Annotated in this window: 40 protein-coding genes (1 of these 40 cut by a window edge); 21 read left to right on the top strand and 19 right to left on the bottom strand. The window is 33.7% G+C overall.

Annotation, left to right across the window (positions count from 1 at the left end; translation table 11 throughout):
- The 4 genes from EMN46_RS10325 to argS all read right to left on the bottom strand — a co-directional run.
- On the bottom strand, nucleotides 1-2,473 hold the 5' portion of the coding sequence (locus EMN46_RS10325; protein WP_154200726.1) for a SusC/RagA family TonB-linked outer membrane protein. The gene continues 725 nt to the left of window position 1, outside the view; 2,473 of the gene's 3,198 nt are visible here — the first part of the coding sequence; its start codon is at nucleotides 2,471-2,473; the stop codon falls past the left edge of the window.
- A 680-nt stretch (nucleotides 2,474-3,153) separates the two neighbouring features.
- Complete coding sequence (locus EMN46_RS10320; protein WP_154200725.1) at nucleotides 3,154-4,035, bottom strand: bifunctional 5,10-methylenetetrahydrofolate dehydrogenase/5,10-methenyltetrahydrofolate cyclohydrolase; 882 nt, start codon at nucleotides 4,033-4,035, stop codon at nucleotides 3,154-3,156.
- Nucleotides 4,036-4,148: 113 nt separating this feature from the next.
- Entirely contained in the window at nucleotides 4,149-5,483 is a 1,335-nt protein-coding gene (gene ffh, locus EMN46_RS10315; RefSeq protein WP_154200724.1) for a signal recognition particle protein, read from the bottom strand.
- 204 nt (nucleotides 5,484-5,687) lie between these two features.
- On the bottom strand, nucleotides 5,688-7,481 hold the full coding sequence (gene argS, locus EMN46_RS10310; protein ID WP_154200723.1) for an arginine--tRNA ligase: 1,794 nt from the start codon (nucleotides 7,479-7,481) through the stop codon (nucleotides 5,688-5,690).
- A gap of 297 nt (nucleotides 7,482-7,778) precedes the next feature.
- Here argS and EMN46_RS10305 point away from each other — a divergent pair, with 297 nt between their 5' ends.
- The 10 genes from EMN46_RS10305 to trpA all read left to right on the top strand — a co-directional run bounded on the left by EMN46_RS10305 (nucleotide 7,779) and on the right by trpA (nucleotide 18,216).
- A complete protein-coding gene (locus EMN46_RS10305; RefSeq protein WP_154200722.1) occupies nucleotides 7,779-8,120 on the top strand; it encodes an avidin/streptavidin family protein in 342 nt (113 codons plus the stop codon).
- A gap of 757 nt (nucleotides 8,121-8,877) precedes the next feature.
- On the top strand, nucleotides 8,878-10,188 hold the full coding sequence (locus EMN46_RS10300) for an aspartate kinase (RefSeq protein WP_154200721.1): 1,311 nt from the start codon (nucleotides 8,878-8,880) through the stop codon (nucleotides 10,186-10,188).
- Between the two features lie 47 nt (nucleotides 10,189-10,235).
- On the top strand, nucleotides 10,236-11,393 hold the full coding sequence (gene lysA, locus EMN46_RS10295) for a diaminopimelate decarboxylase (RefSeq protein ID WP_154200720.1): 1,158 nt from the start codon (nucleotides 10,236-10,238) through the stop codon (nucleotides 11,391-11,393).
- 304 nt (nucleotides 11,394-11,697) lie between these two features.
- Complete coding sequence (locus tag EMN46_RS10290) at nucleotides 11,698-13,104, top strand: anthranilate synthase component I family protein (protein ID WP_154200719.1); 1,407 nt, start codon at nucleotides 11,698-11,700, stop codon at nucleotides 13,102-13,104.
- Between the two features lie 11 nt (nucleotides 13,105-13,115).
- Nucleotides 13,116-13,688 (top strand): aminodeoxychorismate/anthranilate synthase component II, encoded by a 573-nt coding sequence (locus EMN46_RS10285; RefSeq protein WP_154200718.1) that lies wholly within the window; start codon nucleotides 13,116-13,118, stop codon nucleotides 13,686-13,688.
- A gap of 45 nt (nucleotides 13,689-13,733) precedes the next feature.
- Entirely contained in the window at nucleotides 13,734-14,729 is a 996-nt protein-coding gene (gene trpD / locus EMN46_RS10280) for an anthranilate phosphoribosyltransferase (RefSeq protein WP_154200717.1), read from the top strand.
- 4 nt (nucleotides 14,730-14,733) lie between these two features.
- Entirely contained in the window at nucleotides 14,734-15,522 is a 789-nt protein-coding gene (gene trpC, locus EMN46_RS10275) for an indole-3-glycerol phosphate synthase TrpC (protein WP_154200716.1), read from the top strand.
- A 10-nt stretch (nucleotides 15,523-15,532) separates the two neighbouring features.
- On the top strand, nucleotides 15,533-16,171 hold the full coding sequence (locus EMN46_RS10270) for a phosphoribosylanthranilate isomerase (protein WP_154200715.1): 639 nt from the start codon (nucleotides 15,533-15,535) through the stop codon (nucleotides 16,169-16,171).
- 36 nt (nucleotides 16,172-16,207) lie between these two features.
- On the top strand, nucleotides 16,208-17,386 hold the full coding sequence (gene trpB / locus EMN46_RS10265; protein ID WP_154200714.1) for a tryptophan synthase subunit beta: 1,179 nt from the start codon (nucleotides 16,208-16,210) through the stop codon (nucleotides 17,384-17,386).
- Nucleotides 17,387-17,466: 80 nt separating this feature from the next.
- Nucleotides 17,467-18,216 (top strand): tryptophan synthase subunit alpha, encoded by a 750-nt coding sequence (gene trpA, locus EMN46_RS10260; protein WP_154200713.1) that lies wholly within the window; start codon nucleotides 17,467-17,469, stop codon nucleotides 18,214-18,216.
- Between the two features lie 74 nt (nucleotides 18,217-18,290).
- Here the strand turns inward: trpA and EMN46_RS10255 are convergent, their stop codons facing one another.
- Nucleotides 18,291-21,353 carry an ATP-binding cassette domain-containing protein gene (locus tag EMN46_RS10255; RefSeq protein ID WP_154200712.1) on the bottom strand — a complete coding sequence of 1,021 codons (3,063 nt, stop codon included), beginning with the start codon at nucleotides 21,351-21,353 and terminating at the stop codon, nucleotides 18,291-18,293.
- A gap of 585 nt (nucleotides 21,354-21,938) precedes the next feature.
- Between EMN46_RS10255 and EMN46_RS10250 the strand changes: the two genes are divergently transcribed.
- From EMN46_RS10250 to EMN46_RS10235, 4 genes are all read left to right on the top strand, one after another.
- Nucleotides 21,939-22,787, top strand: a complete 849-nt coding sequence (locus tag EMN46_RS10250) for a prephenate dehydratase (RefSeq protein ID WP_154200711.1) — start codon at nucleotides 21,939-21,941, stop codon at nucleotides 22,785-22,787.
- On the top strand, nucleotides 22,777-23,949 hold the full coding sequence (locus tag EMN46_RS10245) for a pyridoxal phosphate-dependent aminotransferase (protein WP_154200710.1): 1,173 nt from the start codon (nucleotides 22,777-22,779) through the stop codon (nucleotides 23,947-23,949). Before EMN46_RS10250 ends, EMN46_RS10245 begins: the two co-directional genes overlap by 11 nt.
- Before the next feature lie 21 nt (nucleotides 23,950-23,970).
- Nucleotides 23,971-24,813 (top strand): prephenate dehydrogenase, encoded by an 843-nt coding sequence (locus EMN46_RS10240; protein ID WP_154200709.1) that lies wholly within the window; start codon nucleotides 23,971-23,973, stop codon nucleotides 24,811-24,813.
- A gap of 74 nt (nucleotides 24,814-24,887) precedes the next feature.
- Nucleotides 24,888-25,955 (top strand): bifunctional 3-deoxy-7-phosphoheptulonate synthase/chorismate mutase type II, encoded by a 1,068-nt coding sequence (locus EMN46_RS10235; RefSeq protein ID WP_154200708.1) that lies wholly within the window; start codon nucleotides 24,888-24,890, stop codon nucleotides 25,953-25,955.
- A 266-nt stretch (nucleotides 25,956-26,221) separates the two neighbouring features.
- Here the strand turns inward: EMN46_RS10235 and cysQ are convergent, their stop codons facing one another.
- The 3 genes from cysQ to EMN46_RS10220 all read right to left on the bottom strand — a co-directional run bounded on the left by cysQ (nucleotide 26,222) and on the right by EMN46_RS10220 (nucleotide 29,717).
- Complete coding sequence (gene cysQ, locus EMN46_RS10230; RefSeq protein WP_154200707.1) at nucleotides 26,222-27,028, bottom strand: 3'(2'),5'-bisphosphate nucleotidase CysQ; 807 nt, start codon at nucleotides 27,026-27,028, stop codon at nucleotides 26,222-26,224.
- Between the two features lie 3 nt (nucleotides 27,029-27,031).
- Nucleotides 27,032-27,850 carry an energy transducer TonB gene (locus tag EMN46_RS10225; RefSeq protein ID WP_154200706.1) on the bottom strand — a complete coding sequence of 273 codons (819 nt, stop codon included), beginning with the start codon at nucleotides 27,848-27,850 and terminating at the stop codon, nucleotides 27,032-27,034.
- 85 nt (nucleotides 27,851-27,935) lie between these two features.
- Nucleotides 27,936-29,717 carry an SLC13 family permease gene (locus EMN46_RS10220; RefSeq protein ID WP_154200705.1) on the bottom strand — a complete coding sequence of 594 codons (1,782 nt, stop codon included), beginning with the start codon at nucleotides 29,715-29,717 and terminating at the stop codon, nucleotides 27,936-27,938.
- 343 nt (nucleotides 29,718-30,060) lie between these two features.
- Here EMN46_RS10220 and EMN46_RS10215 point away from each other — a divergent pair, with 343 nt between their 5' ends.
- Nucleotides 30,061-30,945, top strand: coding sequence for a T9SS C-terminal target domain-containing protein (locus EMN46_RS10215; protein ID WP_154200704.1), 885 nt, complete (start codon nucleotides 30,061-30,063; stop codon nucleotides 30,943-30,945).
- 146 nt (nucleotides 30,946-31,091) lie between these two features.
- Here the strand turns inward: EMN46_RS10215 and EMN46_RS10210 are convergent, their stop codons facing one another.
- Together EMN46_RS10210 and EMN46_RS10205 are read right to left on the bottom strand one after the other, a co-directional pair.
- Complete coding sequence (locus tag EMN46_RS10210; RefSeq protein WP_154200703.1) at nucleotides 31,092-33,647, bottom strand: phosphoenolpyruvate carboxylase; 2,556 nt, start codon at nucleotides 33,645-33,647, stop codon at nucleotides 31,092-31,094.
- 259 nt (nucleotides 33,648-33,906) lie between these two features.
- Nucleotides 33,907-34,383: a hypothetical protein gene (locus EMN46_RS10205; RefSeq protein WP_154200702.1), complete on the bottom strand. Its 477-nt coding sequence runs from the start codon at nucleotides 34,381-34,383 to the stop codon at nucleotides 33,907-33,909.
- A 468-nt stretch (nucleotides 34,384-34,851) separates the two neighbouring features.
- On the opposite strand from EMN46_RS10205, the gene EMN46_RS10200 reads away from it, so the two are divergent.
- Complete coding sequence (locus EMN46_RS10200; RefSeq protein WP_154200701.1) at nucleotides 34,852-35,481, top strand: hypothetical protein; 630 nt, start codon at nucleotides 34,852-34,854, stop codon at nucleotides 35,479-35,481.
- A 69-nt stretch (nucleotides 35,482-35,550) separates the two neighbouring features.
- Here EMN46_RS10200 and EMN46_RS10195 read toward each other — a convergent pair whose 3' ends face one another.
- Together EMN46_RS10195 and EMN46_RS10190 are read right to left on the bottom strand one after the other, a co-directional pair.
- A complete protein-coding gene (locus EMN46_RS10195; protein ID WP_154200700.1) occupies nucleotides 35,551-36,627 on the bottom strand; it encodes an AbiH family protein in 1,077 nt (358 codons plus the stop codon).
- A gap of 72 nt (nucleotides 36,628-36,699) precedes the next feature.
- On the bottom strand, nucleotides 36,700-36,858 hold the full coding sequence (locus tag EMN46_RS10190) for a hypothetical protein (protein WP_154200699.1): 159 nt from the start codon (nucleotides 36,856-36,858) through the stop codon (nucleotides 36,700-36,702).
- A 541-nt stretch (nucleotides 36,859-37,399) separates the two neighbouring features.
- Here EMN46_RS10190 and EMN46_RS10185 point away from each other — a divergent pair.
- The gene (locus EMN46_RS10185) at nucleotides 37,400-38,356 is read left to right on the top strand and encodes an NAD(P)-dependent oxidoreductase (protein ID WP_368667520.1); all 957 of its coding nucleotides are present in this window, start codon (nucleotides 37,400-37,402) and stop codon (nucleotides 38,354-38,356) included.
- A 198-nt stretch (nucleotides 38,357-38,554) separates the two neighbouring features.
- Nucleotides 38,555-39,013 (top strand): CYTH domain-containing protein, encoded by a 459-nt coding sequence (locus tag EMN46_RS10180; RefSeq protein ID WP_154200697.1) that lies wholly within the window; start codon nucleotides 38,555-38,557, stop codon nucleotides 39,011-39,013.
- On the opposite strand, the gene EMN46_RS10175 is transcribed toward EMN46_RS10180, so the two are convergent.
- The 6 genes from EMN46_RS10175 to EMN46_RS10150 form a co-directional block, all read right to left on the bottom strand.
- A complete protein-coding gene (locus EMN46_RS10175; protein WP_154200696.1) occupies nucleotides 39,000-42,098 on the bottom strand; it encodes a glycoside hydrolase family 3 N-terminal domain-containing protein in 3,099 nt (1,032 codons plus the stop codon). The two genes, EMN46_RS10180 and EMN46_RS10175, sit on opposite strands and share 14 nt — an antisense overlap.
- Before the next feature lie 705 nt (nucleotides 42,099-42,803).
- Entirely contained in the window at nucleotides 42,804-43,424 is a 621-nt protein-coding gene (locus tag EMN46_RS10170; protein WP_154200695.1) for a bifunctional 2-polyprenyl-6-hydroxyphenol methylase/3-demethylubiquinol 3-O-methyltransferase UbiG, read from the bottom strand.
- Between the two features lies 1 nt (nucleotide 43,425).
- The gene (locus EMN46_RS10165; protein WP_154200694.1) at nucleotides 43,426-44,556 is read right to left on the bottom strand and encodes a cysteine desulfurase family protein; all 1,131 of its coding nucleotides are present in this window, start codon (nucleotides 44,554-44,556) and stop codon (nucleotides 43,426-43,428) included.
- Between the two features lie 199 nt (nucleotides 44,557-44,755).
- A complete protein-coding gene (locus EMN46_RS10160) occupies nucleotides 44,756-46,693 on the bottom strand; it encodes an OmpA family protein (RefSeq protein ID WP_154200693.1) in 1,938 nt (645 codons plus the stop codon).
- Nucleotides 46,694-46,722: 29 nt separating this feature from the next.
- Nucleotides 46,723-49,590 (bottom strand): PD-(D/E)XK nuclease family protein, encoded by a 2,868-nt coding sequence (locus tag EMN46_RS10155; RefSeq protein ID WP_154200692.1) that lies wholly within the window; start codon nucleotides 49,588-49,590, stop codon nucleotides 46,723-46,725.
- A 185-nt stretch (nucleotides 49,591-49,775) separates the two neighbouring features.
- Nucleotides 49,776-50,447: a YiiX/YebB-like N1pC/P60 family cysteine hydrolase gene (locus EMN46_RS10150; protein ID WP_154200691.1), complete on the bottom strand. Its 672-nt coding sequence runs from the start codon at nucleotides 50,445-50,447 to the stop codon at nucleotides 49,776-49,778.
- Nucleotides 50,448-50,847: 400 nt separating this feature from the next.
- Between EMN46_RS10150 and EMN46_RS10145 the strand changes: the two genes are divergently transcribed.
- From EMN46_RS10145 to EMN46_RS10135, 3 genes are all read left to right on the top strand, one after another.
- Nucleotides 50,848-53,697, top strand: a complete 2,850-nt coding sequence (locus EMN46_RS10145; RefSeq protein ID WP_154200690.1) for a 2-oxoglutarate dehydrogenase E1 component — start codon at nucleotides 50,848-50,850, stop codon at nucleotides 53,695-53,697.
- A gap of 136 nt (nucleotides 53,698-53,833) precedes the next feature.
- Nucleotides 53,834-55,081 (top strand): 2-oxoglutarate dehydrogenase complex dihydrolipoyllysine-residue succinyltransferase, encoded by a 1,248-nt coding sequence (gene odhB / locus EMN46_RS10140; RefSeq protein WP_154200689.1) that lies wholly within the window; start codon nucleotides 53,834-53,836, stop codon nucleotides 55,079-55,081.
- A gap of 386 nt (nucleotides 55,082-55,467) precedes the next feature.
- Complete coding sequence (locus EMN46_RS10135) at nucleotides 55,468-56,355, top strand: YitT family protein (protein ID WP_154200688.1); 888 nt, start codon at nucleotides 55,468-55,470, stop codon at nucleotides 56,353-56,355.
- Nucleotides 56,356-56,746: 391 nt separating this feature from the next.
- On the opposite strand, the gene EMN46_RS10130 is transcribed toward EMN46_RS10135, so the two are convergent.
- Nucleotides 56,747-57,598 (bottom strand): DUF2971 domain-containing protein, encoded by an 852-nt coding sequence (locus tag EMN46_RS10130; protein WP_154200687.1) that lies wholly within the window; start codon nucleotides 57,596-57,598, stop codon nucleotides 56,747-56,749.
- Nucleotides 57,599-57,671: the final 73 nt, after the last annotated feature.

The following is a 57,671-nucleotide window of genomic DNA, read 5'->3' as shown; positions in this document are numbered from 1 at the left end:
TTGGAATATTAGTAACACCATCGTATAGACTGATAACCTCATTTTTGTTCTGAGCCCAATTAACGTTCATATCCCAATTAAAATCACTTGTTTTAATGATATGAGCATTAAGACCTAATTCAATCCCTTTATTTTCAATCTCGCCAGAATTTACATAAGCACTTGTGTACCCACTACCTTTTGAAACATTAACAGCCATAATTTGATCGTAAGACTTTGATTGATATACTGCAAAATCAAAACCAAATCGATTATCTAAGAATTTGGCTTCTAAACCAAGCTCAACACTCTCTGTTCTTTCTGATTTTAAATCAGGATTTTTCAAAGTACTGCTAACAGAGAAATTTGCTTTATCTCCCCAGTTTGTATACTGATAATAAGCAGAACTAATATTATATGGATTGGTATCATTACCTACTTCAGCATAATTACCTCTAAGCTTAGCAAAAGAAAGGAAAGATAAATCTTTCATAAAATCCAATTCTGATAGAATTAAACTACCAGAAACAGCAGGATAAAAATAAGTATTATTATCAGTTGGTAAAGTCGATGATTGATCAACTCTAAAAGATGCCTCTAAATAAGCAAAATTCTGATACCCTACTGAAAAACTTCCATAACCAGATTTAGTATTCTTCTCGCTAAGGCTTTCTACTGGAGATACAGCTACAGTACTATTAGAAACGGTATATAAACCTGGTACTATTAAACCTCCAGAAGTTTCACCGAAAATAGATTGAATATTTCTATCTAAATAATTAACACCTAATAAAGCACTTAAACTAAAATCATTTACCGTTTTATTAAATTTCAACATCAGATCACTATTCCACTCAGAAAAAGTTCTATCATAAGTAGAAAAATAAGATTGCGCATTGGATCCTTCGGCAATTCTTTCATTTTGTCTTTCTTGATAAAAATCAATAGATGTTCTATAAGTTATAGAAAACATATCATTCAACTTATAATCTAAAGCAACATGCCCAAACAATCTATTTCTTTCATCATCCTCATAATTCTTATAACGAACCCAATAAGGATTATTAGTATATGCTGGCGAAATATCAGTAGGACTAGAAGCATTCCATGTTAACTGTCCTCCATCGGCAGTTTCATAAGTATCCTTTAATCTACCAAAATCAAGATTCGTTTCAAACCACTGAGCAAGACCTTGCATCGGGTTATTATCATCATAACCAGTTCCAAAACGACCTTTACCTTTTGTATTCACATAATTAGCACTAGCAGTTGCTGTTAATTTTTCCGATAATTTATAATCAGCTTTAATAGACATACTATTCTTCTTGATCGAAGAGTTAGGAAGTATGCCACTCTCATCAGAATTTGTATAAGATAATCTAAAACTTCCAAATTCGTCTCCACCTGTTAAAGCAATACTATTTGTCAATTTCACACCTGTCTCGAAAAAATCGTAAACTTTAGAATTCGGAGCAACCCATGGTCTTGTTTCACCATAATTATCAGCAGTAGGGTCAAGAGCATCCCAATGTACAACGTTCATATTAGGGTCGAAAGCTGGCCCCCAAGAAGCATCATCATTTACATTAACAACGGTTTCACCATTCAATCCATTACTACCTGCAAAAGTCCAGTCTTGTGAATAACCTGCACCATACTCATATTGGTACTCAGGCATCGTTTCTCTATTTATAGTACTAAATGTAACACCCGAATTAATAGAGACACCTATACCTTTTCTCTTTTTCCCTTTTTTAGTTGTAATCAAAACAACACCATTAGCAGCTCTAGATCCATAAAGAGCAGATGCAGCAGCACCTTTCAAAATAGAAACAGACTCTACATCATCAGGGTTTATATCAGAAGCAGCATTACCATAGTCATAACCACCCCAACCACTTGACTGGTCAGCAGTATTCGTATTGGAATTATCCATAGGTACACCATCAACCACAAAAAGAGCTTGATTATTCCCCGATATTGAAGTTGAACCACGAATTATAATATTCGCAGATCCTCCCATTGTGTTAGCTTGACGAATACTTACACCAGCTACTTTACCCGATAATGAATTAATGATATTAGATTCTTTACCTTCACTTATTGATTCTCCGCCAACTTCCGTTACAGCATAACCTAAAGATTTTTTATCTCTAGTTATACCCAAGGCAGTAACAACAACTTCATCCATATCAATAGATTCAGTTTCAAGTACTACATTAATAACAGTTTGCGAACCAATCGTTACATTTTGGGAAATCATCCCCACAAAGCTATAAACAAGCACATCACTTGCCGAAGCTTCAATACTATATCTTCCATCCATATCTGTACTAGCACCAACAGTGGTACCTTTTATAACAACAGATACTCCAGGCATTCCTAGCCCGTCATCGGCACTAGTTACAGCACCGGAAATTTCCTTGCTTTGCGCAGTTACTATTTGAGTCCCTACTAGAAGTAGAAAAGCAAATAGTCCAATTAATTTTTTCATAAAAAATTCTTTTTAGTTAGTAGTAAATAAAAATGCAAATGGTCTAAAATTGTATTAGTCAGTCATAAATGTACCACATTAAATGGATTTAACAATCATTAACAAAGCCTTAACATACCTTAACACGTATGATTGCGGTAATAAATTATAACATAATAAAGGATAAATAACATTTTGTTATAAAAAACACAATCGTTTGCTGAAAAATTATAAACGCCTAACAATCAGATACTAAAAACTTGCATAAGAAAACAAAAGATGCAGGCTGATTAGAACATAAAAATGACATTCACACATCTATTTTTATTTTTAAAAAAAAATAAAAAAATACAACAACCCTAAAAAAAGGACCATAACAGTCCAAAAAAAACACTTTTAAAACCCTCGAAACCTTAAAAAAAACACAACTGAACACAAAAAAAAACTAATTATAGAGATGTTCGATAAAATATCAGAAATTAAAAATTAGGTTTAGACATCATTAACTACATCTCTATATCAAATTACACTATATATAAGAACAACAACGAGACCCTTTTACAGGTTCAAAAAAACAATCTTTCGACTCTTTAAGCGTTTCTTTTTTCACCGTTCCATTTAAGATATGTACATTGAGTTTGTAAAAAAAAAGGGATGATTCAATTAAGAATCATCCCTTATATATTATATGGAACTAGTTACTACGAATAGATCTCTTTTTTAGACGCTAGTAATGTATTTTGAAGTAATGACACAATTGTCATAGGACCAACCCCACCCGGAACAGGTGTTATAAATGAACACTTAGGAGCAACCTCATCGAATTTAACGTCGCCAATAAGTTTCCATCCTGATTTTGTTTTATCAGATTTGATTCTATGAATTCCCACATCAATTACTGTAGCACCCTCTTTAACCATATCTTTAGTTAAAAATTCAGGCATGCCTAATGCAACAATTACAATATCTGCTTCACGAGTAATTTCAGGTATATTCTTTGTACGACTATGACAAAGTGTTACGGTACAATCTCCATGCGTAGCCTTACGTGACATAAGAATACTCATTGGCGTACCAACAATATTACTTCGACCAAGAACAACACAGTTTTTACCAGAAGTTTCAATTTTATATCGTTTCAATAACTCAACAATTCCTGCTGGTGTAGCTGGTAAGTATGTAGGAAGTGTTGCAACCATTTTACCAACATTCATAGGATGAAATCCATCAACATCTTTTTCAGGACAAATTGTTTCAATCACTTTAGATTCCGAAATATGCTTTGGCAAAGGTAATTGAACAATTAAACCGTCAACTGAATCATCTTGATTCACTTTTTTAATCTCAGCCAACAACTCATCTTCAGTGATTGTGTCTTCAAACCTAAACTCAGAAGAATCAAAGCCAACTTGATGACAGGCTTTAACTTTAGCAGCCACATAAGTTTCGCTGGCACCATCGTGTCCAACAATAATAGCCGCTAGGTGTGGCTTTTTACCACCTTTTTTAATAAGCTCTACTACTTCAGCTGCAATCTCTTGCTTTACTTCAGCCGAAATTTTTTTTCCATCGATTAATTGCATGACTAGTTATGTATCTGTGATAAATTTAATGCAACCTATTTACTGGCCACAAATCATTATTATTAAATAATAAAAAATGCCTGACCTAAAGGCCAAGCATTTTTATATTTTGTCTATCGCTTTCCCATCGGAAGTTTACCCATCATTCGGGACATTTTTCCACCTTTGGACATCATCTTCATCAATTTTCGAGTTTCATCGAATTGTTTAATCAAACGATTCACATCCTGAATATTTGATCCGCTACCATCGGCAATACGTTTTCGTCGAGATCCGTTCAATAAAGTTGGATTTTCACGTTCCAATGGAGTCATTGAATATATAATAGCTTCGATACCCTTAAAGGCATCATCATCGATATCAACATTTTTAAGTGCTTTACCCACACCAGGAATCATAGATGCTAAATCTTTAAGATTACCCATTTTCTTGATTTGAGAAATCTGAGAAAGGAAATCATTAAAGTTGAATTGATTTTTAGCAATCTTCTTTTGTAAACTACGAGCTTCATCGGCATCGAACTGCTCCTGTGCACGCTCAACAAGTGAAACAATATCTCCCATACCCAAAATACGATCAGCCATACGTGATGGATGGAAAACATCAAGCGCTTCCATTTTTTCACCCGTACCAACAAACTTAATTGGTTTATTTACAACTGTACGAATAGATAAAGCAGCACCACCACGCGTATCACCATCAAGTTTTGTTAATACAACACCGTCAAAGTCTAATCTATCATTAAACTCTTTAGCTGTATTTACGGCATCTTGACCTGTCATTGAATCGACTACAAACAAAATTTCAGAAGGATTGATCGCTTTTTTAACAGCTTCAATCTCCTTCATCATTGTTTCATCAACAGCCAAACGACCTGCTGTATCAACAATAATGATATCATTTCCTTTAGCTTTTGCTTCTTTAATTGCAGCTTCGGCAATTTTAACTGGGTTTTTATTATCCTTATCGGAATAAACAGGAACACCAATTTGCTCACCTAAAACATGCAACTGATCTATTGCAGCAGGACGATAAACATCACCCGCAACCAACAAAGGATTCATAGAACGCTTTGTCTTAAGTAAAAGAGCTAACTTCCCTGAAAATGTTGTTTTACCAGAACCTTGAAGACCAGCAATAAGAATAACAGCAGGATTTCCTTTTGTCTCAATATCAACAAACTCATTTCCCATCAATTCAGCCAACTCATCGTGAACTATTTTCACCATTAATTGATTTGGCTTCAATGAAGTCAGTACATTTTGTCCTAATGCTTTTTCTTTTACTGTATTAGTAAACGACTTAGCGATTTTAAAATTGACATCGGCATCAAGTAAAGCACGACGAACATCCTTTAACGTTTCAGCTATATTTATTTCTGTGATCTTTCCTTGACCTTTCAATATTTGAAAGGACCGCTCAAGTCTTTCATTAAGATTTTCAAACATTCTTTGACTGATTTTTTTAAGTTCCCTGCAAAAATAGAAAATTCTGAGTATTTGCTTATATCTCTAGTCATCTTTTAATAAGACACCTACTTAAAAGTCAAAACAGATTTTCTTGCTATTAATTTGAATAAGCTCCTTAAATAAAGAATCAACTCATTCCTATATTCTATTATTTGTATCGGCATTAAGCCAGTACAACTATATTTACATTCTCTCTGGCAAACTAACTCCTAACAAGCTCATTCCCGACTTAATAATTTCTGCTACTTGTTTAGATAAAACAAAACGGAAATTTCTAAGATCTTCGTTCTCCTCTTTGTTCATAGGAAAATCGTGATAAAACTGATTGTACTCCTTAGACAAATCGTAAACGTAATTTGAAATTATAGCTGGGCTTTTATCGCGACCTGCATCCTTTATTACGTTTGGATAATTTGCTAGTAACTGAATTAAAAACGATTCTTTTTCAGAAATAACTAAATCAAATTTAGCCAAAACTGGAATTTCAATACCACTTTCAACTGCTTTACGTAATACAGATTGAATACGTGTATATGTATATTGAATAAATGGACCTGTATTGCCATTAAAATCAATAGAGTCTTTAGGATTAAACATCATATTCTTTTTAGGATCAACCTTAAGAATAAAATATTTTAATGCGCCCATCGCAACTTTATAATAAACATCCTCAGCTTCTTCTTTTGAATAACCTGACAATTTACCTAATTCTTCAGAAGTTTCACGAGCCGTGTTAACCATCTCATTCATCAAATCGTCAGCATCAACAACAGTACCTTCACGAGATTTCATTTTACCCTCAGGTAATTCAACCATACCATAAGATAGGTGCTGAATTTTATCATGCCATTCGTAACCTAATTTTCCCATAACTAGAGAAAGAACCTGGAAATGATAATTTTGCTCATTACCTACAACATAAATGTGCTCATCAATTTTATACTCATTAAAACGCTCGTAAGCTGTTCCAATATCTTGAGTCATATATACCGATGTTCCATCATCACGTAGTAATAATTTATGATCTAAACCATCGGATTCTAAATTAGCCCAAACCGATCCTGTTTCTTTTTGGTAAAGAACGCCTTCTTCAAGGCCACGCATAACAATAGCCTTACCTTTTTTATATGTATCCGATTCGAAGTAAACTTTATCGAAATCGACTCCCATTGTTTTGTAAGTAATTTCGAAACCAGCTAATACCCAATCGTTCATTTTACGCCAAAGGGCAACTGTTTCTTCATCTCCAGCTTCCCACTTCACAAGCATTTCTTGAGCTTCGATTAATAGAGGAGATTTCTTTTTAGCCTCATCAGCTTCCATGCCGCTAGCAACTAAAGTTGCAACTTCTTTTTTATATTCTTGATCAAACTTAACATAGTATTTTCCAACCAAATGGTCACCTTTGATTCCCGTCGATTCAGGTGTTTCACCTTCTCCAAAACGCAACCAAGCCAACATCGATTTACAGATATGAATACCTCTATCATTAACAAGATTAACCTTAATAACTTCTAGTCCGTTTGCCTTAAGAATTTGTGCAACAGAATAACCTAATAAGTTATTTCTAATGTGTCCAAGATGAAGAGGCTTATTGGTATTAGGTGATGAATATTCAATCATGACCTTTCTAGCTCCTTCTTTCAAAGGAATAAAACCGTAATTATCTGTATTAACAGCTTCGTTTAAAACAGAAAGCCAATATGAATTATCAATTACTAAATTCAAAAATCCTTTTACAATATTAAAAGAAGGAATAGAATCTATATTCTCTTGTAAATAATTTCCAAGATCGTTAGCAGTTTCCTCAGGTGATTTCTTAGAGAAGCGCAAAAATGGAAAAACAACAACTGTTAAATCTCCTTCAAATTCGCGTCGGGTCTTCTGAATCTGAACACTATCCTCTTCAACTATCTGACCATAGCAAGCACTTATAGCCTCTACTACTTTACCTTTTATAATACTTTCAATACTCATTTAAAAATTCTTTATTCAGGAAATAAATTTAATAGTCTTAACTAATATATTTTACGCCCTCATGAAATTAAAATAATTCAAAACTGATACGCTTAATCTTTTTATCCAAAATTAAGATCAATACTCGAATTTGCAAAGATAGCATGAATTCCAAAAGAAACATATTTTCAAAGTCTAGAAATCTTGTTAAAATCACATATTTCACCTATATTAATACAAATAAATTTGATCAGTTTAATCATTCCGTCTAGAAACATAGCTTTCTGAGAAATGTTTCAGATATAAAACATCTGCTCTATGGACATAAATTTAAACGGTTACTGGCAAAATCAGCATGATTCCGAAATGAATCTAAAAATTGATGGTGAAAATATTACAGGAACATTTCAAACCAAAATAGGCGTTCCCAATTTCGATGAAAAATTTGAAATTATTGGACGTCTTAAAGGTAATCTTATTGCTTTCATTGTTGATTTTAGCAAATATGGATCTCTAGCCTGTTGGACAGGCCAAATAGAAATTGACGATATTGGCGTTGTTATTCATTCGATGTACCACCTTTCTCAAACAGATAGAAAAAGTGAAGATAAAGTACCTAAAGCTATTATTACTGGAGTAGGAACTTTCAGAAAACCATGATACCTAGGGTTCGATATGCTAATATAAACAACATTAAAAACTCACTTAACAATTATAATATAGACAGATTAATACGACACCAATTATTTGTAGGATAATATCATTAACAATCATCTAATTAAGCTTCTTTAACTCACTTGTTTTTTTCACAATAAAATAATAATGTATCTTTGTGAATACAAAACAAGTTGATTTCTACAATCAATTCTAAACTCTGAATCACACGAGTTTAGTCGTTTTCATAGGTTAGATTTAGGTTAGTAAGAAAACTCAGGTGGGGACCTGAGTTTTTCTATTTATACAAACGACCAATAACTTTTCTAATCAACTTTCCAAACTCTAACTAGCACTTATAACTGACTTACTAACACGAAAAGCTTACACTTTTATAAAGATTAATTGTTATCTGCAAAAATACTTAAAAGTGTGAAATTCTAAACAACTGGTGAAATAAATAATTATTTGTGAAATTTTATTCGATTTAGTTTTTTCATCTTAATTTTTTCATCATATTTGTAGCCATAAAAATAAAACAAATGCAAACACTATTTACAACAATGTATAAACAGATAAAGCGCAATAAGCACTATTGAATTACTACTTGTGGAATAATGTGAAGCTTTAAATTATACGAAAGCCTGCAGATATTCTGCAGGCTTTCTTTGTACTTATAGCTTATATATTATAATTTGATCCTTGAATAACCATTCACAAAAAAATCAAGCTTTAAATTTTCAAACTATTACAAATCCACAATATGAAAATCCTAAAATTTGGCGGAACATCCGTTGGAACACCTCAAAGAATCCAAAAGCTAGCTGAAATCGTACAAAATGAAGACTCATGTATTGTCGTTCTTTCAGCTATGGCTGGAACAACCAATGCATTAGTTGAAATTACAGAGTTCCTTTATAAAGGAGATGATAAAAATGCGCTTCAACGAATTGAAGAGCTTCAGCAGAGCTACATCTTAAGAGTAAATGAATTATATACAAGGGAAAAATATATAACTAAAGGCTTAGAATTAATCAATTCGCACTTTGTTTATATTAGAAACTTTGTACATAAAACGTTTACTCAACTTCAAGAAAAAGCAGTATTAGCTCAAGGTGAATTAATTTCGACTGCTATGTTCCACTACCATCTAGAAGAAAATGATATTGATTCAGTACTGCTTCCTGCTCTTAATTTTATGAGAATTGATAAGGACGGGGAACCTGATAGTTATTACATTCAAGAAAATCTGAAAAGAGAAATCGATCAGCACACTCAAACAAAACTGTTTATTACTCAAGGCTATATCTGTAGAAATGCTTATGGCGAAGTCGATAATCTTCACCGAGGAGGAAGTGATTACTCAGCTTCGCTTATTGGTGTAGCAATTGATGCAGAAGAAGTTCAAATTTGGACTGATATTGATGGGTTTCACAATAACGATCCACGTTTTGTAGAAGACACTTATGCTATTAGCGAACTGTCTTTTGACGAGGCTGCAGAGTTAGCCTATTTTGGTGCAAAAATTATGCATCCAGCGAGTGTTCTACCATGTAAATTAAGCAACTTACCTGTACGTCTTAAAAACACATTAAGTCCTACCGATGAAGGAACTTTAATTTCGCCCAAACTAAATCATAAACGTATTAAAGCTGTTGCCGCTAAAGATGGTATTACAGCGGTAAAAATCAAATCGGGGCGTATGTTACTCGCCTATGGATTCATAAGAAAAATATTTGAAGTATTTGAAATTTACAAAACGCCTATTGATATGATTACAACTTCTGAAGTTGCCGTATCACTAACAATTGACGACACCAGTCGACTTAAAGAAATTGAAGCTGAATTGGAGAAATTAGGGACTGTTGAAATTGACTACAATCAATCAATTGTTTGTATTGTAGGAGACTTTATATCTGAAGCATCAGGTTCAGCTAAATTAGTATTTGAAGCTCTAGAAGAAACACCTCTTAGGATGATTTCTTATGGAGGAAGCGATCACAACATTTCAGTATTAGTTGATCAAGAAGACAAGGTTAAAGCCTTAAATTCATTGAACAAACTTTTCAAATAGAAAATGTCAGCGTTTAATTATTGAATCAACTTCTAAACTTAACACACATGATTAATTCATCTACATATAACTATTTAAACTCACAAGAGACTCCATTCTACTACTACGATATGGAGCTCCTAGAGAAAAGTTTGATCAGCATTAAAAACGAAGCTGCTCTATATAACTTTCAGGTCCATTACGCCATAAAAGCAAATGCAAACCCACGCATTCTTTCACTAATTCAATCGTACGGACTTGGAGCTGATTGTGTGAGTGGAAATGAAATTAAAAGATCAATAGAAAATGGATTTCCTACAAATAAAATTGTATTTGCAGGTGTTGGTAAATCGGATAAGGAGATTGAACTAGCTCTTGACACGAATATATTTTGTTTCAATTGTGAATCAATTCCGGAAATCGAAGTCATTGAAGAAATTGCCAAGTCAAAAAATAAAGTTGCTAATATCGCTTTAAGAATAAATCCTAATGTAAATGCGAATACGCATCATTATATTACAACTGGAATAGCTGAAAATAAATTCGGTATTAATCCCTGGGAGTTTGAAGAAATTATTGGAATTTTAAAAGCATCTAAAAATCTAAATCTAATTGGATTACATTTCCATATTGGATCTCAAATTGTCGATTTAAGTGTTTTTAAAAGCCTTTGTATTCGTATAAATGAGATTCAAGATTGGTTTCAAAGTCATCAAATTATTGTGGAACATATTAATGTTGGCGGTGGTTTAGGAATCAATTACCATCAACCAGATGAAGAACCTATTCCTGATTTTAAAAACTACTTTGCCATATTTAATGAGTTTCTAAATCTAAAAGCAAATCAAAAAGTTCATTTTGAACTAGGTCGATCAGTTGTTTGTCAATGCGGCAGCTTAATTTCTCGTGTTTTATATGTCAAAAAAGGGATCAACACAAAATTTGCAATTTTAGATGCAGGAATGACTGAATTACTTCGTCCTGCACTTTATCAAGCATTTCATAAAATAGAGAATCTAAGTTCGAATAAAGCTCTCGAAAACTATGATGTGGTTGGACCAATATGTGAATCATCAGACTGTTTCGGGAAAGCCGTATCATTACCAGAGACGAAAAGGAATGACCTAATTTCCATTCGATCGACAGGAGCTTATGGAGAAGCTATGGCATCGGAATACAACTTAAGAACGATTGCAAAGTCATTTTTTTCGAACGATATTAAATAACCGTAAAAGCTGATTATCTGACAATTAAACATCTATTTAGATAAAAACTATTAACTATTAACCAGGAACATTTGGATTTTTAAATTAAAATTCAAATATTTGTAGCAATCTAATAAGAAATAACCATGAACGCTTTTGTTTGTAAATTTTGGTGGTGGCACAATACTAATCTCTCATATACACTGAGCAGAAACGTCCGCCCCTATATGCAAATTTTAAGCCTTTAATTTAAAGATAAAAACAGCATCAAGCGACCTACTGATTATTCAGTAGGTCGCTTTTTTTTACTCAAAATTTCAAAACCATGATCAAGTTCAAACATTATAAAAAACAAATGCTAGCCGATGTGATTACACCGGTAAGCATGTATCTTAAACTTAGAGACCGTTTTCCACAGAGCATTCTCCTAGAAAGTTCCGACTATCATAGTCCTGAAAACGCAAGTTCTTTTATTGCATTAGAACCAATCGCAAATATTTGTCTAAAAGATAATTTATTGATTGAAAGTATTGGGACAGAAAGAATAGAAACACACATAAAAGGTCAACCTGTTGGATTCTTAGCTAATAAACTTGAAAAATTCGTAAAACAGTTTGATCTGGAAGACAAGGATGAAATAAATAAAGCAAATGCTCTATTTGGTTATACCTCGTTTGATGCTGTTCCTGGCTTCGAAAGTTTGAATTTTATAGAGAAACCAGGAGAAAAGATTCCGCAACTCTCCTACTCTCTTTATAGATTTATTATAGAAGTTAATCACTTTAACAATACACTTACCATAGTTGAGTTAACTCAAAACAATGAAGAGTCGAGAATAAAAGAGATTGAAGATTTACTTCGTAATCACAATGTTCCAAGTTTTAATTTCTCATTAAAAAATGAAGAAGAAAAAACAAACATGACCGATCAAGCCTACCTTGATATGGTTGAAAAAGGAATACAACATTGCAAACGTGGTGATGTTTTTCAAATTGTTCTTTCGAGATCATTTTCAAAAGCTTATAAAGGCGATGATTTCAACCTTTATAGAGCCCTTCGATCTGTAAACCCTTCTCCTTACCTATTTTATTTCGACTGTGGTTCATTTAGAATTATGGGCTCATCACCCGAGGCTCAAATAGAGGTGAAAAACAATAAAGCATATATACATCCTATTGCTGGAACATTCCGCAGGACAGGTAATGCTTTGCAGGATGTTGAATTAGCAAAACAGCTTCAAGCTGATGAAAAAGAACAATCAGAACACGTTATGCTAGTCGATTTAGCCAGAAATGATTTGAGTCGAAATGCAACAAATATAAAAATCGAAACCTTTCGTGAGGTTCAATTTTATTCTCATGTTATTCATTTGGTCTCAAAAGTATCTGGAGAGTTACCTAAAAATTACAACACCTTTGAATTAATTGGGAATACTTTTCCTGCAGGAACCTTATCAGGCGCGCCAAAATATAAAGCGATGGAACTTATAGACAAATATGAGCCTACAAGTCGTGGTTTTTATGGTGGATGTATCGGCTCAATTGGCTTTAATGGTGAAGTTAATCAAGCTATTATGATTCGTACCTTCCTAAGTAAAGATAATACCTTGTATTATCAGGCTGGAGCAGGTGTTGTTGAAAAATCAATAGCTGAGAATGAATTAAAGGAAGTAGATAATAAGTTAGCAGCCCTTAGAAAAGCAATGATAATTGCTGAAGGCATCAGTAAATAATAGAAAATAGCATGAAAATATTAGTCTTAGATAATTACGATTCATTCACATATAACTTGGTTGAATATTTACGTCAACTAAACATTGGTGAAATAGAAATTCATCGCAATAGAGAAATTGACCTAGAAGAGGTTGAAAAGTTCGACAAAATTCTTCTTTCACCAGGACCTGGAATCCCTGACGAAGCTGGCATATTGAAAGCTTTGATAGAAAAATATGCCGCTACAAAATCAATTTTAGGCATTTGCTTAGGTCATCAAGCAATTGCGGAAGTATTTGGTGGCGTATTAGAAAATCCCGAAAAGGTATATCATGGCATAGCCAATGACATTACAAAATGCAGCGAAAATTCAAAAGTATTAAAAGATATTCCTCAAGTTTTTAAAGCTGGACGTTACCACTCGTGGAATGTAGCCGAAACGGGATTACCTGATTGCCTAGAAGTAACATGTAGAGATGATGCAAAGATGATTATGGGTTTAAGACACAAAGAATACGATGTGGAAGGTATTCAATTCCATCCCGAATCTATTCTTACCCCAGAAGGACTACAGATGATTGAGAATTGGCTAAAAAAAAATTAATCAACATTTAGTAATTCATTAATCATTCAAGATAAAAAAGACAACATGAAAAATATATTACATCATTTATTCGAATACAAAACACTTACAAAGCAAGAAGCTGAAGAGGTTTTAATACACATTACAAAAGGCGAATACAATGAAGCTCAAATCATCGCTTTTCTTACCGTATTTCAAATGCGAAGTATAACTGTTGATGAACTAAGTGGCTTTAGAACTGCTCTTTTGAAAATGGGTATTCCTATTGATTTGAGTGATTACAATTGTATCGATCTATGTGGTACTGGTGGCGATACTAAAAACACGTTTAATATATCAACATTAGCTTCGTTTATCGTAGCAGGCTCTGGCGAAATGGTTAGTAAACACGGGAATTACTCGGTATCTTCATTCTGTGGGTCATCGAATGTAATCGAACATTTAGGTTATCAGTTTAAGGATACGGAAAACGAACTAAAAGAAGATTTGGAGCGATCGGGCATTTGTTTTTTACATGCACCACGTTTCAACCCTGCAATGAAAAATGTAGCATCCATTAGAAGAAACCTAGGTATAAGAACGTTTTTCAACATGCTAGGACCTTTAGTTAACCCATCTCAACCCAAAAATCAAATTGTAGGCGTTTATGATTTAGAGTTGGCTCGACTATATAATTATGTATTGCAAGAAACAGAGACCAATTATACAATCATTCACAATATTGATGGTTATGACGAAATTGCCTTAACGGATAAAGTAAAACTGATATCAAATAATAGAGAAGAAATACTTACTCCTCACGACTTAGGATTTAAGCTTTTAGCTCCAGAAGAATTATATGGAGGACAATCTGTTGAAGAAGCTGCCAAACTCTTTGTTAAAGTTTTAAAGGGGAATGGTAGCGAGGCTCAAAACTCCGTATGTATTGCTAATGCCGGCACAGGTATCCATTGTCTCCATCCAGAACTATCGAGAGAAGATGCTATGGATAGAGCTAGAGTATCATTGGAATCGGGTAAGGCAATGAATGCACTTAACAAACTTGTTCAAAAAGAAATCTAAAATTATGCACGATATATTACGCACTATTGTAGAACAAAAACATAAAGAAGTCGCCCTTCTTAAGACACAATTCAGCATTGATGAGCTTAAGAAACAAGCGCTCTTTAATCGAACTTGTTATTCGGCAAAGACAGCAATCTTAAACGAGAAGAAATCTGGGATTATATCTGAATTTAAAAGACAATCGCCTAAGAAAGGACCAATTAATGCGGATGCTAACATTAAAAAAGTACTTGAATCGTACCAAGAAGCAAATGTATCGATAGTATCTGTTTTAACAGACAAAACCTTTTTTGGAGCACGTGATGATGATTTTCAAAATGCTAGAAAATACCTTAATATACCACTTTTGCGTAAGGATTTCTTAATAGATCCTTATCAGGTCTATCAAAGCAAAGCAATGGGTGCAGATTTAATTCTATTAATAGCAGCAATTCTAACTCCCCAAGAAGTGGAAAACATGAGTAAAATTGCTAAAGATTTAGGCTTAGAGATTCTTTTGGAGATTCACAATGAAGAAGAGTTGGATCGCATTAACCCATTAATAGACTTGGTTGGCATAAACAATCGCAACTTAAAAGACTTCTCTGTAGATCTAAATCATTCCATAAAATTGTCGGAACAAATCCCTAATACTTTCGTAAAAGTTGCTGAAAGCGGTATTAAAGGAGAAAGTGACATTCGCTTTTTAAGATCAAATGGCTTTCAAGCCTTTCTAATTGGCGAATACTTTATGAAACACGATAATCCTGGTGAAATATGTTCTGAATTAACACATAAGCTAAGTCTTTAATACTAAAACTATGAAACTAAAAGTATGCGGACTTAAAAGTCCAGAAAATATAGAAGGTATAGCTAAACTTGATGTCGATTTTATGGGCTTCATTTTTGTTGAAAGATCGAAACGTTTCGTTGGAGATACCCTTAACAAAGAAATTATTAGTAAGATACCCAAGCATATCAAAAAGATAGCCGTTTTTGTAAATGCTCGTTCGGAAGATATTCTATGGACACTTAAAGATTACGAAAATGAATTTGATTTTATTCAATGCCATGGCGACGAAAAACCTCAGTATTGCAGCGACCTAAAAAAACTTGGTTTTGGGATTATCAAAGCATTTCAAATGGATGAAGAGTTTGATTTTAATCAATTAGAGGCTTATGAATCAGTTGCTGATTATTATCTATTTGACACCTCGTCGAAGAATTATGGTGGTAGTGGCAGAAAATTTGACTGGACTCTGTTGGAGAAATACAAAGGGAATAAGCCTTTTTTCCTTAGCGGAGGTATAAAGCCCGAAGATATTCAACAATTACAAAAATTGAATCACCCTCAACTTTTTGCCTTTGATATTAATTCAGGATTCGAAGACAAACCTGGTTTAAAGAATGTTCCACTTATTAATACATTTTGCAACCAGTTAAAAACAAACAACGATTAACAAATAACAACTTCTACCTCAAAAACAATATACAAGATGAATAATCAGATTGATAACAAAGGCTTTTACGGTGAATTTGGAGGAGCATATATCCCAGAGCTCCTTCGTAGAAATTTAGACGAACTCGAAAATGCCTATTTAGATATACTCGAATCAGAAAATTTTAAATCGGAATACGCACGTTTGCTCGACAATTATGTAGGACGACCTACTCCACTTACTTATGCGACTAATCTGTCAGCAAAATATAAAACGCAGGTCTACTTAAAACGAGAAGATTTAACGCATACAGGAGCACACAAAATAAACAATACAATTGGACAAATACTCGTAGCCAAACACCTAGGTAAAAAACGCATAATTGCTGAAACGGGAGCTGGTCAACACGGTGTAGCAACCGCAACTGTTTGTGCACTATTTGGACTCGAATGTGTGGTTCATATGGGAGCTTTGGATGTGGAAAGACAGGCACCAAATGTGGCTCGAATGAAAATGTTAGGTGCTACAGTAATTCCTTCTACATCGGGAAACCAAACACTTAAAGATGCAACCAACGAGGCTATTCGAGATTGGATTGCAAATCCACACTCATTCTACCTTATTGGCTCAGTAGTAGGTCCACATCCTTATCCTGATATGGTTAGTCGATTACAATCAATTATTTCGGAAGAAATTAAAAAACAATTGGTAACAGAACAAGGTAGAGAAAATCCTGATTGCATAATCGCCTGTGTAGGCGGAGGCAGTAATGCCGCTGGTGCTTTTTACCATTATATAGATGATAAAGAAGTTAAGTTAATAGCAGTAGAAGCTGCAGGAAAAGGAATTGATTCTTCAGAAACAGCAGCAACTATAACCATTGGTACAACTGGTTTTATACATGGAAGCAAAACACTGCTTATGCAAGATGATGATGGTCAAATTATAGAACCATACTCAATTTCGGCAGGATTAGACTACCCGGGAGTTGGGCCAGTACATGCTCACTTAGCAAAAACAGGTCGCGTTAAATATATAAGTGCTACTGATGATGATGCGCTTAAGGCTGCTAAAGATTTAGCCCTTAATGAAGGTATAATTCCTGCCTTAGAATCTGCCCACGCTTTAGCGGCCTTGGATAAAATCCAGTTTAAAAAAGACGAGGTGGTTGTCGTTATTGTATCCGGTCGTGGCGATAAGGATATGGAAACCTATATGACACATTTAGAATTATGAGTTATGAATTTAGAGTTATGAATTAAACAAAACACTTCAAACTCACTCAAAAACAAATTAATGCATTAATACATCATCTCATGAACAGAATAGACAGTTTATTTCAAAATAAAAAACAAGATATATTATCCATCTATTTTCCTGCTGGATACCCAAACTTAAACGACACCGTTCCTAATCTTGAATTGCTACAAAAAGCAGGCGTAGATATGGTTGAAATTGGCATTCCATTCTCAGATCCTTTAGCAGATGGACCGGCAATTCAAGCAGCTGCAAAACAAGCCTTAGATAATGGCATGAAACTACGACTGCTTTTAGAACAACTAAAGTCGGTTCGTAAAACTGTAGATATCCCTTTAGTTTTAATGGGTTACTGGAATACGATTTACAATTATGGCGTAGAAAATTTCTTGAAAGAATGTGAAAATATAGGAATCGATGGACTTATTGTCCCAGATCTTCCTCTCGATGAGTTCGAATTACATTACAAATCAGAATTCGAAAAATATGGTGTTTACAATGTCCTTTTGGCTTGCCCTGAAACTGAAGAAAAGCGTCTTCAAAAACTAATTTCATCAACTCAAGGCTTTCTTTATCTAGTATCATCATCAGCTACAACAGGAGGTAGTATGAAAGTTAATGAAAAACAAAATACCTATTTTGATAGAATTAAACAGATTGAAAGCCCCAGTCTTATAGGATTTGGAATCAATAATAAAGAGAGTTTTGAATATGCTTGTCAATATGCTGATGGCGCAATAATTGGAACTGCTTTTATTAAAGCTCTAGAGAAAAATGAGGCTAAAAGTTTTATCAATAGCATAAAATAAAATTCTAAAAGAGAAAAAGCTCTGCTACTTAATAGAAAGGTAGCAGAGGTTTTTAATATCTAACGCTTTAATAGTTACTGTCTCTTCAATCGAATTTTAAATTCTCCATATGGTACAATTTTCAACCACAATCTCTCAGCGTAAACAAAGAATCTTCTAAAGAAGTCGAGATAAAGAGTCAAATAAAAGAATGCTGTTGTAAGCCAAATAAAAATTAAATTAAACCAAAAAGTTTGTATTAAATAATTGCCTATACGTTTCTCTGCGGCATAAAAATGTGCTCGTCCAAAGTGATGTTCTGGCGATTTAAATATCGGATCTTTTAACTGAACCAATTCACCTTTATATTCGGTAAATTTGTTCAACTCAAGCTTATTTAAAACAACTTTTTCAACAGCATCGTTATGATAATCTTGTTTAAAAGCAAACAGATTTTCTGAACCATCATATTCCTTCAATAATCTTTTGTATGTATTATCACGCATCCTAGAGGCACGAGAATATCTAGACCAAAAAATTTGTTGCAAATCATCAAGCCATTGATTTACAGAATCTGCATTGGAAATAGAAACATCCTTAGGTTGGGGTTCAATTTCAGCCAGTTTAAGAAACTCATGGCGAAGTAATTTCATTTTCTTATCTGAATTAAAATTAGATCCTCCCTTACGAACCAAATTCTGATAACGCTGTGATAATTCTGGAATCAAGAAAGAAGCTTTATAAGAAGCATCACTCATTTTCTTCTCAAAATCGAAAAATTGTTCTTGAAAATCATTTCTACTAAACTGCTCAACCATCAAAGCTTCATAAGCCCATCTGGATGTCATAAGATCCCCACAAACAGGTACATACTTTTGTGTTGTAATGCTTGGATGTAATTTGTTATAATTAACAATAACTCCTGAAAATAAGAGTTGAGGGACTAAAATAAAAGGAATAGAAACATAAACAGCAACCACCGAATTTAATGAAGCTGACAAGTTTAAACCAATCAAATTGGCACAGGCAGAAACAGTAAATAGCATCAACCAATATTCAAAGTCCAACCCCTTAATCTCTAAAATAGAATTAGCTATCAAAACAAAAAACAAACTCTGAATAGCCGAAATAGCAAGCATAACAAGAACCTTGGCATTGATATAACTCCACCGACTCAAATTCAGAAATAATTCCCGTTTTATAATTCTTCTATCATGCAAAATCTCTTCAGCTGAATTAATCAAACCTAAAAAAAGAGCAACAACTACAGCCATAAAAATATACGAAGGGATATTCTCATTCTTAGCAAATATATAAGCATTAGGATCTGTTAACGAACCACTAATATATTTGGTAAAATAGCCTAATATTACTGCTAATAGAGGTGCTTCAAACAGCGTAATCATCATATATTGAAGATTACTTAACTTAGCAGTAATATCTCGAGATAAGTATATCTTCAACTGCTTGTAACGTTGAGGAATTTTAAAATAATTCTCAGGCAAAACAGATTTCTCTTTTGGAGCTTCTATTGCTTTTTCACTTTTTATTTTTTCCTTATAACATTTGTACCATTCTTCAGGACCTCTCTTTCGTTTACGAATTTGCTTACCATACTCATTCGTCATTTTAGACTCTATAATTCTAAAAATTTGCTCTGAGTTAACGTTACCACAGGTAATACACTCACTCTCTTCAGCATTCACAAAATGACTCTGAGTTTTAAAATAAACGATGGCTTCAACAGGATTTCCAGAATAAATAACTCGCCCTCCTTGATCCATAATAATTAATAAATCAAGCAATTTGAAAATATCAGAAGAAGGTTGATGAATATTACACATCACTAAACGCCCCTTAAGCGTTTGTCGCTTCAATAAAAGCATTACTTTTTCAGAATCCATACTAGATAAACCTGAAGTTGGCTCATCGACAAATAAAACATAAGGAAGTCGCATCATTTCCAAAGCGATATTTAAACGCTTACGCTGTCCCCCACTTAAGATTTTGTTGATTGGATCTCCAACTTTTAAGTCTCTCGCTTCAATTAAATCAAATTTATCTAATGTATCCTCAATAATTTTATAAATATCTTTCTCAGAAAACTTCTCAAAACATAGCTTAGCATTATAATATAGGTTTTCAAAAACAGTTAATTCCTCAAGTAATAAATCATCCTGAGGAACATAACCTATAATTCCAGCTAACTTCTCCTTTTCTGTATGAAGATCATAACCATTTATCCAAATATGACCCGAATTGAGAGGAAGATTACCATTTAAAACATTCAAAAGTGTAGATTTTCCAGTACCACTACCTCCCATTATTCCAATCAACTGTCCCGATGAAGCCTCAAAACTAAATGGATGAACACCATTATCAGTTCCCTTAAACTTGAACTCTATGTTCTTCGCAACAATACTAATTTGAGCCGTATCCTCTCGTTCTAAAAATTCAGATACAATTTGAGTATAGTATATTGGGTCAATTCGAGATGATCGAATCACCGAACCAAAGGTTATCGTATAACTACGGTCATTTTTGACATTATGTCCATTTAAAAAGAGATTGTGCTCTCCAAAATACTTAATTAAATAAGTTTTAGTACTCCTAATACGAAGAACAAAAACACGACCACGAAGTTTCGGTTCACAAATATGTTTTACCTGATCATATTTAAAATTTTTATTACTGTCTATTAAAAGTAAATTTTCATTAAATGGAATAGAATATTCATCACCAAAAATAAATTTTTGAGCTAATTCGAATTCTTCTGCCGAAATTTTAAACGATGCTGCTACCGTATGAGCAAAGTCTAAAACCTCTTCACCAATAAATTCAGAATCATCAATAAATTCAAGTAACTGAAGTAAAATCCATACTTTCTGTTCTTGATCAACTTCTTCCAATATACCAAGACAAACCTTATGTATTTGTCTATGTTTAACCATCTTATAATCAAAATCCTCTGTAGCATAATAGGATTCCTTTAAGAAAGTGTCAAAATTACTTAAATATCTCTCCTGCCACTCTTGAGAAAATCTAGTTTCGAGATAATTAGAAACTACTTCTCTAGCAGCTAATTCAAATCCACGTTTCTGCTCATCCACAATAATGGCAAACAATTTCATTAAAGCATTTAAAACGGATTCATTCATTCTTAAAATTTAGGGATCGTAGGTTCTTTTACTAAAAATGCTAATTTAAAGAATTTATAAGAGATATACAGACCATATGCTTTATGAAATTTCAATCAATTCATAAATGTTTGAATATAAACACTTAGTAACACTTTAAAATATAGTTCACATATTAATTCAAGCTTTAGATGCAATCGATTTCATAAATTAATTCATTTTTTTTCTTGCATGCTTAAAAAATCTCTCCTACATTGCGTTCACTAAAACAAAACAAAATGACTGTAATAAACATCCGTTTCTGGTTCTATTTTTACTTTATCAAATGATAAAGCGGAACCTCTTATGTAAATATTACAACAAAATATTTTAAAGGCTTCGCAAATTGCGAAGCCTTTTTTTTTAGCACAAATTTTTGATACAACAGATGAATACAACAATGCCATTTAACTATTTTTTCTATTTCTGGTTCTTTTATTATAAAAGCAACCCTAGACTAGTATGACATAATCTGAACCAAACAGAATAATGTGCAAAACGTCTCGGAGAAATACTCGAGACATTTTTTTTAGCCAAAATTTTAATAACCACTAGAATTTAATCAAAATGCAAATAGCAATACAAGGTGTAAAAGGAGCCTTTCACGAAGTAGCAGCTCGGAATTATTTCGGAGATGAAATTGATATTCTACCTAAACTTCATTTTTCAGATTTAGTAGAATCCGTTAAAAATGGTGATTGCGATTACGGAATTATGGCTATTGAGAATACTATTTCTGGCACCATCCACTCTAACTTAAATCTAATACGAGAACACAAACTAGTGGTCTGCGGCGAAGAATATCTTAGAATTAAGCAAAACTTAGTGGCCAAAAAAGGAACTAAAATTGAAGATCTTAACGAAGTTCATTCTCACTATATGGCTATTAACCAAACAAGACAATTCTTTAAGAAATACCCCAATGTTAATCTTGTAGATTCTATTGATACAGCTTTAAGTATGAAAGAAATTGCAGAAAAAGACCTTGACAACAGAGGTGCAATAGGAAGTCTTTTAGCTGCCGAACATTACGGTTTAGAAGTACTTGCAGAAAGCATTGAGACTAATAAAAAGAATTACACTCGTTTCCTGATTTTAAAAAAGGATAATCAATGGAAAAAACTACCGAGCAATAAGGCGTCTTTAGCTATGGTTCTTGATAACCACAAAGGAAGCTTAGCCGAAATATTATCAACAATAGCTTCTCATGATATTAATTTAAGCAAAATTGAATCAGTACCATTAATTGGAGAACCTTGGCATTATCAGTTTTATATCGACGTTTTATTCGATGATAAAATGAAGTACAAAAAAATGATTAATGAAATAACAAGAAAACTAGATAGACTTGATATCCTAGGCGAATACACCAATGGCAATCAATCCTACTCAAAAATTCATCACCATGACAATTAGAACAGCCAATAGATTATCGCAAGTTGAAGAGTATTACTTCTCCAAAAAATTGGCTGAAGTTGCACAACTTAAAGAAAATGGAGCCGACATTATCAATTTAGGTATTGGTAGTCCAGATATGGCTCCTCATCCCGATGTAAAAAATGAATTGGTACTTGCTTGCAATCAAATAGGTAGTAACCATTATCAATCATACCGTGGTTTGGATACATTCCGTCAGGCTATTGCAGATTGGTATAAATCGATTTATAACGTGACATTAAATCCCGCAAATCAGATTTTACCATTAATGGGATCGAAGGAAGGCATCATGCACATTTCAATGGCTTTTTGTAATCCAGGAGAAACTGTTCTTGTTCCAAACCCTTGCTATCCTGCATACTTATCGGCGGCTAAACTTTTAAATATTAATTTGAAATTTTACACACTAAAAGAAGAAAATAATTGGCAACCTGATATTCAAGAGATCGAATCTTTATGCGACGAGTCTTGTAGAATGATTTGGACAAACTACCCACATATGCCAACAGGTGCCAGAGGGAATATGGAAATCTTTGAACAATTGGTTATTTTAGCAAAAAAGAAAAATATTCTTATAGTTAACGATAATCCATACAGCTTAATATTAAATGAAAAGCCAGAAAGTTTACTACAAGTTGAGGGTGCTAGTGAATATGTTTTAGAGATGAATTCATTAAGTAAATCTCATAATATGGCTGGATTTAGAGTTGGTATGCTTTGTGGGTCTGAAAGCAACATTAATCATGTGCTTAAAGTTAAAAGCAATTTTGATTCGGGTATGTATAAACCTATTCAAATTGCAGCAAGTAAAGCCTTAAGCTTAGACTCTAACTGGTATAAAGAACTAAATAAAAACTATAAAAAACGTAGAGATCTAGTTTGGGAATTAGCCGATAAACTAAATTGCAAATATCAAAAGAATAGTGTTGGTATGTTCGTTTGGGCAAGAATACCCGATGCATATCAATCAGGAGAAGATTTCTCTGATTTCTTACTCTACAAAAAAAATGTATTTGCCACTCCTGGAATTGTATTTGGACAAGAAGGGAAAAAATACATTCGATTTTCACTCTGTGCAACAGAAGAAAACATAAAAAAAGCCATCGATAGATGTGAAAAGACAACACAAATAGCTGTATAATATTTGAAAAAAGAATAAACTATGAAAGTAGGAATAATAGGTCTTGGTTTAATAGGTGGTTCAATGGCTGCAGATTTGAGAAAACGTGGTTTTGCTTCCAAAATATTAGGTCACGATTCCAGTAAACTGCATGCTGAAACAGCACTAAAAATTGGCTTAATCGACGCTATTAGTACAATGGAAGAATTGATCGATGAAAGTGAATTCATTATTCTAGCCATACCAGCTGATGCGACCCTTAAACTTTTACCTAAAGTATTAGATAGAATCAGTACTCAAGTGGTTTGTGATGTAGCTTCCATTAAAAGTCAAATTTGTGAAAGAGTCAAATACCATCAAAATCGTAAACAATTTGTAGCTAGCCATCCTATGGCAGGAACAGAGCATTCGGGACCTTGGGCAGCAAAGGCTGGCCTCTTCGATGGTAAGGCAACCATTTTTTGCGATGCCGAAGATAGTGACGAAAAAGTGTTACTGACGGTTCACAAAATGTACGAACACTTGAATATGCGAGTTCTTTATATGAGTGGATCTAATCATGATGTACATGCAGCTTATGTTTCTCACATTTCACACATTAGCTCCTTTGCACTTGCCTTAACCGTTCTGGAAAAAGAAAAAAATGAAAAGAACATTTTTGATTTGGCCAGTGGTGGTTTTGATTCAACTGTGCGTTTAGCCAAAAGTGATGCCGAAATGTGGGCTCCTATTTTCAACCATAATGCAGACAATATTTTAACCGTTCTTAATACCTATATCGAAAGTTTAACTAAATTTAAAACAGCTATCGAGAATAGAGATCGAGACGATTTAATTAATTTGATTTCGAAAGCAAATCGAATAAAAAGAGCCTTAAAAAATTAAAACCACAAGTAAATTATTAATTCATATTTTAATTAGTGATGAAAATCGCTAACTATCAGCCAAATTACAAAACCATGAAAAGTAAATTAAATTTAAATAAAATTGAAAGACCCTTAGTTATAGCTGGCCCGTGTAGTGCCGAAACAGAAGAGCAGGTTTTAAACTCAGCTCGTCTTTTAAAAGAGGAAGGGATTAATATATTTCGCGCGGGTATTTGGAAACCTCGTACTAGACCAAATTGTTTCGAAGGCGTAGGAAGAGAAGGTCTTGAGTGGATGAAAACAGTTCAGAAAGAAACAGGTATGCAAACAGCAACTGAGGTTGCCAATGTAAAACATGTTTTCGAAGCACTTAAATATGGTGTTGATATTCTATGGGTTGGAGCTCGTACATCTGCTAATCCATTTGCAATGCAAGAAATTGCCGATGCACTTGAAGGTGTTGACATTCCTGTTTTAGTAAAGAATCCAGTAAACCCAGACGTTGAACTTTGGATGGGTGCTTTAGAAAGATTAGAAAAAGCTGGTATTAAGCAATTAGGAGCTATTCACCGTGGTTTTTCAAGCTACGAGCAGAGTATTTATAGAAATATTCCACAGTGGCAAATTCCTATTGAATTGAAGAGACGCATGCCTAATATGCCTATTATTTGCGATCCAAGTCATATTTGTGGAAACAGAGAACTATTGCAGTCAGTTTCTCAAAAAGCAATGGACCTTAACTTTGATGGATTGATGATTGAAACACATCCAACGCCAGATGAAGCTTGGAGTGATGCTAGCCAACAAATTACGCCAAAACGATTAACACAACTTCTTTCAAGTTTGGAGTTACGTGATGAAAATCCTGATGGCATTTCTTTGAATACGCTTGAAGATTTACGATTTAAAATTGACCAATACGATAATGAGGTTATGGCTATTCTTCAAAAAAGAGTAGAAGCTTCGAAGGCAATTGGAGAATACAAAAAAATCAATAATATGACTATTCTTCAGTCTGGACGTTGGGAAAATATTTTGAATAAACACTTAGCAAAATCGAAGGATACAGACCTTAGCGAGCGATTCATCAGTAAGCTTTTCAAAGCAATTCACGAAGAATCAATTGCTCATCAAACAGATATTATGAATGTGAAGAAATAATTTTTTTCTCATAAAATAGGAAAGAGGATATCCACAAAATTTGCGGTATCCTCTTTTATTTTTATCAATCATACTCTGAAAAGAAAAAGACCAATTCACAGAAAAAAAACGATTCACAGAATTACAAAATTCCCCTAATTGACATATTTATTTTAGAGGAAAGGACTTTAATGAACTTTTGAAAAATTATTCCTTTAAAATATAAATTCTGGAAATCCTGAAAATTATGTCATTATGGGGAATAGCCTCTTCTTACATTTTCAAGCTTATCGTTTACACATAAACCAAGGATTCAATAAATCAGCTTTATTGTAGGACAATTCTTCATCAGAATTCAAGTGTGTAATATTTCCACCTGAGGCCGATACAATAGCATGACCAGCGGCAATATCCCACTCCATAGTCGGAGCATATCGTGGATATACATCAGCAGATCCTTCGGCAATTAAACACAACTTAAGAGAACTACCTTTTGTAACAATTTCAACCTCATCGCCATTTCCTTTTAAAGAATCTATAAACAAACGCGTTTCATCATTCATATGCGACCTTGAAGCCACAACTCGAATACCTGTTCTATCTTGCTTAATTGGCAATTGCTTCGATACAGACATCAATTCTTCAAGTCCTGTAAATTCGGTGATCTCATCGCAACGGAACGAACCAATAAGCTCATCAGCAAAATAGAGTTGCTTTAATACAGGAATATATATCACACCTGCAACAGCTTTTCCATCTTTAACTAAAGCCACATTAACCGTAAATTCATCGTTTCGTTTAATAAATTCTTTGGTTCCATCTAAAGGATCTACAATCCAACATGCTTTCCAAGCCTTACGCTCTTCAAAAGGTAAGTGTGTACCCTCTTCACTCAATATTGGAATATCTAATTTATCCAATACAGAAACAATGGCATTATGAGCTCTCTGGTCTGCAATAGTCAACGGACTATTATCCGACTTTAATTGCACATGGAAATCATCCATTTTATACACATCTAATATCTCTTTTCCTGCTTTTATGCAAGCCTCAATAGCTGCACTTAAAAGCTTCATTCTATATTCTTTATCCATATCTTAACGAAATCTAAAATTTACAGGTACTGTAAATACGACTTTTACTGGCTTACCTTCGAGTTTTCCTGGTTCCCATTTGGGCATTCCAGAAACAACTCTTATGGCTTCCTGATCAAAAGTATCTAATGGTTTACGAATCACAGTTCCAATTACAGAACCATCCTCACTTATTACAAAATCAACTAATACACGACCGTAATATCGTTTTTCTAGAGCTTTTTCAGGGTATTTTATATTATCTTCTAGATATTTTTTCAACTTCAGTTCTCCACCAGGAAATTTAGGCATAAGATCTACGTCAGCATATATATTATCAATATATGGTTTTCCATTTGGAAGCCAATTTTTATTCCCTCTTACTTGATTATTCTTATATCTAGTTATCGATTCTAATTTCCCTGATGGATAATATTCTTTAACCTGCCCTTCCCAATGATTGTAAATTTTAGACTTAGAAAGGCCCTCAATTCTTAACTTCCCATTTTTATGATATTCTTTTATATAAAAATACGTCCCTACTGGTTTATAGGTTTTATAATATTCATTTCTAGTAAATTGATTCAATATTTTAATTGTCGAATCATTTTCAACAGTAAGAATTCGAGTATATTTTGATTTTACCCAGTTGTCTCGTCTTTTATTCGAATAGGAAAGCTTGTAAACATCATCACCTTTCTTTTTAATTTTGGTTAAATGTGTCGCATCTTCCTTACCTAAGGCTGGTTTGTTATTCGCCTTGTAATAAATAGTGGTATCATTCTGAGAATAGCCTAAATAAAATAGAAAAATAAAGCTTATAAAAAACAAAAATGATTTCATATGAAGTTAATTAGTATTATGTGAATATATTTCGCATGAAATTAAACAAATTATTTAACAAAGTAAAAAACAAAAATGATATCTGTTAATAGAAATAGATGTAGGAAAGTATGGATACACAAACTACCATATAAATGATTGTTAGTGGTAATCCAATCTTAAAGAAATCACCAAATTTATAAGATCCAGGACCATAAACCATCAAATTCGTTTGATAACCAATTGGTGTCATAAAGTTAGCTGCTGCAGCAAAAGCAACAACTAAAATAAAAGGCTCAGGATTTAATTGTAATGTTAAAGCCATACTCAATGAGATAGGAAAAACAATAGCAACCGCAGCCTTATTGGTTATATAAGCAGCCAATATGGTCGTAATTAAATAGATTCCTAGAAGAATTCCAACCTGTCCTAAAGGCATAAATACTGATATAAGAAGATCAGCAATTAACACGGCAAGTCCTGATTTTATCATAGCTGTACCAAAGGCCAATGAGAGAGCAATAATCATCGCTAAATTAAAATCTATACTAGCTGCAATATCCTTTGGATTCGTAATTTTAAGTGCAAGAATCACGATTATCATCACAATTAGTGTCATGAATAAGGGCACAATTTTAAGTGCTGATAAAATCACAGCCAAAATAGTTCCTCCCAATAACAACCAAATTTTATAATTTTCTTGTTTACGAAATTCTTTTACTTTCGATATAAAATAGAAATCTTGTACCCGCTGTGTTCTTGCCGTAAAGTTATCACCTCCTAAAAGAAGAAGCACATCTCCGGCACGAACTTTCACATCACCAATTTTACCTGCCATACGTTCACCATTACGGTGTATAGCAATTATTGCCGCATCGTAATTTCCTCTAAAATTAGCTTCTTTTACAGTCTTCGATATTAAGGTAGAATTGTGAGAAACAACAATCTCGACCACCTCAAGTTGCTTTTTATGACCCAACATACCAACCGTTGGTATCGTCAAACCAGAATTTGCAAGAACTAAATCAGCAATGGTTTCTGTTTCTCCTGCAAAAAATAAGCAATCACCTTCAGCAAGCACAAGCTCTGGAGAAACGGCTGCAACCTTTATATTATTCCTTTTAATCTGAAAAAGATACAAGCCCTTAAGATTACGAAGATTTGCCTCTTCAATACTCTTACCATTCAAATCTGAACCAGGACGAACATGAGCCTCAACAATATACCTTCGTGAATTTTCTGAGAACTTATCAAGCGTATCCACATTATCTGGCAATAGCTTATTAGCCACAAGTAAAAGATAAGCCGAACCAATAAACATCATTGGAATACCCACATAAGCGAAATCAAACATATCCAAAGATTTTAGACCTGGGATAATATTTTGATCTATAACCATACCATTCACTATAAGGTTGGTCGAAGTACCAATTAAGGTAATACAACCACCTAGAATAGCCGAATACGATAAGGGAATTAATAGTTTTGAGGGAGAAATATTATGTCGCTTACTCCACGAATGCACATAAGGCATCATAACAGCAACTAAGGGCGTATTATTCAAAAATGCCGAAAATCCACCGACCAAAAACATCATTCTCGCCATAAACTGACGATAGGTTTTTGCCCTTTGAAAAACCTTATCAAAAAGGTTCTCCACAATACCTAAATCTCGTATAATATCGCCAATCAAGAGTAACATTAATATCACCATAACCTGATCATTGGCAAAACCACCAAGAATTTCAGATGGCGTTAATATACCAAAGATACCAAGTACCACCACGCCTATTAAAAATGTGAAGGCAGGACCAACCCATTCCTTATAAAAAGATAGAACAATAAAAACTAAAACAATTGATACAATAATAGCATCAAAACTAAGCATATGGTAGAATTTATGATACAGACTCTTAAAAAGTACTAAAATTAACTAATTGATAACAAGCAATATAACACACAGCTATGCATACTTACTTAAAGGTACGAATATACGAAAAAACTAGGGTGTACTCCCTTATTCTTATGCTTTTTTAGGGTGAATCAATTTAAACATATTATACCTCTTAAAAGGTCTGAAATTTTAAGAGATGAAATTAATTAAAACACAAATTAAAATGAGTAATAACAGGACAAGTTCCTAATCGTGTCAGTTCGGAAGGTGCTATTCTGCTAAAGAAATAGAATATCAAGCTTTTTTTGTAAATTTGCAGCTCCTAAAAATCATAAAGATGAGATACTTCACCTATACCATACTCGGCATCCTAATATCAACATTGGGAATGGCTCAAAATACGAATGTAAAAACAGTCGTTTATTCTCCCCTATTGATCTCTGATCAACTACCTAAAAGCGTAAATGAACAATCAGCTATGTTATGGCACAATAACTTATTTTGGGTAATTAACGATAGTGATTGCAAACCCGAACTCATTGCATACAACCCAAAAGGGCAGTTGGAAGAAACCATACTTATTAACAATGCTAGCAATAAGGATTGGGAAGATTTGGCTGAGGATGAAGACTATATTTATATAGGCGATTTTGGCAATAATAGGGGTTCTAGAAAAGATTTGCGTGTGCTTCGTGTTTTAAAATCGGATATGAAAAACAAAGAAGTTACTATTGACTCCATCACTTTTACTTGGGCAGATCAAAAGAATTTTAGAAATCGTAATATGAAAAACAATTTCGATTGCGAAGCCTTTTTTGCCTGCGGCGATTCTCTTTATCTATTCACAAAGAACTGGATAAACAAAAAAACACGCCTTTACAGCATGCCTAAAACTCCAGGTAATTATAAACTAAAACCCATTACTGAATTCAATACTAGTTTTATGGTTACTGGTGCCGATATTAGCGCTGATGGTAAAACCGTAGCCTTAGTTGGCTACAAAAATTACCATACCTATATGATGCTTCTCACCAATTTTGAAGGAATGAATTTCTTTTCGGGTAATGTTCTACGTTTAGACATTGAATCTTTGGGCAGAGCACAAACCGAAGGCATCGTTTTCACTGATAAAAACGAGCTTTATATCAACACGGAAGAAACTAGATTATCTCAAGCTTTTTATAGGGTAGATTGGATGAAAATATTAACGAATACCAAATAGAGCGTATTCAATTGCAAAAGTAGAATATCGTAATATACAACGACTTCCCTTTAAGTAATTAAAGGGGAGTCGTTTAAGTTTAGTCTATCTTTAGAATCGGTGTGAAACTGAATTTCATACAAACTTTCTCAATCTATCGTAATTAATCAAACGGAGTTTCTGCTGGCATTAATATTTCCATATACCGATCGCACAACCATTTTTTCAAAAGCCACTTTATTAGCCGTATCTTGACCTAATTTTTGTAGAGCATATTGTTGAATCACCAATAAGGGTAACACGATAGCTTCTCGGTTTTTTATTGAACGTTTTGAAATCGGTTCGTTCTCCATGAGTTCATCGTATTCCGTAATCTCGAGAATCATCTTTTTTGACAGCTGATATTCATCAAACAGAATGTGCCAGAAATCGCTATAAGTAGCATCTTTTCCCATATATGCAGTAAGTTCAAAATAGCATTTGGACAAGGACATCATACTGTTTGAAATCAAGGCTTTAAAATAGGGAACCTCTCTGTATAAAGCTTTTAAATCGTCTAATCTATTCTGATCTTTTATGCTTTTTAAAGCTGTTCCTATCCCAAAATAACCCGGAATATTTTGTTTCAACAAACTCCAAGATCCCACAAAGGAAATTGCTCTCAAGTCGGTTAATTCAAGTTGTTTCTTTTGACCACGTTTTACAGGACGACTTCCAATTTTAGCTTGAGAATAATATTTTAAGGGACTTACATTCTCTAAGTAAGGAATAAACATCTCATGGTGCTTTAACGCATCATATTTCTTAAAACTCAATTCACTCAAATCTTCAAGTAAACACCTAGAAGCATCAGAAATAGTTGCCTTATCATGATAAGTGAAATTATATAGTCCAGCCGATATCAATTGCTCACAAGAATATTGGAACTGATCTTTTGTGCCATAAGTACTCGTTATGGTTTGACCTTGTATCGTAAGCTGAATTTCTTCATTTGATATTTTTGGTCCCTGCGAAGCGTAAAATCGTTGCGTTTTTCCTCCTCCACGAGCAGGCGGTCCCCCACGTCCATCGAAGAAAATAGATTTAAACTGATACTTTTCACACAAAGCAGTCAACGTTTCTTTGGTTTTGTATATCGACCAATTCGCTTTTAAATAACCACCATCTTTGGTTCCATCAGAAAAGCCAAGCATCATGGTTTGTTTGCTATTCCTTCGTTTTAAATGTTCAACATAAGCATCCGTATTGAATATCTGCTCCATAATCTGACCAGCTTCTGTCATACCTACCATGGTTTCAAATAAGGGAATAATATCAAAATTAATTTTGCTCATATCAGTCGTCGTCCACCTAAATAAAGCAAAAACGAACAGCATGGAAAAGATATCTTCTGAATTACTAATGATATACCTATGACAGCCTTGCTCTCCGTTGGAAGCCTGAATAGACGGAAGTTGAATTATATTTGCTATTGTATCGGCTACAATAGGATCATCGGCATGAAAATCAGACAGATCTAACTTACGAGTGAGAAGAATATCAATTAATTCTTCTGTGGACAACTCTTCGAGTGTCTCATTGATTAAACCCTCTTCCCTTAGAATATAAGTGATCACTTGCTTGTGCACTGAATGATCCTGACGGATATCAAGACTGGCAAAATGCGTTTTAAAAATACTCACTTTGTCTATCGTATTTTGAAGATCGTTTAAATACAAATCCTTATACTTTTCCTGAATATCTTTTTTAATTTCAAGTAGAGGTTCCAAAATAGATTCGTAAGTCAGACAATGCGCCTCATTAAACATGGACAAATACAAGTCATCTCTCAATGCTTCAATTTTCTCATCAACATGCTTAAATGTGATTTTACTACAAAGTTTCTTAACATCTGAGTAATAACATTTCATCAAAGTCATTCTTAACTCATTAGCCACTTTTTTAGTTACCTCACTCGTCACATAAGGATTTCCATCTCTATCGCCACCAGGCCAAAAACCTAATGAAACAATTTCAGGATTATCTAAATTCTTTACTTTACCCTTTATCCTACTGTATAATTCACCAATGGCATTGTAATAGACATTCTTGCAGAAATAGATAATATTTTTGGCTTCTTCAAGGGGAGTCGGACTTTTTGAATTAATTAGTGATGTTAAGCCCAGTTGATTCAATAACAAATCAATCTCATTCAAATTATTCGGGACAACCTGCCCCCTTAGCTCACTCATAATATCGAGAACAGCTGGTTGATAGAACTGAGTTGGGTGTGCCGTCAAAACGATTCGGACTTTAAAGTCGTTAAGCTTATTAAAAACCTCTTGCCAATGGTCTCCATTTCTGGTTTGACTTATCATATCAGATAGACGAGGATCTTCTACATCTTGACGAATTGAGGGTAAAGCAGCGTCTTCGATACTATCAAACAAAACCACCTGACGCTCGATGTAAGAGATTACTCGAAACAAGAAGTCATTCCTATCGTCTTCTGTTTTAATATTTGTGTGTATGTCGAAAAAAGAATCTATAATTTCAATTGGACTTTGTGATGCACTTAGGCTTTGTTCACAATAAGCAGATAGTAAAGGTAATAACTGCCCTACACCTACGTCCTCATGATAAGGCAGATTGAGAAAAAGGCTATTATAAACCAAATATTTCTTCTCTATTAAATTCTTGAATTTTTTTTGACTCGTATTTTCAGTGATAATAGAATTTTTCATAATCAAACAATTGTAAGGATGATATAATGAGACTCAAATTACAAATTTTACTGGAAACAAAGCTATTTTGAGAGACTTTGTTCTAAAATAGTATAGTACTTAGAATCATTATATGATAATATATCAGTTTAAAAAAAACTCATTCTATATCTTACTAAAACCATATTTAGCATGTAGATAAAGAATACATTTCTTTATTCCATAAGGATTGCATATTTATAGCACATAACTCTAAGCCTTAAAGAGACAAAACACCTATTTAATAATCGTTTTCTAAGGCTTCCTTTTGGAGCTTTTTCTTCAGTTTCTCATCTTTCGCTTTGGCTTCTAAATCAAGCATACTAAAACTAACGTCATAACAATTGGGCATATCACGTTCTTTTACAGTTACTTCATATACAACATGATCTTTTGTATATTTAAAACCTTCATTTTCTTTAACTTTTATATCTAGTTTGTAGTGCTCTATTATACCTTCAGCAAAACTGACATCCTTATTACTATCCAATGAAAGCCCTTTAAAATTTATATAGTATAATATATCATTGTTTTTAGTAAAACTTCTACTATTCGATTTTTGAGTTGTATTACCTGTAATCAGACCTCTTACGCCTCCTACGGTTGTCCAATCGGCTACAACTTTCACAACGGTTCCTAGTTCATATCCCTTTAAACTTTGCCCCTTTGCAAGTATTGTACCTAGTAGTATAGCGAGTATTAGTATTGTTTTTCTCATTTTCACTTTTATTATTAATGCTTTAATCTGTGAAATTAATTCAATAAAAGGAATGTTTTACATTTACACCGTATATTATTCGTGTTATCTGGAATTAATTGTAGAATGACCACTGGTTTTTAGAATATTCATAAGATAAATTGACAAGCCTATGTTTAACCTTAATCCCGTAGGAATTGCATGTTTATAGCCCAATAATTCTACCCCATTTGTTGGACTCCGAAGGAGTCCTATGTTTGTTTTGATGCCTTATCTATAGACATACGAATCCTTCGGATTCTATTCATTTCAGATTACAAATACAATGACTCCAAAAGCCCTGCTTAAAACGAGTTTACGAGCTCATGAGAGAATCGAATAAATCAGGAGCAACAGCATTACATCTTGATGAGCGCGGCCGTTTTTACCTTTTATCGGTTTAAATATTATCAATTTTGTATCTTTAGGTAAATCATAAAATATAAAACAATGAATGAAGCTATTAAATTGCTAAAATATGAATCAGTTATGATTCGAAAAAGTTTTATAGAAGATCTTAAATTAGAAAGTAATATAGATTTAGATTCATTAGAATTACTTAAATATTGGTGTGCAACAGAACAAAAAATACAAATAATCGAAAGTAAATCCAACGAAAAACACATTGGTTTACGGCTTAGTGGAAATGGCAATTTTACAGTGTTTAACATAACAGTCAGTGATTTCGAAAAATACTTTTTGGGGTATGGTTTAATCACTAAAAGTAATGCGATTGATATAATCGACTATATTGATGGATACGGTAATCTGATATATGAAGGTGAGCGCACATATGATGATATAAAGTATGATATCATGGAGTTGGCTTATGATTTGGAAAATATATATGATCCGACTGCCGAACAATATTTAATGTTTGGTAAAAGGTTTATCGAAAGAACAATTTCTAAGGGTATTGTAAAAAACATACCATACGCACAATTAATTGAGGGTGATGAAACCACTCAACAAGTACAGGTATTAACAGACATTAATTACATGGCAATTGGTGAAAATCTTAGTAGAATAATCGAAAACAATAATGTTAAGTTTTTTGAAAAACAAATCCAAATCAGCTAACAAACACGATTCCCGAAATAATAAAATGGTTAGGTTCATCACCTAACCATAAATTTCATATAGGGAATATTAACCCACAACCATTTTCTTAACAGGTTGTGGCATTGGTTCAGATACTTCATAAGGGACAATCTTCCTTCTCATTTCTCCTTTATCTTTAAAATGTCTATAGATGTCAAAAGTTTTTTCAACAAAATCATTATTGTCTTTATCTTTCTGATGGTAAAATATCTTTATAGACTTACATAATTTATTCTCAAAAATACTATTAAGCATTGTTCTATCAGATAATCCACAAGAATGTCCATAAATATGAACTTGAAATTCATCTGATTCTAGAAAACTAAGTAATCTAAAATAATTTCGAGTTTTTGAATACTCAAATGATTTTATGTGTCTGTAATAGTCATTGTCTTTTAAATCTTCAAACTCCAGATACTTTTTATCAAACTCATCACCATAACCAAATATAGGTTCACCTGATTCATTATATAAAGTTCCATGTATATAATTGATATCAGATGAGATTTTTAAATTACATTCATCTAAATAGGGTTTTAAAGTATTTGTGTAATTAAAATTTAAAAAATATAATGAGTCAGGTTGTGTATTTTTATCTAAATAAAATAAGTCTTCTGCGACAATATCTTGTGTAAAACAATTGACTAAAGGGGACAGATCAAATTCATTTTTACGATGTTCGTCTTCTTGACCTTTAAGATATTTAACTAATTTGTTTTTTAAACTGTCTAATTCGTTATTCAATTTCTTTAAATCTATATGAGAGTTTATGTGTGTTGATGCTTCAAGTAAATTAAAATACTCCATCTCAATATCAACCCAATTACTGGATTGCATTTTTGATTTAATCCTCTTTAAAAGCACAGACTGTGTTACTTTAAATTCTTCACGATTTTGAAAACCTTCTAAGATTTCAAAAGTTTCCTCGAACTTAATTAACCGCTTATCACTACAATAGTCATTATCTTGTTGAAAGGTTATTTCTAAAAGGTCATCTTTATATTCATTTTTCTCTATAAATGTATTAACCGCCTTGTTATAATAATCTATCATAAAATCCTTAAAACTTGTTTTCATCCCATGGGCTAAATCAAAGCCATTCCCTATAATAATTAGTCTATTCATTATGCTTTTTTATTCTAGTGTTTCACAAATTCTACTTTAGCCGAGTTCTCAGTAGATACTTCCACTTTCTTATCAGGATGAATAGAACCAAATAGTAAAATTAGTTCTAAAAAAATCATCCTTCAGACTTTGCTCTATTCCCAATTCTTGTACAACATCATCAAATGAAATACCTGTAGTTTGATTTTTGAACCCTATTTCAAGAGCTTTTATGTAAATATTCTCTTTCATTCCATAATAATTTATCAATTCACTAAAGTACTCATTATTTAACTTATCACTTTATCATTTTGGAGTAATTATAGTAGATAATATGGTATTAAACCATCACCTTTTCAATCTCCATTAAACATTTTATTCCAAAATAACCACAAACAACCCCCATGTAGCAAAACCCATTCTCCTGTCACTTTTTAACCTTTCCTGTTAGGTTTTCATCCCGTCCTGCTGAGGAAATAGTCGTCCTGTTACTTTTTATGCTCTCCTGCTAAGTAAAGAAGCTTTCCTGCTGAGCAGGAAGCCCAAATAATTAGCAGGAGCATCAGAAAAACAGCAGGAGCAGTCAAATTTTAGCAGGACCATCAAAAAAGTAGCAGGAGCACTTATAAAAGTAACATGGAGAGATAAAAAGCAGCAGGGACAAGTAAAATTCGACATGACGGCTTTAAACGATATCTTATAAATAGATTTCATATAGAGAATTTCTCTCTTATGCATGGTCATTCTTAATTTAATTCCTAATTTTCCGATTGAAAACAAAATAATCATAAGCGTGAAGAAAACCATCCTTATTCAATATGCCATTCCCAAAGAAGGACTCAAGGAGTTGAGTCAATCTTACCATATAATTTATCCAGAGAAGGACTATTTTACACATGAGGAAATGTTGAAGCAAATTCCCAATTGTGAAGCCTTATTGTCTATTTTTAATCAGCCTGTAAATGCAGAACTAATTGAGGCAGGAACAAAGCTTGAAATCATATCAAACTATGGTGTTGGCTACAATAATATTGATGTAGATACTGCTACAAAACAAGGCATTGCCGTTTGCAATACACCTGAGGCTGTTTGCGAACCAACAGCAGAACTTTGTTTATCCTTAATACTTTCTCTTAGCAGACGCGTTGCAGAATGCAATCATAGGCTTCGTACAGAAACTGATTTTAAGTGGGGCGTGATGCAAAACTTAGGTCAAACGCTGCATGGAAAAACGCTGGGAATTATCGGCATGGGCAAAATTGGCAAATCGGTGGCTCAAAAAGCTCAAGCCTTTGGTATGGAAGTGGTTTATAACAATCGCAAGCAACTATCTGCGAATGAGGAAACGGATTTGAATATTACATATCGAGAATTCGATGAGCTTTTAAAAACGGCAGATGTTATTTCTCTGCACTGTCCATTGAATAAATCGACACATCACCTGATTAGTGAAAAGGAACTTTCGATGATGAAATCATCGGCATATTTAATCAACACAGCTCGTGGGCCCGTTGTTGATGAGCAAGCACTAGCTAATGCTTTAGAAAAAGAAGAGATTGCCGGCGCTGCTTTAGATGTATTCGAAGATGAACCCCACATCACACAACAACTGATGACGCTTAATAATGTGGTGCTAGTTCCGCATATTGGAACGGCATGTATCGAAACTCGAATTGAAATGGCTAAGGAAGCCTCACAAAACCTATTGGATCATTGGGAAAAAGGACGATCTAAAAATCAGGTAAATTGATTTGAAGATATGAGGATGTTCGAATTGAGCACAGCCGAAATATGATGATAAAATAATTAAACACTAATAATTACTAATAAATTTTGTTTAAAATTGCATAATAAATATATTTATTAAGTTTATATGCGATAAATTGCAGTCTCTACAATTTATCGATTTTACTTTTCGACCTCTTAATTTTTTAACTCGTAAAAAAACATGGCAACAGAAATAGAACGCAAATACTTGATAAAAGAAGATCTTTTAAAATTACCTACTGAAGGCAATCGAATTGTGCAAGGCTACCTTTGGAGTGAAAAAGAAAAAAGTATGCGTATTAGAATTACAAAAGATAAAAGCTTTTTGACCATTAAAACAGGAACAAATCCTTTATCGAGATTGGAATACGAATACGAAATACCAATGGCAGATGCAGAAGAACTTATACATCAGTGCGATAGAACTATCAAAAAAACCAGATTCAGAGTTTTAGAGGCAGGTATGAATTGGGAAATTGATGTTTTCGAAGGTGAAAATAAAGGTTTAATCGTTGCTGAAATTGAACTTACATCGAAAGATCAGAAATTTGAAAAACCAGAATGGCTAAAATTAGAAGTCACTCAAGATAAAAGATACTTAAACGTTAATCTAGTTAATCAGCCTATCAGTTTATGGTAGGCTGAAGCTCAATTACGTTTTGAGTTGTATCCACGACCACTTTAGGATTAATGGCATCGTATAGACACTCTTGAATATTCGTTCTTACATTCATGTGTATAAGTTTGGTGTTCCAATCATCAGGATAGACACGATTTGAAAGAAAGACGTAAATCAATTCATAATCAGGATCGACCCAAACCATCGTTCCTGTATAACCTGTATGTCCGTAGCTATTAGCTGAAGCTTTGGTCGTTGTTGGTCCATTAGTATCAGTATTATCCAAAAAGGGCTTATCAAAACCTATACCTCTTCTGTTCTCTCCTTCGGGATAAGCTCGCGAGGTAAATTTGGCTAAGGTTTCTGCCTGAAAAAATCGCACACCGCCATAAGTCCCTTTTTGTAAATACATCTGCATCAACTTAGCAAGATCTGTTGCATCACTAAAGATTCCGGCATGACCTGAAACACCACCCAATAGAGCAGCTGTTGGATCTTGCACGTAGCCATCTATAAGCTGCTTACGAAAAAAATGATCAAACTGAGTAGGTATTATTCGAGACAAGCTAAATCGCTGACGAGGATGATAACTCATTGTTCCTGCACCAATTTTACGATAAATATTTTTCTTGATATAGCTTTCCATATCGCAAGGAAGTAGCTCATCAAACATTCTCTTAAATAGAATAAAACCTAAATCGCTGTACTTATAACCACTATCTTCTCTAAAGTCAGTTGCTAATATTTGGTTAAATATCGTATCATTAAAACCTTTTTTCACATACATATTCGTTGCAACCTGAACAGGGTAATTCTTTGAAGCTCTAGTATTAAAAAGTGACTTTTTAAATTTGTAATTCTTATTGGCATAAAGATGTTCGCCAAGCTTCATTTGATATAATCTAGACGAATCACGACTAAACAAATCTCTTCGGAGATGGAGCGTATCCACAGCCTCTCTATGGAATGGTTTCCAAGGCAAAAGTCTTGCTTCATGAGCTAATATTTTACGCAAAACTAAGGTATCCTTATTCGTGCCCTTAGCCTCAGATAAATAATTTCCCAACTGACCATCAATATTAATTTTGCCCTCATCAACCAACTGTATTAATATGGGCAAAGAAGCTGCCACTTTTGTCACCGATGCCAAATCATATAAGTCAGTGGTTTTTACATTCACCTTTTTATTGTAGGTATGATATCCATAAGCCTTATTATAAATGATACGTCCCTTATGAGCAATTAAAACTTGGCAACCTGGCGTAGCCTTCTCCTTAATTGCATCCTGAGCTAGAGAATCAATTATTAATAATTCAGAACGATCAAATCCCGTTTGTTCTGGAAAAGCGTAACCTAATCTATTCTTCTCCGTATAGAAACCAGTTCCTTCGGGAATAGCTTTATTAACTGATACAGGCAAACGTCCCTTAGCACCAATTCCCCCAAATATAATTTGAGCTGATGCAATTTGAGTTTCCACATTATCTTCATAAGAAACAAGACTTGCCTCTAACCTATCCAATCTTTTATAAAAATCAAGAGCATACGGACTTGCAAACAAATCAAAAACGACCTTCTTATATTTCGATAGACTATTTAAAAAATCAATAGTCTGATCTGTTACTCCAAACCTCTTAGATGCACTTAGATTACTATCATGCTTACTAACAATAACTAAATTGTAGGCATCCAAATTTTTCAATAGCGTATTGTACTGTTCTTGCGTGGCATTCTTATCAATCTGATAAAAATCGATATTGGTATAACGCCCCAAATATTCTTGAAAATGGTTCCGTTTCTTTGCTCCCATAGCAATAGACGCGATACGTAGAGTATCTAAACACTTAAGAGGTAACAAACTATCCTTATTACTCACAACAGTTATTGCATTCTCAATCAATTGACGTCTTAGAACTCGCCCATGCTGCGTATTTACATCGGACCACAAACGTTCTGAAGAAACAGGTTTATATTGATTTAAACCCAACCAATATTTTGTTTTAAGTATTTTCAAACAGGCTTCGTCGATTCTTTCCTGCGATAAATCGCCTTTTGCAATGGCTTTTTTGATTTCGTTAATCGCTTTGGGGACATCCTCCGAAAATAACAGCACATCGTTTCCTGCAATAGCTGCTTTAGCATCAACCTCCCCTGGTTTATAATATTTACGAACACCTTTCATATTTAGAGCATCTGTAAAAACTAAACCTTTAAAGCCCAACTCATTTTTTAATAATCCAGTAACAATAGGTTGAGAAAGTGTTGAAACTTTTGCTTTTCTATCAAGTGCTGGAACATGAAGGTGCGCAACCATAACTCCGCCAATTCCTGCTTTAATCAATTCTTTAAAAGGATACAATTCCACATCATTAAGTTCTTCCCTTGAACGATCTACAATTGGTAAATCTTGATGCGAATCCGTATCGGTATCTCCATGGCCTGGAAAATGTTTTCCCACGGCAACAACACCACCACTTTGCATTCCTAAAGTAAAAGAAGTTCCTTTTTCAGCTACATTCTCTTTGCCTTCTCCATAAGAGCGAGAATTAATGACTGGATTTTTCGGATTACTATTAACATCTAAAACGGGAGCAAAATTAACATGTATTCCCATTCGTCGACATTCTTGCGCCATCTCTTCTCCTAACTGAAAAAGCAAACTAGTATCTTGAACGGCACCTAAAGTAATCTGCTGTGGATATTTTATGGTTTGCTTTAGCCGAGCGCCTAATCCATACTCAGCATCTATTCCAATCCACAAAGGCAATTTTGACTTACTCTGATATAAATTGGTCAAGCGAATCTGCTCTTGAGGTGTTCCCTGAAAAAAGATTAATCCTCCAATTTCATAGTTCTCTATCAGATTTAATATCTTTTTTTCCTCTGCCGAAGTCTTATTTGAATATGCGGCAACCATAAATAACTGTGCAATTCGCTGATCTTGATTCATTCCCGACATTATAGAGTCAGCCCAAGCAGAATCTGTTTCGAACATTGAATCTAGAGACTGTGAATTTACAAAATTGGATTGGGCAATACCTGATAAGCTTAGAAAACAAAAAGCGACTAAAACAGTAAGCTTTAAGTTTGAAATATTTATAGTCATATGAAAAAAAGAATTTACAATCTATCTATTTTTAGTAGAGTCTAACAAAAATAGAAATCCCAATTAGAATAAAATAGGAATGTGGAGAATAATATTGAAAATAAAAAAAAGGGGTTGACGGCCCCTTTTTTTATTACTTACAACTAAACCATATTCAAAACTCGATCAAAAGATACAAGTATTAATATGAAAACTAACATCTTAAAAGATGCCCGAGACAAAAAGGAAACTACACCTCTTCTGTACTCTATTAATGTAAATGTATTCGATAAGCACATCATATCCAAGTGTCAAGTTTGTCAAGTTTATCAAACTTAACATAAATTAACAATGTTCATTTTCGAATATCATTCTTACAAAATACTAAATAACAATACCTTAGGCTGTAAATAAGGATGTAAACATGGAATTATAGTAAATAAAAATGACATTTGGCAGCCTTTTAAAAAAAATAATTTAGAAACTATATATGTATGGTGTGACAAAAGTGAAGTTTATTTCGATTCGCCCCCCTATTCATTTCTCTATTTAAGATCGAAACAATACAAATATAAAGCATCTAACACATATAAAGAGAATAAATTACATATCTCATTCTGTACAAGATTCAAAGCAACTCAAAAGAATTCATCTATAAGAAGATATCTTTTGTTCATCCAAGCAAAACAAGCTAATAAAATATTTAGGCTTGCTCATTATGCAGTTCTATTTTGTCTTAATAGGTTTCTTGCCTACATATCTAATCACAGAAGCTAATCCTTGATGAAAGACACCCTCAGAAAGTTCAACTTCCACCTCTTGAAGACTCAAGGTTTCCAAATCTGAAAAATCATCAATTAGATTCTCTGTTGAATAAAGAATTTCCAATTTTCCAGGACCTCCAGATTCCCTACCCAATTGTTCTTTAGAAAATCCTTCTAGGATTAAAACACCACCTGGCTTTAAATACTCGCTCATAATACGATGATATTCCTGCCTTTTGGCTTCTGGCACATGAGCATAAATAAGAGCAATACAGTCGAAGCTTTCTTTTTCAGCTTTAAAACTCTCGAAACAAGCTACCTCATAATCAATTTTTACGTTATTCTCTTTTGCCAAATTGAGAGCTTTCAATCGGCCTTCATTGCTTAGGTCAAAAGCAACAACTTCCCACAATTGACTTGCTGCAAAAACAGCATTTCGACCTTCTCCCTCGGCAGGTAGCAATACACGACCAATATCCAACTTCATAAGTTCTTCCTTGAAAAACTCATTGGGATGTATGCCATAAACAAAGTTTTCATTTGAATAACGTTTGTCCCACATTTCACTTTGTGCATTTCCCATTTTATACTCTTAATTTATTAACGGCTTCAATAATTGCTTCTGCAGCCTGATCGATTTCATCTTCAGTATTATATTTACCCACTGAAAAACGAATAGTTCCCATGGCATAAGCTTTATCTAAATTCATGGCTGCCAAGGTTGCTGATACCGAAATTGAATCGGTATGACAAGCTGCACCAGCTGATGCGGCAACGTGTGGCAAGTTTGCAAGAAGCGTATTAGCTTCAATATTTTTAAAGGATACACTCAGCGTATTAGGTAAACAGAAATCCTTATTTCCATTAAACTGGATATCATCGAGAATTGATAAAGCTTCTTTTAAACGATTAACTAAAGATTTATCGTGGACGAAACTCGTTTCCAAATTCGCTTTAGCTAATTTAGCAGCTCTACCTAAACCCACAATTTCCAAAACATTCTCGGTTCCTGCTCTTAGGTTATTTTCGTGATCAGCACCATGAATCAATTTTTGTAGCTTAATCCCCTTGCCTATATACAAAGCTCCAATTCCTTTAGGTCCATAAAATTTATGACCTGCAACAGTCAGCAAATCAACACCCATTTTTTGAATATCAACAGGGACTTTTCCTACGGCTTGGGAACAATCGGAATGAACTGCAATGCCATGCTTTTTAGCCAATTCACTTATCTCAGAGATAGGTTGAAGCGTTCCCACCTCGTTATTGGCATACATCACCGAAATTAAAATTGTTTCTGGACGAATTGCCGCCTCTACATCTGCAACTTGAACACGTCCTGTGCCATCAACAGGTAAATATGTAACTTCAAATCCCTCTGATTCTAAATACTTACACACCTCACTAACCGCAGGATGCTCAATACTAGTCGTTATAATATGATTCCCTTTACTTTTATTAGCGAATGCATAACCTTTAATGGCATAATTATTCGACTCTGTTCCACCACTCGTAAAAATCACTTCCGAAACGTCACAATTAAGCAAAGCTGCCAACTGTTTACGTCCCTTATCAACCGCTTTTTTACAAGCTCTACCATAAATATGAGAACTGGAAGGATTCCCAAAATAATCATACAAATAAGGTTTCATCTCATCAGCCACTTCTTTTGCGATAGGTGTTGTGGCATTATAATCTAAATATATAGCTTGCATAACTTCTATTATTTTAAGGTGTATTTTTTGATTCTTTTTTAAGCGGATAAACAATTTAAACGTACTTAAAGTTAATGCCTATTTGTTTTAATTTTTAAATGATAAAACACGTTATTAGCTTAACACTATTCTTAATTTACGAACTGCGAAATTCATTTATAAGTACTTAAGACTCTCTAAATACTTTAGGCACTAATTATTATTTCTTTATGACTTTAAACTCTGTTCTACGGTTCATCGCCTTTCCTTTTTCACTTGTATTATCACTAATTGGATTAGTTGCAGCACAGCCTTTATATGTCAAACGATTTTCTGGTACTCCTCTTCCAATTAAAGCGGTGTAAACTGCTTTTGCTCTATTTTCTGATAAAGTTTTATTATTAGATTCAGATCCTGTATTATCCGTATGACCAGAAATTTCGATGCTGATACTTTTATTTAAAATAAGAAATTCATAAAGGCTGTTGAGTTCACTTTCCGACTCTTGCTTTATTTCCCAAGAATTTGTTTCAAAAAAGATATTTTTAAGTACAACTTTTTCTCCAATTTGAATTGCCTTTAAAGCAATATCCTTCTTTTGAGCTTGCTTATCAACTCGCTCTTTCATTTGAAAATGATCGGAATAGAACAAATAGCCATCTGCCTCAGCATGAAATAAATAATCTTTCCCTTCAGGCAAACAAACTAGATAAGAACCCAATTTTTTATCCGATTTTGAGTAAGCAACCGTATCCCGTGATTCTAAATTAAGAACAATTAAAGAAGCCTCCAATGGTTTCTTTGTTCTACTATCAAGAACATAGCCCTTAAGATAATTAACCTTAGGAGGTTGCAATTCTAAGGGCATTTCAAATTCAAATATATCACGCCCTTTGGCTGCCACTCTATCCGATGAGAAATAACCTTTATCACCTTTGGCATTAATGATTAAACCAATTTCATCCTTATGCGTATTAATAGGATAAGATAAATTTTTAGGCTCAGACCAACTTCCATCAGATAATCTACTTATTTGATATAAATCGTAGCCTCCCATTCCAACTAATCCATCAGAAGCGTACACAAAATAATCATTACTTGCATGAATAAAAGGCGACATCTCATTTTCAGTTGTGTTAATATCTAAATTTTCGGCCTTAGACCATCGCTGTCTTCCATCATCTAAAATTTCAATCAAATTCGATTTCCAAATGTCCATTTTTCCTTTGCCAGATTTGCGATTACTCACAAAATAAAGGCTTCTACCATCAGAAGAAATACTTGGCTGAGCTTCCCAATATTTTGTATTCACATTAGGACCACAATTTATAGGTTTAGACCAGGTATCACCTACTTTTTTAGAATAAAAAATATCACACCGCCCTCTACTATTCTCTCTTGCATTGGTCGTAAAATACATATATCGTCCATCGGCAGTAACAGATTGAGCTCCCTCATTCCTTCCGGTATTAATTATATCTGATAACACTTTAGAACCTGACCAAGTATCATTCTCATTCTCAGAATACCATAAATCTTCTTGGAATATTTCTTTCTTATCCCGACCGATTCTTCCCGTTGGAATTAAGCGTGTGAAAATTAAGGTTTGCTCATCAGCGGTAAGGCTTGGCCAATATTCATCGGCCTCAGTGTTTATAGAATCACTCACATTTATAGCTTTCAATTCTTCTGGATTTTTCAAAGCCTCCAAAGCAAACTCACAGCATTTTAATTTATGTAAACTCTTATTTCGATTTCTAGCTGATATTTTATCTAAGATTAAAAAAGCTTGATAGGTTTCAGATGCCTTCACATACTTTCCATCTTTAAAATAGGCATTAGCCAAATTGAACGATGCGTTAGGGAAAAAATCAGGATTAACAGCGATTGCTCGCTCGTACATCTTAATCATATTTTGATCATCTCTTTTGTCACTATACAAATCAGCAGAAAAAAGGAGAGCTTCCATAAATTGATTATCGCGTTCCAAGGCTTTTGATAAAGAAGATAAGGCCTCATCTAGATTTCTCAAATTATTATATTCTTGAGCTTTTTGATAAAACTTAATGGCTCTTTTGTTCTCTGAAGTATATTTTTTCTGTGCCGATAAACACAGAACAAAACTCAAAAGAAGACTAATTAATATGATGCGACGCATGATCTAATCGTTTAAAATATCAAGAAAATTTATCTGTGACAAAGCTCAATATAAGGGCAATTTCTACAAACATCAACATCCTCAACCTGTGTGAATGGAATATCTGGATTAAAAATTTCTTCTATAAGATCAGTACAAGCATCTAAAAACTCCTTCTTGTACGCCAAATAATTTCCCACAGGAATACCTTTAGCTCTTCCCTCCTTTTTCTCAAGAACACATGAAAATTTCGAATTAAAGATCGTTTTCAATCCATATACATTGGGTGAAATAGCCAAATCATCGCCGTGCTTCATATCATAAAACAAACAATATAATAAAGTCTGAAACGCAGCTTTATTTCTTTTTTTATTTTCCGAGTCAAATAAAGATTCAATATCCTTAAAAACAAGCTCGGCTGCTCCTGTTTTATAATCAATCACCCGAACCGTATTATCAACTTGATCAACCCTATCAATTATTCCAGCAATATTAATTTTTCTCCCATCCGATTTTAAAGGAATTTGGATATTATATCGTCCCTCAACAGCAATCATCTTAAATGGCGCAAAGTCAGAATCAACCTTTAATAAACGGTCAATAAATTTTAAAATAATATCAAATATCAGCCGATTTCTACCACTTACTTCTACCGATTTATCCTTATCTAAATTGAAATAAAGCTCTTTAAAAGTATCTTCCAAAACTTTAATTTGTACTTTTTTATTTTTTCTCAACTCTTCAAGATCAACCTTACTAATTGTCTTACCAACAAAAGGCTCATACAGTCTTTCCATTGTCTGGTGAAATAGATTTCCAAACATAGGCGGATCAATCTCTTCGAGAATGGTATCTGGCTCTCTCATTCCAGCCATATATCGGTAGTAGAATCTCAAACTACAACCCATATACGAGTTTAAAGCTGAAGGTGAAAAGCTACGCTTACCGTTACCACAATACTCATTTAACTGCTTTAATATTCTTTCATTTTTCGCGATACTAATAGGATTAGCATTGGTAATAACAATCTCGTGCGATGGGTGTGTTTCCTCGATTTTAAATACCGACTCGTATTTTAATTGATAAAGGAATCGACTCATTTCTCCAGTTCGAATTCCATCACTTTGTGTACTATACAATAATTTAATTTCCTCGGGTCTCTGAATCAAACGATAGAAATAATAGGCAAAAATAGCATCCTGATGATCGATGGTAGGCATACCAAAACCTTGACGCAAATGGTAAGGAACAAATGAATTTGAAGTCCCCGTTTTAGGCAACTTACCCTCATTCATAGACAAAACAATGATTCTTTTAAAATCGAGCAATCGAGTTTCTAAGATTCCCATTACTTGTAAACCAGCCAACGGTTCTCCTTCAAAGGGAATACTCAAAGATTGAATCATTTTATCCAAAAGACGATAAAAAGTATCTATTTTAATATCAATCTTATGCTGACCCAACAAACCAGTCAATCGTTTAATGGCTAAAAATAGATGGTAAATATATTCTCGTTCAATTTTATCTAACCTTCCCTCATCTTCCTTATCTACATCTAAGTTCTTATAAATAGCCTGTAGTAAATCAAGCAAATATGATGAAACCTGTTCTACAGATTTTAAGGGCACAAATAGTTTTTCTAACACAGGATCGCCAACCAATATTTTGCGATTAACATATACCCAATTACTCTTTATAATTTGCTGAGCTAAACGTTCTGCCAACTCAGGATTAATGGCATTTAAATATTGATGATTCAAAAGTGCCAGAACCTGCTTATGATGAAAAATAAATTCAGCTCCTTGCTTACGTCCACCTTTTTGTAACTCAATAATCAAACCTAACAAACTAGCCACAGGCGTATTCTTTGCAGGATATCCCATGGTTACATTCACATGCTCAACATTTTTGGGGATAGAATTTAACACTGGCAAAAGCAATTCTTCATCGGCCAATATAACGGCTGTTTCCTCGAGACTCACCTCTTTTTGCTCGGCATATTCCTTCAAATACTTATGAGCAAACTTAGCCTGTCCCACTTCTGATGAGAGTGAAATAAACTCAATGGCTGGTCTTTCAACAACAATATTTTTAAATGATATTTGACTCTTAGGTGCTGGATAATTCCTTAAATTTTCACGCATAAACAAACCTGCTTCGTGATAGGGATTTTTCACATATGTCTCATCGTAATCCCAATAAAACTCAGCTTGATTTCTTTCCTTTAGGCAAGTGAAAATATCCTTTTCACACCTGTTTAAGGCGTTAAAACCAGCAAAAATAATTTTCTCGTAATTAATTTCAATTTCCTTATTCTCCAATCGATCAACAACCAATCGGCTTGCCATACCTTCATACGATAAACCTTCACTTTCTAACTCATTTCGTAAATTGGAATAGATCGTAAACAACGATTCCCAAACGGAAACAAATTGAAGTTGATGCTCCGATAGTTTTTCAGGATTGAAGGTGCTCCAAAATGAACGAATGGCTTCTATCTGTTCCTCATCCAAATAATCGAATATATTCTCAATCTCCTTTTCATCAGCTAAATTTTGAAACAAATGTTTCGCATCCACACGATACTTATCAAGATCATCAAAATCGCCCAAAATCATTTCACCCCAATGATAAAACTCATCGAAAGTCTCTTTGGATTTGGTAACAGAACAATAAGTTTTATATAAACGACACAAGAGAGCCAAATTATCCTCAACCATAAGAGGCGACCACTTTTTAATTAGATCATTAATGGTCAGTATTTCAGGAGAAAACATTGGTTCAGACACCAATTCATTCAAATACTTAGTAAAGAATAAGCCTGCACGACGGTTTGGGAAAACCAACAAACAATTTGATAATTGATTGCCGTATCGTGTATATAATTCACTTGTTACTTCTTTTAAAAATGAGGACATATATATTTAATGTATTTACTTTTTAGCTTTATTCTGTTATTGCTCATTGATTATTTAAGAATAATAATTTACAATATCTTAATAAATCGTAATTTGTAATTAATCATTCGTAATTGTCTACTTCTCCATTTCGACTGCGCTCAATAAGCGAAATAATTCATAATTTATAATTCCTAATTAAAGACTTATTTGCTGTAATCGAAAACCCAATGTATTTCTTTGGATTCCGACATTCCATTCGGGTTGCAACCAAGTTTTCCTTCTGGGATTTCAATTCCTATATCTTTATAATGTTTAACCCAAATTGGATTAAATTCACCAGTATTAGCATCTTTAAATGTCATGGGGTTCAATTTGAATATGTCAGATCCATCGCCAGAATGTTTGAACATTTCGTAAATTAATTCAGAACAATAATATGATGAATCGGACATCAAATAAGTCGGATCATATGGATATCCAATTAGTTGTCTACCGTATGAAATGGCTTTAACAATACGAGTTTGATGCTTTTTATTTAAACGAGCCACACGAACTTTTGGCATTCTATCAGTATTCAAACTTCTTGTTAAAAAACCATACAATGAGGTATATTGTACGGAGTCTTCGATCGCTTCCAAAACCGATAAGTCGTTATTATCATCTAAAACTGCAATTCCTACGTGAGAAAAACTTAGTGGTTTTTCTTCTGCTGTCACATCTTCAATGGCATCGGATAAAGAACTTCCATCTAAATCCTGAAAAAGTAAATCTCCAGGTTGTAATTTGAAATTTTTATGTGAATTCTGATTGCCACAAGCGAAAAAGATGATTGAAACAAATAGTAGTAATAAATGAGATATCTTATTGAATTTCATATAATAATTATGCTTATAAACGAGTGACTAAATGATCAAAATTAATCAATTTGAATTAGCCATCAAAAATTGTGGCGCAAACTATCATATAAATTTGAAAATAGCTGTATTTTTCAGATTATAGTAAACCTCTATGAGCTTATTAATAAAAAAGATGATATTTTTATCTTTTAATCCTTTATAACCATTCGAATAAATCTCAATTTTAATATATTTGTTAATACACAGACATTCTAATTTATTTTTTATAATTTAATACATCCATTCACCGATATAAAAAAGGCTCTAAACATCTATAAAACAAAATGTTTAAACCGTTTTAGAAATAGTCTTATTAATAACATACTGTAGATTAAAACAGATCAAAAAAATAAAATTAGAACCACAACTCAATAACTTTATGGATAAATTCAGCTTTTTAGGTAATAGTGAAATCGAATTCATCGATGACATGTATCAGTCCTACAAAAAAGACCCAAGTTCAATTGACGATTCTTGGCAAAAGTTTTTCCAAGGATTCGACTTTGCTGCTGAGAAATTCCCAGGCAAACCACAGCCCGATAAACTAAGCTCTCCTCCTGCTGAATCGATGAGCAAGGAATTTAACGTGATCAATATGATCCAAGCTTTCCGCCAACGTGGACATTTATTCACAAAAACGAATCCTGTTCGTGTTAGACGTAAATATTTCCCTACTCTCGATATTGAAAACTTCGACCTATCTCAAACTGATTTAGAAACTGTTTTTCAAGCTGGTAAGGAAGTCGGTATTGGGCCATCAAAACTTAAAAACATTCTTGATCACCTTCAGGAAACTTATTGTCACTCGGTAGGTGTTGAGTATTTATACTTGCGTACACCAGACAAGGTGAAATGGCTTCAACACAAAATGGAGATCAGCAAGAATCAACCTAATTTTACTGATGAACAACGTAAACACATTTACTATCACTTAAAATTAGCTGTTGGTTTTGAGAACTTTATACACAAAAAATTTGTAGGCCAAAAACGTTTCTCGCTTGAAGGAACTGAAGCTCTAATTCCTGCTCTTGATGCCCTAATTGAAAAAGGGGCACAATTAGGTGTTGAGGAATTTGTGTTTGGAATGGCTCACCGTGGTCGTCTTAATGTGTTAGCTAACATTATAGAAAAACCTTATGAAAATATATTTAAGGAATTTGTTGGTGAAGAATTTGAAGATGATATTGCTTTAGGTGATGTGAAATATCATTTAGGATACGGCAATACAGTTAAAACTGATGATGGTAATGAAGTGAAGCTTCACTTAACACCAAACCCATCTCATTTGGAAACCGTTGGTGCTGTCGTTGAAGGTATTTCTCGTTCTAAAATTGACAACGATTATAAAGGGGATGAAAACAAGCTAGTTCCTATCGTTATTCATGGCGATGCTGCTATTGCAGCTCAAGGCATTGTGTACGAAACCATTCAAATGGCTGAACTTAAAGCATACAGAACAGGTGGTACCATTCACTTAGTCATCAATAATCAAATAGGTTTTACAACCAATTACCTTGATGCACGATCTAGTACCTATTGCACAGATGTTGCTAAAGTAACTCGATGTCCTGTTTTCCATATTAATGGCGACGATGTTGAGGCTTTAATTTACACCATCGGCTTAGCCATGGAATACCGTCAAGAATTTAAAACAGACGTGTTTATTGATATTCTATCGTACAGAAAGCATGGACATAACGAAGGTGACGAACCTCGTTTTACACAACCTTTATTGTATAACGAAATTGCTAAACACAAGAATCCAAGAGATATTTATGGCGACTACCTTATAAGCAAAGGGATATATAAACAAGAAAATCTAAAGGAACTTATTACTGAATTCAATAGTTTTCTAAACGATAAGTTTGAGCTTTCAAAAAATATAGAAAAACTATATATACAACCTTTCCTTGATGAGTACTATGAGAATATTCGTTATTCAACAAAAGAGGATTTTGATATAACGCCTGTTTTCAAGACGGATAAGAAACATCTTATAGAATTAGCCAATAAGATTACAAACTTGCCTGATGATCTTCATTTTTTTAAGAAAATCGGTAAACTAATGACTGATCGTAAGAAAATGATATCTGAGAATAGATTGGATTGGGCAATGGGAGAATTGTTGGCTTATTCAAGTTTATTAGATGAAGGATATGGTGTTAGAATTAGTGGTCAAGATTCGGAACGAGGCACATTCTCACACCGACATGCCGCATTAACCGTTACCGATTCGGTACACAAATATTTTCCACTGAAACACATTAGCGAAAAACAAGCTCCTTGTCATATTTACAACTCACACTTGAGTGAATATGCTGTTCTTGCTTTCGAATATGGATACGCTTTAGCACATCCTTCTGGTTTAACCATTTGGGAAGCCCAATTTGGCGATTTCCACAATGTTGCTCAAGCTGTTGTCGACCAATACTTAAGTTCTGCGGAAGACAAATGGGGTGTTAAAAATGGACTTGTTTTATTCTTACCTCATGGCTACGAAGGACAAGGTGCTGAACACTCGAGCGCTAGAATGGAGCGTTTTTTAAATCTTTGTGCAAATAACAACATGCAAATTATTAACCCATCGACTCCTGCAAATCATTATCATGCTCTACGTCGTCAGGTTAAACGAGATATTAGAATTCCATTAATTTGCTTTACGCCTAAGAGTTTACTCAGACATCCTAGTTGTGTATCAACTATGGACGAACTAGCTGAAGGCAGATTTCAAGAAGTAATTGATGATACGAATGTGATAGCTAAAAAAGTAAGTCGTGTCGTTTTCTGTTCAGGAAAAATTTATTACGATTTACTCGCTAGAAAAAATGAACTAAATGCTAAGGATGTGGCTTTAATTCGTATCGAGCAAATTTATCCATTCCCTCAGAAGCAGATCGACTCAGTTTTAAAGAAATATCCAAACGCGCTTCTTCACCTTTGGGTACAAGAAGAGCCTGAGAATATGGGCGCATGGCAATTTATCAATTATAATATTAAAAATATTGAATTAGTTCCTGTGGCTCGTATACCTAGTGGTAGCACTGCTACTGGACTTTCAAAAATTCACACGATTGGACAAAACGAAATTATCAACAAAGTTTTTAGAAAATGTGATTGTGAACGTAAACTAAAATATTGTGGTTTACAATGTGTGGCTGGAAGTTCAAAAGAAGATATACATAGACAACATGAGTATTTCCAAGATAAAAAAAGTAAACTACTGATGTAAAAGAGAAATGCCTAAAGTTTTTAAGTGCCTTGAGTACTTAAAAGTAGATACTTTGCTCACTTAAAGTACTCAGAAATACTTTAAGTACTTATAAACTATAATAATTAACACCTAACGTATAATAATATCATAAAACATGCTTGAAATAAAAATTCCCAGTCCGGGAGAATCCATATCAGAAGTTGAGATTGCCAATTGGTTTGTAGCCGATGGTGATCTTGTTGAGAAAGATCAAGAAATTGCTGAGATTGAATCTGATAAAGCAACTCTAACCCTTATTGCTGATGAAGGTGGTAAGATATCTATTAAAGCGAATGAAGGTGATACCGTACCGGTAGGTTCTGTGGCTTGTACGATTGACACCAGTTTTGCTGGTGAAGCTAAACCTGATAGTCCTAAGATTGAAACCCCTAAAGAAGAAAAAGAATCACCAAAGCAAGAAGCTAAGGCTCCTGAAACTGCTCCTATCAAAACTTCTGATGAATTTAAGGATGTTAAAATTTCTCCTGTAGCTAAAAAACTAATGGAAGAAAATCAACTTTCTGTTGATGATGTGATTGCAGGACTTCACCGACTATCTAAAAAAGATATTGAGCAAGTTGTTGAAAACAAAGGACAAGCTCCAGCAACTTTGGCACAAGCAGAACCTGTTGAACGCCAAATCGATCGTAAGAAAATGAGTAATCTTCGTAAAAAGTTGAGTGCTCGTTTAGTTTCGGTTAAGAACGAAACTGCAATGCTTACAACCTTCAATGAACTTGACATGACGGCTGTTATGCAATTAAGAAAGAAATACCAAAAACAATTTGTAGAGACTCATGATATCAAATTAGGATTCATGTCATTCTTTACCAAAGCGGTTAGTATTGCTTTAAAAGCTCACCCTGCAGTAAATTCTATGATGGATGGTGATGAAATTATTACACCAAATTATATGGATGTAGCTATAGCAGTGCAAACCCCAAAAGGTTTAATGGTTCCTGTTATTAGAGATACTCAAAACTTAGGTTTAGCTGATATTGAAAAAGAATTAATGCGACTTGCTAACAAAGCTCGTACGGGGAAAATTAGTTTAGATGAAATGACTGGAGGTACCTTTACTATTACAAATGGTGGAGTTTTCGGATCACTTTTAAGTACACCTATTATTAATCCTCCACAATCGGGAATTCTTGGTATGCACAATATTGTTCAACGACCAATTGCGGTTAATGGTAAGGTTGAAATTCGACCAATGATGTATATCGCGCTATCATACGATCATCGTGTGATTGATGGTAAAGATTCAGTTGGTTTCCTAGTTAAAATTAAGGAGCTGATCGAAAATCCTCATCGCATGATCACCATGGGACAAGATCCTGATAGCTTGCTTTTAGAAATCTAAGAATATCCTTAAAAAAATATAAGGCCAGAACTCAATTGAGATTCTGGCCTTTCTTTTTGGTACAACTAAACATTTTTAGACTCTTCTCGAGAAACTACATTTATTACAACTCGAATCCATAAATAATCTATACATTCGCGGCGAATATAAGATCACTATTTATAATGCGAATCAAGAAAGAATTAAGAAAACGTTACCCCTGAATACCCAAAGGAATGTTGTTTCAACATTCTTAGATTGGCACATCCGTATGCCTCTCCCTTTAACTCCATATCATTATCACAATTTCACTAGATAGAGATCTATTCACAACTATAAGTCTATTGTATACAACTATTTTTAATTCTTCACCTCAGCAAAAGCTTTGGTGCTAAAATCGTATTATCATGCTTCAATATAAAAGGAAGACATTTCCCCAGGAAAAACTATTCTCTGCACTTTGGTTTCGCAATTACTCCTTAATCATTATAGGATCACTTTTAGTAGCTCTTGGTTACAACTTTTTCATTATGCCACATAAACTCGTTCCAGGTGGTGTGTTTGGCTTTAGTATCATTATAAATCAGCTCATTAAATTTCCCGTAGGAACAATTGCTTTGTGCATCAACATTCCACTACTTGCCTGGGGAATTAAAGTTCTAGGCGGTAAATTTGGCTTCAAAACCGTACTCTCTATGGTATTAGGATCTGTCTTTATCGATGGACTAACTTACTTTTTTGGCAACCCTATTATAACTCACGACCTATTGGTGTCATCCATGTTTGGTGGTGTAATTATTGGTTTGGGAATTGGACTTGTTGTGTATAGTGGTGCAACAACAGGTGGAACCGATATTATCGCACGTATTCTATCAAAATGGCTAAAAGTATCCCTAGGACAAATGTTTATCGTTGTTGATGGTTTAGTTGTACTCACATCAATTCTTGTTTTTCAAGATATAGAATTAGCTCCCTACTGCATTATTGCCATCTTATGTATTTCAAAAACTGTTGATGCTGTTCTGATGGGAATAGATGCAAAAAAAGCCGCTCTTATCATTTCTGATAAACATGAAGAAATTCGTGATAAGATTCTTAAAATGGACCGCGGTGGAACATATATAAAAGGTGAAGGCTTGTTTTATAAAAATCAGAAAAAAATCATTTTCACTGCTCTAAACAAAAAAGAACTTGGAGAATTAGAATCTTTCGTAAAAAGTATAGATGAAAATGCCTTTGTTGCAACATTAAATACAAACGATGTGTACGGAAATGGTTTTAAACCTATTCAATAATCGAATAATTTGAGGGTCTCACTCTTTTCTGAGGCTCTCAATAAAATGAGGTAATACAAGAATTTAGTCATAGCCTGACATGTCAGTTTGCTTTATAGTCAGAGCATGACGATTCTAGGATATCTTGCTAAGACGAAGAATGAGGACGCGACAATCTCATAATAATTGAACAGATCTGTCGATAAAAAAAATCTTCAGGCAGTAGTTGCCCTATATTTATAATAAGGGCTTAATGAGTTGGCGATTTATAATCGCTTAAGTTGTGAATCGGGGATTAAAAATCCCCAACTCGAAACCTGCATATTGCAAATATGCAGGAGCTTTACTCGATGCTTATAGATATGTAATCCCAATTGGATTAATACAATCTTGTTTTGAATTAACAATGTTCTTATTTCTTTTTGTTAGTATCTCGTTTTTTTAATCCGTCATTAATATATTGATTTCTTCTTCTTAAATATAAATTATCCGCCAACGTATCAAGTTTAACCCCCGAACTTTTCCAATCAATCTCTAAAATACTAAGCTTATCCCCATAAGCACATAATTGTTCTTTAAAATACTGACTATTATTTTTAGATACAATAATACCTTTAAGAGCTAATTTTATGTCGACATCTAAAACTTTATCTGAATAAGAACATATTCGATATTCATTCTCACCCTTGTAGTCCTCATGTTTGTAAAAAATAAACTTGTCTATATTCTTGTACACTTTTTTTAAACATGTCTCATAATTAGATTTAACAAGTTCACTTAAAGTCACTTTGCTTTCTTTTTCTTTTAAGTCATTGTACCTAACATATTCAATATCGCCAGGTTTATAAGAATCATTTAGTTGTTTTTCCAATTCACTCTTTGAAAAAACTAGACAAACACCATTGTAATTATCAGCATATTGTTCCCACATTCTGGGTTTCATACAACCATAGAATTCATAGGGCTTATCTTTCATTTTTTTAAAACGATGACTCATATCATTCTTGCAAAAACAGACTTGTTTAACTTGCTTTACTCTTTTCTCGACATCATTCCAGATTTTATCAATATCAACTATTTCAGAACTATCAGAAACACCCGCCGTTATCCAAGTACTAGGAGTCAAGTTTTCTACTGGATCATTCGAATTAACTCGATCCGATAGACGTAACTCTTTATTGAATAAGATATGCTCAAGTGCCGTTGTTGTTTTAGTGTAATGATAAAGGATATCATCTGATTCAAATTCACGCAATACATTCATAATGTAATATTTTTTGCTTAAAGTTATGAAAAATACATAAAGCTCGCTACAATCGACTGAAAAGGTAAGAATC

Origin of the sequence: Ancylomarina sp. 16SWW S1-10-2, from assembly GCF_009669305.1 — a bacterium.
GTDB lineage: Bacteria > Bacteroidota > Bacteroidia > Bacteroidales > Marinifilaceae > Ancylomarina.
Note: the sequence above shows the minus strand (reverse complement) of the source record. Positions and strands in the feature narration are given on the sequence as shown.

Bases quoted from the DNA above. Each gene is read 5' to 3' on its own strand.
- EMN46_RS10320 (WP_154200725.1), bottom strand. From the start codon at position 4,035: ATGCAATTAATCGATGGAAAAAAAATTTCGGCTGAAGTAAAGCAAGAG.
- ffh (WP_154200724.1), bottom strand. From the start codon at position 5,483: ATGTTTGAAAATCTTAATGAAAGACTTGAGCGGTCCTTTCAAATATTG.
- argS (WP_154200723.1), bottom strand. From the start codon at position 7,481: ATGAGTATTGAAAGTATTATAAAAGGTAAAGTAGTAGAGGCTATAAGT.
- EMN46_RS10305 (WP_154200722.1), top strand. From the start codon at position 7,779: ATGGACATAAATTTAAACGGTTACTGGCAAAATCAGCATGATTCCGAA.
- EMN46_RS10300 (WP_154200721.1), top strand. From the start codon at position 8,878: ATGAAAATCCTAAAATTTGGCGGAACATCCGTTGGAACACCTCAAAGA.
- lysA (WP_154200720.1), top strand. From the start codon at position 10,236: ATGATTAATTCATCTACATATAACTATTTAAACTCACAAGAGACTCCA.
- EMN46_RS10290 (WP_154200719.1), top strand. From the start codon at position 11,698: ATGATCAAGTTCAAACATTATAAAAAACAAATGCTAGCCGATGTGATT.
- EMN46_RS10285 (WP_154200718.1), top strand. From the start codon at position 13,116: ATGAAAATATTAGTCTTAGATAATTACGATTCATTCACATATAACTTG.
- trpD (WP_154200717.1), top strand. From the start codon at position 13,734: ATGAAAAATATATTACATCATTTATTCGAATACAAAACACTTACAAAG.
- trpC (WP_154200716.1), top strand. From the start codon at position 14,734: ATGCACGATATATTACGCACTATTGTAGAACAAAAACATAAAGAAGTC.
- EMN46_RS10270 (WP_154200715.1), top strand. From the start codon at position 15,533: ATGAAACTAAAAGTATGCGGACTTAAAAGTCCAGAAAATATAGAAGGT.
- trpB (WP_154200714.1), top strand. From the start codon at position 16,208: ATGAATAATCAGATTGATAACAAAGGCTTTTACGGTGAATTTGGAGGA.
- trpA (WP_154200713.1), top strand. From the start codon at position 17,467: ATGAACAGAATAGACAGTTTATTTCAAAATAAAAAACAAGATATATTA.
- EMN46_RS10255 (WP_154200712.1), bottom strand. From the start codon at position 21,353: ATGAATGAATCCGTTTTAAATGCTTTAATGAAATTGTTTGCCATTATT.
- EMN46_RS10250 (WP_154200711.1), top strand. From the start codon at position 21,939: ATGCAAATAGCAATACAAGGTGTAAAAGGAGCCTTTCACGAAGTAGCA.
- EMN46_RS10245 (WP_154200710.1), top strand. From the start codon at position 22,777: ATGACAATTAGAACAGCCAATAGATTATCGCAAGTTGAAGAGTATTAC.
- EMN46_RS10240 (WP_154200709.1), top strand. From the start codon at position 23,971: ATGAAAGTAGGAATAATAGGTCTTGGTTTAATAGGTGGTTCAATGGCT.
- EMN46_RS10235 (WP_154200708.1), top strand. From the start codon at position 24,888: ATGAAAAGTAAATTAAATTTAAATAAAATTGAAAGACCCTTAGTTATA.
- cysQ (WP_154200707.1), bottom strand. From the start codon at position 27,028: ATGGATAAAGAATATAGAATGAAGCTTTTAAGTGCAGCTATTGAGGCT.
- EMN46_RS10225 (WP_154200706.1), bottom strand. From the start codon at position 27,850: ATGAAATCATTTTTGTTTTTTATAAGCTTTATTTTTCTATTTTATTTA.
- EMN46_RS10220 (WP_154200705.1), bottom strand. From the start codon at position 29,717: ATGCTTAGTTTTGATGCTATTATTGTATCAATTGTTTTAGTTTTTATT.
- EMN46_RS10215 (WP_154200704.1), top strand. From the start codon at position 30,061: ATGAGATACTTCACCTATACCATACTCGGCATCCTAATATCAACATTG.
- EMN46_RS10210 (WP_154200703.1), bottom strand. From the start codon at position 33,647: ATGAAAAATTCTATTATCACTGAAAATACGAGTCAAAAAAAATTCAAG.
- EMN46_RS10205 (WP_154200702.1), bottom strand. From the start codon at position 34,383: ATGAGAAAAACAATACTAATACTCGCTATACTACTAGGTACAATACTT.
- EMN46_RS10200 (WP_154200701.1), top strand. From the start codon at position 34,852: ATGAATGAAGCTATTAAATTGCTAAAATATGAATCAGTTATGATTCGA.
- EMN46_RS10195 (WP_154200700.1), bottom strand. From the start codon at position 36,627: ATGAATAGACTAATTATTATAGGGAATGGCTTTGATTTAGCCCATGGG.
- EMN46_RS10190 (WP_154200699.1), bottom strand. From the start codon at position 36,858: ATGAAAGAGAATATTTACATAAAAGCTCTTGAAATAGGGTTCAAAAAT.
- EMN46_RS10180 (WP_154200697.1), top strand. From the start codon at position 38,555: ATGGCAACAGAAATAGAACGCAAATACTTGATAAAAGAAGATCTTTTA.
- EMN46_RS10175 (WP_154200696.1), bottom strand. From the start codon at position 42,098: ATGACTATAAATATTTCAAACTTAAAGCTTACTGTTTTAGTCGCTTTT.
- EMN46_RS10170 (WP_154200695.1), bottom strand. From the start codon at position 43,424: ATGGGAAATGCACAAAGTGAAATGTGGGACAAACGTTATTCAAATGAA.
- EMN46_RS10165 (WP_154200694.1), bottom strand. From the start codon at position 44,556: ATGCAAGCTATATATTTAGATTATAATGCCACAACACCTATCGCAAAA.
- EMN46_RS10160 (WP_154200693.1), bottom strand. From the start codon at position 46,693: ATGCGTCGCATCATATTAATTAGTCTTCTTTTGAGTTTTGTTCTGTGT.
- EMN46_RS10155 (WP_154200692.1), bottom strand. From the start codon at position 49,590: ATGTCCTCATTTTTAAAAGAAGTAACAAGTGAATTATATACACGATAC.
- EMN46_RS10150 (WP_154200691.1), bottom strand. From the start codon at position 50,447: ATGAAATTCAATAAGATATCTCATTTATTACTACTATTTGTTTCAATC.
- EMN46_RS10145 (WP_154200690.1), top strand. From the start codon at position 50,848: ATGGATAAATTCAGCTTTTTAGGTAATAGTGAAATCGAATTCATCGAT.
- odhB (WP_154200689.1), top strand. From the start codon at position 53,834: ATGCTTGAAATAAAAATTCCCAGTCCGGGAGAATCCATATCAGAAGTT.
- EMN46_RS10135 (WP_154200688.1), top strand. From the start codon at position 55,468: ATGCTTCAATATAAAAGGAAGACATTTCCCCAGGAAAAACTATTCTCT.
- EMN46_RS10130 (WP_154200687.1), bottom strand. From the start codon at position 57,598: ATGAATGTATTGCGTGAATTTGAATCAGATGATATCCTTTATCATTAC.